Annotated in this window: 54 protein-coding genes, 2 tRNA genes and 1 pseudogene (2 of these 57 cut by a window edge); 31 read left to right on the top strand and 26 right to left on the bottom strand. The window is 62.7% G+C overall.

Annotation, left to right across the window (positions count from 1 at the left end):
- The 7 genes from ACZIRK_RS08090 to ACZIRK_RS08060 all read left to right on the top strand — a co-directional run.
- Positions 1-233, top strand: the end of a protein-coding gene (locus tag ACZIRK_RS08090) for an ABC transporter substrate-binding protein (RefSeq protein WP_130229747.1). 949 nt of this gene lie to the left of the window's left edge; 233 of the gene's 1,182 nt are visible here — the last part of the coding sequence; its start codon lies off the left edge, out of view; the stop codon is at positions 231-233.
- Positions 234-262: 29 nt separating this feature from the next.
- Positions 263-1,789 carry an acyl-CoA synthetase gene (locus tag ACZIRK_RS08085; protein WP_130229746.1) on the top strand — a complete coding sequence of 509 codons (1,527 nt, stop codon included), beginning with the start codon at positions 263-265 and terminating at the stop codon, positions 1,787-1,789.
- Between the two features lie 133 nt (positions 1,790-1,922).
- Positions 1,923-2,783, top strand: coding sequence for a helix-turn-helix domain-containing protein (locus tag ACZIRK_RS08080; protein WP_165435557.1), 861 nt, complete (start codon positions 1,923-1,925; stop codon positions 2,781-2,783).
- Between the two features lie 108 nt (positions 2,784-2,891).
- Positions 2,892-4,253, top strand: coding sequence for an FAD-binding oxidoreductase (locus ACZIRK_RS08075; protein WP_130229744.1), 1,362 nt, complete (start codon positions 2,892-2,894; stop codon positions 4,251-4,253).
- 244 nt (positions 4,254-4,497) lie between these two features.
- The gene (locus ACZIRK_RS08070; protein WP_130229743.1) at positions 4,498-5,583 is read left to right on the top strand and encodes a DUF2855 family protein; all 1,086 of its coding nucleotides are present in this window, start codon (positions 4,498-4,500) and stop codon (positions 5,581-5,583) included.
- Positions 5,584-5,675: 92 nt separating this feature from the next.
- Positions 5,676-7,463: a flavin-containing monooxygenase gene (locus ACZIRK_RS08065; protein ID WP_130229742.1), complete on the top strand. Its 1,788-nt coding sequence runs from the start codon at positions 5,676-5,678 to the stop codon at positions 7,461-7,463.
- Positions 7,464-7,591: 128 nt separating this feature from the next.
- Positions 7,592-8,566, top strand: coding sequence for a peptidyl-alpha-hydroxyglycine alpha-amidating lyase family protein (locus ACZIRK_RS08060; RefSeq protein WP_130229741.1), 975 nt, complete (start codon positions 7,592-7,594; stop codon positions 8,564-8,566).
- A 302-nt stretch (positions 8,567-8,868) separates the two neighbouring features.
- Here the strand turns inward: ACZIRK_RS08060 and ACZIRK_RS08055 are convergent, their stop codons facing one another.
- Positions 8,869-10,629 (bottom strand): chloride channel protein, encoded by a 1,761-nt coding sequence (locus tag ACZIRK_RS08055; RefSeq protein ID WP_028163792.1) that lies wholly within the window; start codon positions 10,627-10,629, stop codon positions 8,869-8,871.
- A gap of 190 nt (positions 10,630-10,819) precedes the next feature.
- Between ACZIRK_RS08055 and ACZIRK_RS08050 the strand changes: the two genes are divergently transcribed.
- The 3 genes from ACZIRK_RS08050 to ACZIRK_RS08040 all read left to right on the top strand — a co-directional run bounded on the left by ACZIRK_RS08050 (position 10,820) and on the right by ACZIRK_RS08040 (position 14,426).
- Complete coding sequence (locus ACZIRK_RS08050) at positions 10,820-11,377, top strand: HNH endonuclease (protein ID WP_028163793.1); 558 nt, start codon at positions 10,820-10,822, stop codon at positions 11,375-11,377.
- A 42-nt stretch (positions 11,378-11,419) separates the two neighbouring features.
- Positions 11,420-12,034 (top strand): class I SAM-dependent methyltransferase, encoded by a 615-nt coding sequence (locus ACZIRK_RS08045; RefSeq protein WP_130231107.1) that lies wholly within the window; start codon positions 11,420-11,422, stop codon positions 12,032-12,034.
- 412 nt (positions 12,035-12,446) lie between these two features.
- Entirely contained in the window at positions 12,447-14,426 is a 1,980-nt protein-coding gene (locus tag ACZIRK_RS08040) for a hypothetical protein (protein ID WP_130231105.1), read from the top strand.
- Positions 14,427-14,594: 168 nt separating this feature from the next.
- On the opposite strand, the gene ACZIRK_RS08035 is transcribed toward ACZIRK_RS08040, so the two are convergent.
- A complete protein-coding gene (locus ACZIRK_RS08035) occupies positions 14,595-14,894 on the bottom strand; it encodes a hypothetical protein (RefSeq protein ID WP_130231103.1) in 300 nt (99 codons plus the stop codon).
- Between the two features lie 247 nt (positions 14,895-15,141).
- Here ACZIRK_RS08035 and ACZIRK_RS08030 point away from each other — a divergent pair, with 247 nt between their 5' ends.
- A complete protein-coding gene (locus ACZIRK_RS08030; RefSeq protein ID WP_080663745.1) occupies positions 15,142-15,384 on the top strand; it encodes a DUF3551 domain-containing protein in 243 nt (80 codons plus the stop codon).
- A 159-nt stretch (positions 15,385-15,543) separates the two neighbouring features.
- A complete protein-coding gene (locus ACZIRK_RS08025; RefSeq protein ID WP_463327135.1) occupies positions 15,544-16,662 on the top strand; it encodes a class I SAM-dependent methyltransferase in 1,119 nt (372 codons plus the stop codon).
- 100 nt (positions 16,663-16,762) lie between these two features.
- Here ACZIRK_RS08025 and ACZIRK_RS08020 read toward each other — a convergent pair whose 3' ends face one another.
- The gene (locus ACZIRK_RS08020) at positions 16,763-16,942 is read right to left on the bottom strand and encodes an ACT domain-containing protein (RefSeq protein WP_130229109.1); all 180 of its coding nucleotides are present in this window, start codon (positions 16,940-16,942) and stop codon (positions 16,763-16,765) included.
- A gap of 198 nt (positions 16,943-17,140) precedes the next feature.
- Between ACZIRK_RS08020 and ACZIRK_RS08015 the strand changes: the two genes are divergently transcribed.
- Entirely contained in the window at positions 17,141-18,823 is a 1,683-nt protein-coding gene (locus tag ACZIRK_RS08015; protein WP_456640881.1) for a Na/Pi cotransporter family protein, read from the top strand.
- A gap of 35 nt (positions 18,824-18,858) precedes the next feature.
- Here ACZIRK_RS08015 and ACZIRK_RS08010 read toward each other — a convergent pair whose 3' ends face one another.
- Together ACZIRK_RS08010 and ACZIRK_RS08005 are read right to left on the bottom strand one after the other, a co-directional pair.
- On the bottom strand, positions 18,859-19,992 hold the full coding sequence (locus ACZIRK_RS08010) for an AI-2E family transporter (protein WP_463327134.1): 1,134 nt from the start codon (positions 19,990-19,992) through the stop codon (positions 18,859-18,861).
- Positions 19,993-20,186: 194 nt separating this feature from the next.
- Positions 20,187-20,453 (bottom strand): GlsB/YeaQ/YmgE family stress response membrane protein, encoded by a 267-nt coding sequence (locus ACZIRK_RS08005; RefSeq protein ID WP_028164462.1) that lies wholly within the window; start codon positions 20,451-20,453, stop codon positions 20,187-20,189.
- Positions 20,454-20,830: 377 nt separating this feature from the next.
- Between ACZIRK_RS08005 and ACZIRK_RS08000 the strand changes: the two genes are divergently transcribed.
- The gene (locus tag ACZIRK_RS08000) at positions 20,831-21,136 is read left to right on the top strand and encodes a hypothetical protein (protein WP_028164461.1); all 306 of its coding nucleotides are present in this window, start codon (positions 20,831-20,833) and stop codon (positions 21,134-21,136) included.
- Positions 21,137-21,158: 22 nt separating this feature from the next.
- Here ACZIRK_RS08000 and ACZIRK_RS07995 read toward each other — a convergent pair whose 3' ends face one another.
- Positions 21,159-22,397, bottom strand: a complete 1,239-nt coding sequence (locus ACZIRK_RS07995) for a cytochrome P450 (RefSeq protein ID WP_130229111.1) — start codon at positions 22,395-22,397, stop codon at positions 21,159-21,161.
- Between the two features lie 135 nt (positions 22,398-22,532).
- Positions 22,533-24,380 carry an outer membrane protein assembly factor BamB family protein gene (locus ACZIRK_RS07990; protein ID WP_130229112.1) on the bottom strand — a complete coding sequence of 616 codons (1,848 nt, stop codon included), beginning with the start codon at positions 24,378-24,380 and terminating at the stop codon, positions 22,533-22,535.
- Positions 24,381-24,664: 284 nt separating this feature from the next.
- Here ACZIRK_RS07990 and ACZIRK_RS07985 point away from each other — a divergent pair, with 284 nt between their 5' ends.
- From ACZIRK_RS07985 to ACZIRK_RS07975, 3 genes are all read left to right on the top strand, one after another.
- Complete coding sequence (locus ACZIRK_RS07985; RefSeq protein WP_028164458.1) at positions 24,665-24,889, top strand: dodecin; 225 nt, start codon at positions 24,665-24,667, stop codon at positions 24,887-24,889.
- A 121-nt stretch (positions 24,890-25,010) separates the two neighbouring features.
- Positions 25,011-26,900 (top strand): AMP-dependent synthetase/ligase, encoded by a 1,890-nt coding sequence (locus tag ACZIRK_RS07980; RefSeq protein WP_463327133.1) that lies wholly within the window; start codon positions 25,011-25,013, stop codon positions 26,898-26,900.
- 292 nt (positions 26,901-27,192) lie between these two features.
- The gene (locus tag ACZIRK_RS07975; RefSeq protein ID WP_130229114.1) at positions 27,193-28,710 is read left to right on the top strand and encodes an AMP-binding protein; all 1,518 of its coding nucleotides are present in this window, start codon (positions 27,193-27,195) and stop codon (positions 28,708-28,710) included.
- 180 nt (positions 28,711-28,890) lie between these two features.
- Here ACZIRK_RS07975 and ACZIRK_RS07970 read toward each other — a convergent pair whose 3' ends face one another.
- Entirely contained in the window at positions 28,891-29,310 is a 420-nt protein-coding gene (locus ACZIRK_RS07970; RefSeq protein ID WP_130229115.1) for a DUF1810 domain-containing protein, read from the bottom strand.
- The gene (locus tag ACZIRK_RS07965; RefSeq protein WP_283813312.1) at positions 29,307-29,798 is read right to left on the bottom strand and encodes an NUDIX hydrolase; all 492 of its coding nucleotides are present in this window, start codon (positions 29,796-29,798) and stop codon (positions 29,307-29,309) included. Before ACZIRK_RS07965 ends, ACZIRK_RS07970 begins: the two co-directional genes overlap by 4 nt.
- Before the next feature lie 252 nt (positions 29,799-30,050).
- Here ACZIRK_RS07965 and ACZIRK_RS07960 point away from each other — a divergent pair, with 252 nt between their 5' ends.
- Entirely contained in the window at positions 30,051-31,022 is a 972-nt protein-coding gene (locus tag ACZIRK_RS07960; RefSeq protein ID WP_130229116.1) for a S1C family serine protease, read from the top strand.
- 17 nt (positions 31,023-31,039) lie between these two features.
- Positions 31,040-32,113 carry a carboxylesterase family protein gene (locus ACZIRK_RS07955; protein WP_130229117.1) on the top strand — a complete coding sequence of 358 codons (1,074 nt, stop codon included), beginning with the start codon at positions 31,040-31,042 and terminating at the stop codon, positions 32,111-32,113.
- Between the two features lie 73 nt (positions 32,114-32,186).
- On the opposite strand, the gene ACZIRK_RS07950 is transcribed toward ACZIRK_RS07955, so the two are convergent.
- Positions 32,187-32,927, bottom strand: coding sequence for an SDR family oxidoreductase (locus ACZIRK_RS07950; RefSeq protein ID WP_463327132.1), 741 nt, complete (start codon positions 32,925-32,927; stop codon positions 32,187-32,189).
- Between the two features lie 121 nt (positions 32,928-33,048).
- Between ACZIRK_RS07950 and ACZIRK_RS07945 the strand changes: the two genes are divergently transcribed.
- The gene (locus ACZIRK_RS07945; protein ID WP_130229119.1) at positions 33,049-33,936 is read left to right on the top strand and encodes a LysR family transcriptional regulator; all 888 of its coding nucleotides are present in this window, start codon (positions 33,049-33,051) and stop codon (positions 33,934-33,936) included.
- A gap of 71 nt (positions 33,937-34,007) precedes the next feature.
- Positions 34,008-34,214: a hypothetical protein gene (locus tag ACZIRK_RS07940; protein WP_028164448.1), complete on the top strand. Its 207-nt coding sequence runs from the start codon at positions 34,008-34,010 to the stop codon at positions 34,212-34,214.
- Between the two features lie 15 nt (positions 34,215-34,229).
- Here the strand turns inward: ACZIRK_RS07940 and ACZIRK_RS07935 are convergent, their stop codons facing one another.
- Together ACZIRK_RS07935 and ACZIRK_RS07930 are read right to left on the bottom strand one after the other, a co-directional pair.
- Entirely contained in the window at positions 34,230-34,892 is a 663-nt protein-coding gene (locus ACZIRK_RS07935) for a DsbA family protein (RefSeq protein ID WP_130229120.1), read from the bottom strand.
- A 217-nt stretch (positions 34,893-35,109) separates the two neighbouring features.
- Positions 35,110-35,604, bottom strand: a complete 495-nt coding sequence (locus ACZIRK_RS07930; protein WP_130229121.1) for a hypothetical protein — start codon at positions 35,602-35,604, stop codon at positions 35,110-35,112.
- A gap of 189 nt (positions 35,605-35,793) precedes the next feature.
- On the opposite strand from ACZIRK_RS07930, the gene ACZIRK_RS07925 reads away from it, so the two are divergent.
- The 3 genes from ACZIRK_RS07925 to ACZIRK_RS07915 all read left to right on the top strand — a co-directional run bounded on the left by ACZIRK_RS07925 (position 35,794) and on the right by ACZIRK_RS07915 (position 38,598).
- Positions 35,794-36,069, top strand: coding sequence for a PsiF family protein (locus ACZIRK_RS07925; RefSeq protein ID WP_130229122.1), 276 nt, complete (start codon positions 35,794-35,796; stop codon positions 36,067-36,069).
- Positions 36,070-36,209: 140 nt separating this feature from the next.
- The gene (locus ACZIRK_RS07920) at positions 36,210-37,274 is read left to right on the top strand and encodes an AbrB family transcriptional regulator (RefSeq protein ID WP_463327165.1); all 1,065 of its coding nucleotides are present in this window, start codon (positions 36,210-36,212) and stop codon (positions 37,272-37,274) included.
- A gap of 1,000 nt (positions 37,275-38,274) precedes the next feature.
- The gene (locus ACZIRK_RS07915) at positions 38,275-38,598 is read left to right on the top strand and encodes a YnfA family protein (protein WP_130230691.1); all 324 of its coding nucleotides are present in this window, start codon (positions 38,275-38,277) and stop codon (positions 38,596-38,598) included.
- 144 nt (positions 38,599-38,742) lie between these two features.
- On the opposite strand, the gene ACZIRK_RS07910 is transcribed toward ACZIRK_RS07915, so the two are convergent.
- Positions 38,743-39,279 carry a disulfide bond formation protein B gene (locus ACZIRK_RS07910; RefSeq protein ID WP_130230689.1) on the bottom strand — a complete coding sequence of 179 codons (537 nt, stop codon included), beginning with the start codon at positions 39,277-39,279 and terminating at the stop codon, positions 38,743-38,745.
- 152 nt (positions 39,280-39,431) lie between these two features.
- Here ACZIRK_RS07910 and ACZIRK_RS07905 point away from each other — a divergent pair.
- Positions 39,432-39,516: transfer RNA gene (locus ACZIRK_RS07905), tRNA-Leu, on the top strand.
- Between the two features lie 251 nt (positions 39,517-39,767).
- Here ACZIRK_RS07905 and ACZIRK_RS07900 read toward each other — a convergent pair.
- The gene (locus tag ACZIRK_RS07900; protein WP_456640805.1) at positions 39,768-40,766 is read right to left on the bottom strand and encodes a Bug family tripartite tricarboxylate transporter substrate binding protein; all 999 of its coding nucleotides are present in this window, start codon (positions 40,764-40,766) and stop codon (positions 39,768-39,770) included.
- 134 nt (positions 40,767-40,900) lie between these two features.
- Entirely contained in the window at positions 40,901-42,124 is a 1,224-nt protein-coding gene (locus ACZIRK_RS07895) for an FAD-dependent oxidoreductase (RefSeq protein WP_130229811.1), read from the bottom strand.
- 351 nt (positions 42,125-42,475) lie between these two features.
- Here ACZIRK_RS07895 and ACZIRK_RS07890 point away from each other — a divergent pair, with 351 nt between their 5' ends.
- Together ACZIRK_RS07890 and ACZIRK_RS07885 are read left to right on the top strand one after the other, a co-directional pair.
- The gene (locus ACZIRK_RS07890) at positions 42,476-43,453 is read left to right on the top strand and encodes a LysR substrate-binding domain-containing protein (protein WP_463327131.1); all 978 of its coding nucleotides are present in this window, start codon (positions 42,476-42,478) and stop codon (positions 43,451-43,453) included.
- A gap of 743 nt (positions 43,454-44,196) precedes the next feature.
- Positions 44,197-44,652 carry a VOC family protein gene (locus ACZIRK_RS07885; RefSeq protein ID WP_245475068.1) on the top strand — a complete coding sequence of 152 codons (456 nt, stop codon included), beginning with the start codon at positions 44,197-44,199 and terminating at the stop codon, positions 44,650-44,652.
- A 37-nt stretch (positions 44,653-44,689) separates the two neighbouring features.
- On the opposite strand, the gene ACZIRK_RS07880 is transcribed toward ACZIRK_RS07885, so the two are convergent.
- The 3 genes from ACZIRK_RS07880 to ACZIRK_RS07870 all read right to left on the bottom strand — a co-directional run bounded on the left by ACZIRK_RS07880 (position 44,690) and on the right by ACZIRK_RS07870 (position 47,928).
- Positions 44,690-45,571, bottom strand: coding sequence for a thiamine pyrophosphate-dependent enzyme (locus ACZIRK_RS07880; protein ID WP_130229812.1), 882 nt, complete (start codon positions 45,569-45,571; stop codon positions 44,690-44,692).
- Between the two features lie 712 nt (positions 45,572-46,283).
- Positions 46,284-47,288 (bottom strand): alpha/beta fold hydrolase, encoded by a 1,005-nt coding sequence (locus ACZIRK_RS07875; RefSeq protein ID WP_474417633.1) that lies wholly within the window; start codon positions 47,286-47,288, stop codon positions 46,284-46,286.
- 139 nt (positions 47,289-47,427) lie between these two features.
- Positions 47,428-47,928, bottom strand: a complete 501-nt coding sequence (locus ACZIRK_RS07870; protein ID WP_130229814.1) for a ferritin-like domain-containing protein — start codon at positions 47,926-47,928, stop codon at positions 47,428-47,430.
- 662 nt (positions 47,929-48,590) lie between these two features.
- Between ACZIRK_RS07870 and ACZIRK_RS07865 the strand changes: the two genes are divergently transcribed.
- The 4 genes from ACZIRK_RS07865 to ACZIRK_RS07850 all read left to right on the top strand — a co-directional run bounded on the left by ACZIRK_RS07865 (position 48,591) and on the right by ACZIRK_RS07850 (position 52,159).
- Positions 48,591-48,821, top strand: coding sequence for a DUF2934 domain-containing protein (locus ACZIRK_RS07865; RefSeq protein WP_456640799.1), 231 nt, complete (start codon positions 48,591-48,593; stop codon positions 48,819-48,821).
- 169 nt (positions 48,822-48,990) lie between these two features.
- A complete protein-coding gene (locus ACZIRK_RS07860) occupies positions 48,991-50,274 on the top strand; it encodes an SDR family oxidoreductase (RefSeq protein WP_130229818.1) in 1,284 nt (427 codons plus the stop codon).
- The gene (locus tag ACZIRK_RS07855; protein WP_028164435.1) at positions 50,274-50,744 is read left to right on the top strand and encodes a DUF2269 family protein; all 471 of its coding nucleotides are present in this window, start codon (positions 50,274-50,276) and stop codon (positions 50,742-50,744) included. Before ACZIRK_RS07860 ends, ACZIRK_RS07855 begins: the two co-directional genes overlap by 1 nt.
- 131 nt (positions 50,745-50,875) lie before the next feature.
- Positions 50,876-52,159 (top strand): DUF892 family protein, encoded by a 1,284-nt coding sequence (locus ACZIRK_RS07850; protein ID WP_463327130.1) that lies wholly within the window; start codon positions 50,876-50,878, stop codon positions 52,157-52,159.
- A gap of 27 nt (positions 52,160-52,186) precedes the next feature.
- Here the strand turns inward: ACZIRK_RS07850 and ACZIRK_RS07845 are convergent.
- The 8 genes and pseudogenes from ACZIRK_RS07845 to hisD all read right to left on the bottom strand — a co-directional run.
- Positions 52,187-52,297: pseudogene (locus ACZIRK_RS07845) on the bottom strand (metallophosphoesterase family protein); the annotation flags it as partial.
- Positions 52,298-52,477: 180 nt separating this feature from the next.
- Positions 52,478-52,798 carry a hypothetical protein gene (locus tag ACZIRK_RS07840; protein WP_130229816.1) on the bottom strand — a complete coding sequence of 107 codons (321 nt, stop codon included), beginning with the start codon at positions 52,796-52,798 and terminating at the stop codon, positions 52,478-52,480.
- A gap of 67 nt (positions 52,799-52,865) precedes the next feature.
- Positions 52,866-52,941 (bottom strand) — tRNA-Phe (locus tag ACZIRK_RS07835).
- A gap of 164 nt (positions 52,942-53,105) precedes the next feature.
- Entirely contained in the window at positions 53,106-53,312 is a 207-nt protein-coding gene (gene yacG / locus ACZIRK_RS07830; RefSeq protein WP_130229817.1) for a DNA gyrase inhibitor YacG, read from the bottom strand.
- Positions 53,313-53,945, bottom strand: a complete 633-nt coding sequence (locus ACZIRK_RS07825) for a Maf-like protein (RefSeq protein ID WP_028164431.1) — start codon at positions 53,943-53,945, stop codon at positions 53,313-53,315.
- Positions 53,946-54,374: 429 nt separating this feature from the next.
- Positions 54,375-54,839: an arsenate-mycothiol transferase ArsC gene (locus ACZIRK_RS07820; protein ID WP_028164430.1), complete on the bottom strand. Its 465-nt coding sequence runs from the start codon at positions 54,837-54,839 to the stop codon at positions 54,375-54,377.
- Between the two features lie 35 nt (positions 54,840-54,874).
- Entirely contained in the window at positions 54,875-55,378 is a 504-nt protein-coding gene (locus ACZIRK_RS07815; protein ID WP_028164429.1) for a UPF0262 family protein, read from the bottom strand.
- A protein-coding gene (hisD, locus tag ACZIRK_RS07810; protein ID WP_456640762.1) for a histidinol dehydrogenase crosses the window boundary here: on the bottom strand, positions 55,375-56,351 show its 3' portion. 319 nt of this gene lie beyond the right edge of the window; the window shows 977 of its 1,296 coding nt (coding positions 320-1,296); its start codon lies beyond the right edge, outside the window; the stop codon is at positions 55,375-55,377. Before hisD ends, ACZIRK_RS07815 begins: the two co-directional genes overlap by 4 nt.

Here is a 56,351-nt window from a genome sequence, read left to right as displayed (position 1 = left end):
ACCACTATGCGACACTTCTGATGGCCGCGCTCAGGGCATGCAAGGACGATTTCAGCCGCGACAACATCCTGCGCCAGGCGATGTCGCTGCGCGAGGTCAAGCTGCCGCTATTGTTGCCGGGAATGACCGTTACGACCGGTCCGGATGATTATCTGCCGTTCCAGCAGTTGCAGTTGCGGCGCTTCAACGGCAAAAGCTGGGTCGCTTTCGGCGAGATCCTGGACGACCGCTAGGCCTGTCGCGATAGATTGAGGGTGTGAGAATGATCATCAGCGGTGAACGCCGGATCGGCTATGGCGAGATCAACGAGCGCATCGGCCGCGCAGCATCCGGGTTGCGGGCGCTGGGCGTGCGCGATGGCCAGCCGGTCGCGATGATGTTGCGCAACGATTTTGCGCTGTTCGAGGCGGTGGCCGCCTCCGCCGCGCTCGGCAGCCCAATCGTACCGATCAACTGGCACCTGAAGGCCGACGAGGTCGCCTATATCCTCGCCGATAGCGGCGCGGACGTCCTGATCTGTCATGCCGACCTGTTGCCGCAGATCCACGATGGGTTGCCCGCCGGGCTCAAGCTGCTGGTGGTGGCGACGCCGCCCGAGATCGCCGCGGCCTACGGCATCACGCCTGAACTGACGCAGGTGCCTGACGGCCTGACCGACTGGGACCGCTGGCGCGACACCCATGCGCCCCTGACCGATGCCCCGATCGGCGCTTCGCCGATGTTCTACACCTCGGGCACCACGGGCCAGCCCAAGGGCGTGCGGCGCAAGCCGATGCCGCCCGAACTGCAGGCCGCGGCCGCCCGCGTCAGCGCGATCGCCTACGGCGTCAAGCCGAACGACAACCAGATCGTGCTGATGAACGGGCCGATGTATCATTCGGCGCCGCACAGCTACGGCATGCTGGCGTTCCGCTGCGGCTGCACCATCGTGCTCGAGCCGCGCTTCGATCCCGAGGATCTGCTGCAGCTTATCGAGCGCCACCGCGTCACCCACATGCACATGGTGCCGACGATGTTCGTGCGGCTGCTGCGGCTGCCGGAGGAAACGAGACGACGCTACGACGTCTCCTCGTTGCGCTTCATCATTCACGGCGCCGCGCCCTGTCCGCAGGATGTGAAGCGCGCGATGATCGACTGGTGGGGACTGGTGGTGAACGAGTATCTGGGCTCCACCGAGACCGGGATCCCGATCTGGCATTCGGCGACAGAGGCGCTGGCAAAGCCCGGCACCGTCGGCCGCGTGATCGAAGGCGGCATCGTCAAGATCTTCCGCCCCGACGGGACGGAATGCGACGTCAACGAGCCCGGCGAGATCTTCATGCGGCAGACGGCAATCCCGGATTTCGACTATCACGGCAATGCCAAGGCGCGCGCCGAGGCCGGGCGTGAAGGCCTCGTCAGCGTCGGCGACGTCGGCTATCTTGATGCGGACGGCTATCTGTTCCTGTGCGACCGCAAGCGCGACATGGTGATCTCGGGCGGCGTCAACATCTATCCCGCCGAGATCGAGAACGCGCTGATCGGCATGGAAGGCGTGCGCGACTGCGCGGTGTTCGGCGTCGCCGACGACGAATATGGCGAGCGGCTGTTCGCCTGCATCGAGCCCGAGCCGGGCGCGACGCTGTCGGTCGCCGCCGTGCAGGATTTTCTGCGCAGCAAACTTGCCAACTTCAAGGTGCCGAAGGACATCCAGTTCATGGACGCGCTGCCGCGCGAAGCCACCGGCAAGATCTTCAAGCGCAAGCTGCGCGATCTGCATCGCGAAGGCACGCTCCGCGCAGCCGTTTGATGCGGCCGAGGCAAATGCGCTCTCACGCCTTTTCACGTGTGCGTTAGGAACGGCTTCGCCGCCCTTTCGCAGCCTCCATCCGCGCCCAACCTAGCAACGTTGTTTCATGCGTTGCCAATGGAGCGCGATCGGCGTGACGAAGTTCGGTCAGGTGCGCTGGGCTCAGAAGGATGGCAGCCCGCCGACGACGTCCCAAGCGGACGGTCCGGCGGGCGAAAGCGGCGTGCGGGTGTTCCGGGCGCTGTTCGACGGCGGGGCGCATTTCAACGCCACACCGGATCAGCACCTCGTCTTCGTTCAGATGTCACCCCATCTGCAGCTCGATTGCCGAATAGCCGGACGGCAGCTTCGGCACGAGACGACCCACGGCGCGCTCGCGATCTGTCCGGCCGGCATTGACTCGTCCGCCGACGCCGACGGCACGGCCGATATGCTGCTGGTCGCGGTCAAGCCGACCCAGCTTGCGCTTGCGGCCGCGGAAGATTACGCGCTCGAAGCAGAGCTGCCGGAACGGCTGTCGGGGTACGACCAAACGCTTCAGCAGACGGCGCAGTCGCTGGCCGCGGAGAGTGCGCAAGGCTATCCCAATGGTCCGCTGTTCTGGAGCGAAGCCGCGAGCCGCTTCATCGGCCGCCTGGTGTCCAACTATACGTCGACGCCGCGACGCCCAGTTCGCGGCCGGCTCGGTCAACGCGCGCTGCAGCGGATCAGAGACTATGTGCTGATCAATCTTGCCGAGCCGATCGAGGTCGCCGATCTGGCCGCACTCGCCGGCCGCAGCTCGTTCCATTTCTCGCGCGTATTCACTCGATCGGTCGGCATGACGCCGTATCGCTACGTGGTCCATCTCCGCCTGCAGGCGGCGGCGCGGCATATGCGCGAAGGACGAATGGCTCTCGCTGAAATCGCTGTCGACACCGGGTTTGCAGATCAGAGCCATTTGTCGCGATGGGTCCGACGCGTGTACGGCGTCGCGCCCTCCGAGTTTACCTGAGCGAACCAGCAAAACCGCAGGAATCTTCACGAACGCAGGGCCCGCTTCTCCGTAAATCGGCAGACACGCCGAGCACTCCGCTCGCGCCGATCACAGGAGAGTGAAGCCATGTCTGCTACGATCGATGCCGCCGTTTGCGGCCTGAGCGAGGACTTGCCCGGGCTGGTGTCATTGCCCGGCGATGATCGCTATGCGGCGGCGACCAGTATCTGGGCCAAGCAGGTCGGCATCGCGCCCGGTGCGGTCGTGCATTGCCGAACCGCTGGGGATGTCCAGGATGCAATCCGGGCTGCGCGCGAGCGCGAGCTGCCACTGTCGGTCCGCGGCGGTGGCCACGACTGGGCGGGCCGCGCGCTCTGCGACGGCGCGGTGATCGACCTGTGCGGCATGCGCAGCGTCGCGCTGAGTGCCGACCGCCGCAGCGCCTCGATTGCGGGCGGCGCCCGCGCCGCCGATGTCATAGCTGTCACCGATCCACACGGGCTGGCGGTGGTGGCGGGATCGGTTTCGAGCGTCGGGATCGCCGGACTCACGCTCGGCGGCGGCTATGGTCCGCTGATCGGACGCTTCGGACTGGCGATCGACAACATGCTCGCCGCCGAGATCGTGCTGGCCGACGGCCGCATCGTGCATGCCGACAGCGAGAGCAACGCCGATCTGTTCTGGGCGCTGTGTGGCGGCGGCGGCAATTTCGGCGTGGTGACGGCGATGCGTCATCGCGTCCATGAACTGCCGAGCGTCCATTCCGGCATGCTCGTCTATCCCTTTTCCGAGGCCCGCGCGGTGCTCGAACGATGCGGCGCATTGATGGCGTCGGCGCCGGATGAGTTGACGGTGCAGCACACGCTCATGGTCGGTCCAAGCGGCGCGATCGTGGTCCTGGTCATTCCAACCTGGAGCGGCCGGCCCGAACAAGGTGAAGCAGGGCTTCAGCCGTTCGCGCGGTTGGGAACGCTGCTTGCGGGCGGAATCGAGCGGCAATCCTACGCAGCCCTGCTCGGCATGTTCGATCCCTACATCGCGAGCGGATTGCAGACCGTGATGGACAGTTGCTGGCTGCCGGCGCTCGACCGCGACGCCATCGACGTGTTCATCCACGCGATGGAAAACGCGGTCTCGCCGGGATGTGCGATCATTACCCACGAATTCCGCGGCGCGGCGTCCCGCGTCGCGGAGGCTGCGACGGCGTTCGGACTGCGTCGCGATCACCTGCTGGTCGAAATCCTGGCAAGCTTTCCGGATCGCTCCAACGCCAGCGACTGGCCGCGGCACCTGCACTGGACGCGCTCAACGCGCGAGCGCTTCGCCTCAGCGCTACCCGGCGGTTATCCGAACTTTCTCGGCAAGGATGAACTCGATCGCGCGAGACAGAGCTACGGCGGCAATGCCGGGCGGCTGATGGAGATCAAGCATCGCTACGATCCCGACAACGTCTTCTCTTCTGCCATTCCGCTGCCGCGTTCCGCTTAACGTTGAGGACGCGCATGCTGATTCATGTCGTTAGCACTGCTGTCGCGTTCATGCTGACGGCGTTCAGGGCAAAAAAGGTGGCCCCGTGTCTTCCTCGGGTCCACAATTTCAAACGGCTTGTCAGGCCGGCGTCCGCTTCATCGCAGCCGCCGGAAGCGAACAGCGTTTTAAACTATGTTGCCGTTGCAAAACGTCCATCGCCCGACGCAAAGATGGCGGCACGTCACGAGCCGGAGCCGCCGCCATGACATCGACCGACTTCGTCGTCGCCCGCAACGATCTCAAGCAATGCAAGTTCATCGAGCAGACGGTGCCCGATGCCGCCGTGCTTCCAAGCGAGACATTGCTGGTCAAGGTGACGCGCTTTGCGCTGACCGCCAACAACATCACCTATGCGGTGCTCGGCGACGAGCTGAAATACTGGCAGCTCTTTCCTGCACCGGATGGGTTCGGCAACATTCCGGTGTGGGGATTTGGCGAGGTCATCGCCTCCCGCCATCCGAACGTTGCCGAGGGTGAACGGTTGTTCGGGTATTTCCCGATGGCGACGCACCTTGTGATCGAGGCCGCCGAAGTCAGCAAGCGCGGCCTGCGCGACGGCGCCGCACATCGGCAGGGCGTGGCGCCGGTCTACAATGCCTATGCACGTGTGAGCGGCAATCCGGCCTTTGCCGGACGGCAGGGCGACTACCAGGCCTTGCTGCGGCCATTGTTCATGCTGTCGTTCCTGGTCGACGACTTCCTCGCCGAGAACGGGTTTTTCGGCGCGGAAAGCGTGATGCTCTCCTCCGCCTCCAGCAAGACCGCCTTCGGGCTCGCGCATCTCTTGCACTCCAGAGGCATCAAGGTGATCGGCCTGACGTCGGGGGCAAATACCAACTTCGTGACATTGCTCGGCTGCTACGACGAGGTCATCACCTATGATCGCGTCGCGTCGCTGGCTGCCGATCGGCCGGCGGCGTTCGTCGACATGGCCGGCAACAGCGGCTTGTGCGAGGTGCTGCACCGGCACTTCGGCGCGCAGATGAAATATTCCGGGCGCGTCGGACTGACGCATCGACTCTCCTCCGAGAGCGAGCCGGAGTTGCCGGGCGCCAAGCCGAGCTGGTTCTCGGCGCCCGAGCAGATCCGTAGACGTGCCAAGGAGTGGGGACCGGGCGGAATCGAGGCGCGCCTGGGCCCCGCATGGGCCGGCTTCGCGCCGAAGCTTGAGCAATGGCTCAAGGTGAGCGAAGGCCGTGGTCCCGCAGCGGTGCAAGCAGCCTATCTCGACACCCTGAGCGGCCGCGTGCCGCCGGAACTGGGGCTTATTCTCTCGCTCTGGGAATAGCCGACATCCCGTCACGACCTTTCTGCGGCCTCCCGAATAGGTATAGGCTGCAAGGGAACACGCCGCGGAGACGGCCGTGATGGGAAACGCTCATGCTCGACAAGACCGACGACATCTCGGTGGCCGCCGACACTTGGCTCGCGCGATTCGAGGACGCACTTCGCAAGCCCGGCGACGGCGCGCTCAATTTCCTTTTTCTCCCCGATAGTTTCTGGCGCGATATACTGGCGCTGAGCTGGAACATCCAGACCATCGACGGCGCGGACGCCATCATTGCCGAGTTGAAGCGGCATGCGGGCCGCGCGGCACCACGCCGCCTTGTGATCGATCCCGACCGCCGCGCCCCGCGCAAGGTGATGCGGGCCGGCACCAATGCGATCGAGGCGATGTTCAAGTTCGAGACCGCTGATGGCCGCGGCAGCGGCATCGTCCGCCTGATCCCTGACCCTACCGACGGCAACGCGCTCAAGGCCTGGACGCTGCTGACCGAGCTCGGCGAGCTCAAGGGCTTTGAGGAGCAGCTCGGCGTCAACCGCCCCCGTGGCAACGCCTATTCGCGTGACTTCCGCGGGCCGAACTGGCTCGACCTCCGCAAGGCGTCGACCGACTATGCCGACCGCGATCCGACCGTGCTCGTGGTCGGCGGCGGCCAGAGCGGGCTTTGCATCGCGGCACGGCTGAAGCAGTTGCAGGTGGATACGCTGATCGTCGACCGCGAGGAGCGCATCGGCGACAATTGGCGCAAGCGCTATCACGCGCTGACCTTGCACAACCAGGTGCAGGTCAACCACCTGCCCTATATGCACTTTCCGCCGAACTGGCCGACCTATATCCCGAAGGACAAGCTTGCCAACTGGTTCGAAGCCTATGTCGACGCCATGGAGCTGAACTTCTGGACCAGCACCGAGTTCGAGGGCGGGCACTACGACGCGAACGAAGGCCGCTGGACGGTGACGCTGCGCGGCGCCGATGGCTCGAAACGCCAGATGCATCCGCGCCATGTGGTGCTGGCCACCGGTGTCAGCGGGATTCCGAGCGTGCCTGATATCCCCGGCCTGAAGGATTTTTCCGGTAAGGTCCTGCATTCCAGCGGCTATGACGACGGCGAGAACTGGAAGGGCAGGCGCGCCATCGTCATCGGCACCGGCAACAGTGGCCACGACATCGCCCAGGACCTCTATTCCAGCGGCGCCGACGTGACGCTGGTGCAGCGCAGCCCGACGCTGGTGGTCAGCATCGAGCCGTCGGCGCAGCTCGTCTACGCGCCCTACAATGAGGGAACGCTCGACGACAACGACCTGATCGCGATGTCGATGCCGCTCAAGCTGGGGCGCAAGAGCCACGCGATGGTGACCGAGAAATCGAAAGCGCTCGACAAGGACCTGCTCGAGGGCCTTAAGCGCGTCGGCTTCAAGCTCGACTACGGCGAGGACAACACCGGCTGGCAGTTCAAATATCTCACCCGCGGCGGCGGCTATTATTTCAACGTCGGCTGCTCCGATCTGATCGTCAAAGGCGAGATCGCGCTGAAGCAGTTTGCCGATATCGAGACGTTCGTTGCCGCCGGCGCCAGGATGAAGAACGGCGAACTCCTCCCCGCCGACCTCGTGGTGCTCGCGACCGGCTACAAGCGCCAGGAGGAACTGGTGAAGAAGCTGTTCGGCGCCGACGTCGCCGACCGCGTCGGTACGATCTGGGGCTTTGGCGAGGAGCAGGAGCTCCGCAACATGTACACCCGCACGCACCAGGCGGGCCTCTGGCTGATCGCCGGCGGACTGGCGCAATGCCGGATCGGCTCGAAGCATCTGGCGCTGCAGATCAAGGCGATCGAGGAAGGCCTGCTGCCGCGCGACGTCGGGCCGCGGGCGATGTTTGCGTAGTTTACACCGTCATTCCGGGGCGCGCGAAGCGCGAGCCCGGAATCCATAACCACCATCATGAGTATGGATTCCGGGCCTGCGCCTTGCGGCGCATCCCGGAATGAAAACGACCTTGGGGAGGAAAACACATGTCGACCATCCTCGGCTCCGGCGAGCATCGCTACCGCGTGGTGCAGAACTGGGCCAAGCTGCCCGACGGCTGGCAGCTCACCGACGTCGCCTCCGTCGCGGTCGACAGCAAGGACCGCATCTACGTCTTCAATCGCGGCGAGCATCCGATGATCGTGTTCGACCGCGAGGGCAATTTCCTGCGGAGCTGGGGCGAAGGCCTGTTCTCCCGCGCCCACGGCCTGCACATCGACGCCGATGACAATCTCTATTGCACCGATGACGGCGACCACACTGTGCGCAAATGCGCGAGCGAGGGCAAGGTGCTGCTCACGATCGGCATCCCAGCTAAGCCCGCGCCGTTCATGAGCGGAGAGCCGTTCAACCGCTGCACCCACACCGCGCTATCGCCAAAGGGCGAGATCTATGTCTCAGACGGCTACGGCAACGCCCGTGTCCACAAATTCACGCCCGACGGCAAGCTGATGCGGAGCTGGGGCGCGCCCGGCACCGATGCCGGACACTTCAACATCGTTCACAACATCGCGACCGATGCCGACGGCTTTGTCTATGTCGCCGACCGCGAGAACCATCGTGTGCAGGTGTTCGACGGCAACGGCAAATACGAGACGCAGTGGAACAATCTGCACCGTCCCTGCGCGCTCTGCTGTTCTGGCGGCAAGCAACCCAATTTCGTGATCGGCGAACTCGGTCCCGGCATGGCTGTCAACCGCAAGGTACCTAATCTTGGACCCCGGCTGACCATCGTCGATGCCAAGGGCAATCGCATCGCGCGGCTCGGCGGCGAAACCGGCCCGGGCGTGGAGACCGGCAAATTCCTGGCGCCGCACGGCATCGCGCTCGACTCCAAAGGCGACATCTATGTCGGCGAGGTCGGCGTCACCGACTGGAGGACCAGCTTTCCCGAGACCGAGATGCCGGCCGAGGTAAGGGTGGCGCGCTGCCTGCAGAAGCTGGAGAAGATCGTAACGTAGCTAGAGTTTGATGAGCTAAGGTTGAACTGTATCCGCCGTGGGTGCTGCCTCTTTTCACCTCTCCCATAGGGAGAGGTCGGCGCGCAGCGCCGGGTGAGGGGATCTGCTCTATCGAGGGACCGCAACCCCTCACCCGCGCCTCCGGCGCGACCTCTCCCTTCGGGAGAGGTGAACTTGCGGCTAAGCCGATTCAACCAAATGACATCGCGCTCTTGAGCATGATCCGGAAAGTTGGGAACCGGTTTCCCTCGCGACAAACGCGAAGCGTTTGCGCGGAGATCATGCTAAACAAAGAGCCGCGATCAAATATCGCCGATCACCTCGCGCCGGCGCTGCTCGGATTCCTCGGCATAACGCCGCATCGCGTGCGCCTCGTTGAGGACGCCGATCGGACAGCGTTCCGCACCCTCCTCGACCACGGCGAGCGATTCCGCTTCGGCTGCATCGAACACCGCAATCGCCTCCTGGATGTTCATGGACGGATGCAGCACCACGTCGCTGTGGCGCAGGATGCCGAGGAGGCCGTTGTGCATATCGATATCGGGCGCATGCGCGTCCGCGATCAATGCCAACCCGGCGTAACGCCCCTCGCCATCGACCGCGACCACCTGGGTTTTGGAGCCGAGCGGGAACTGCTTGCGGAACTGCGCTATTGGCACGTCCGCATTCACGGTCGTCATGTCCCGGCGCATCAATTTGTCCACCGTGAGATCGCGGATCCAGCCGACATCGGCGGCGCTGCGGATGGTCTCGCCGCGCAGATGCAAGCGCCAAGTCGCAAATGAATAGCCGAACAGTTCCCGCGTGATCATCGTGGAGATGATGACGGAGACCAGCACCGCCGTGGTGAGCCAGAGATTGCCGGTCGATTCCAGCGCGATGAAGGACATCGTCAGCGGTCCGCCGATGACCGACGCCGACAACGCGCTCATGCAGATCACCGCATAGACGTCCGGATCGAGTTGGAGGCCCGGCCACAACATGTCGCAACCGGCGGCGAACAGCCGGCCGCCCAGTGCGCCCATGAACAGCGTGGCGAAGAACAGGCCGCCGCGAAATCCGCTGCCGAGCGAGACGATCGAGGCCATCGCTTTCAGGAACAGCACGCCGGCCATGAAGGCGAACGGTATCGACACTATGCCGCCGAGATGCAGCGCGCCATGACCCGAGGACATCACCTGAGGCGTCAGCAGCGCCATCAGTCCGACCGCGAAGCCGCCAAGGGCCGTACGCAATGGCGGCCAGAGCCCTGTCTTTCCGAGCAGCGTCTCGCACAGCGTGACGCCGCGCATGATGGCGATGCCGAACAGCGCCGCCAGCACGCCGAGCAGCGCGGCGATGGCGAGGTCGCGCCCCAGCACATCGCCGGCGGCATCGACGCCGACCCCCAGCGTCAGCACGCTGAAGGAATGGGCGACAAAATAGCCGGCGACCGCGGCGACCCCGACCGGCGCCAGGCTCGCGGGCGTATAGCCGCCGATCACAAGTTCGAAAGCATAGAAGGCGCCGGCCAGCGGCGCGCCGAAGGCGCCGGCGATCGCCGCCGCCGCTCCGCATCCAACCATGATGCGCTGGTCGATGCGGCGCAGGTGGAAGGCGCGGCCGACCGAAGCTGCGATGCCGCTGGAGAGCTGCGTATAACCCGCCTCGAGCCCGACCGAGGCGCCGACGCCGGAGGACCAGATCGTCTGCAGGGCGACGATCACGCTGCCGCGGAACGACATCCGCCCGCCGTAAAGGGCATTGGCCTCGATCGGATCGATCTCGCGCTTCGGCCGCCAGCGCGCCAGCGCGAGAAAGGCCAGGCCCAGCAGCAGCCCACCCAGGCTCGGAACCAGCACGGCGCGCAGCGGATCGAGGCTGATCTGGCTGGACAGCCGCTCGCCGAACGGCAGATCGAACAGGGCGACATGCAGGACCGACACCGCGCCACTCATGGCCGCCACCACCAGCCCGCCAATGGTTCCGGTCAGTGCCGCCAGGACCACCAGGCTCGTTTCATGCGCGCGGACGAAGGCGCGCAGCCGGCGTGGAGCCTCGAGATAGCGGGACTTGGTGAGCATTGCAGAGGCCGCCGACGCAGGAGGTATCTGCGGCCTCGTTTACGGGCCTTGCAAGCGGGTGGCAATCACGGCGGGATCATGGCAGCGTGGAATACGATAAACGGCTCAACGCTCTTCACAATCCCGTCACGCTGCATGTAGTATGTCAGCACATGCTGCTTCGCAGCGATATGGAGGCCGGGAGCGTTACTTGAACGCACATGTCTCGCAAGGCGGTTGGCCGGTACTGGTCCTGAACGCGGACTTTCGGCCGCTGAGTTATTATCCCCTGTCGCTATGGTCGTGGCAGGACGCGATCAAGGCAGTCTTCCTCGATCGCGTAAATATCGTCGAGTATTACGACCGGGCCGTCCGGAGCCCCTCCTTCGAAATCCAGCTCCCCAGCGTCGTCTCGCTGAAATCCTTCGTCAAGCCGACCACGCATCCGGCCTTCACGCGTTTCAACGTTTTCCTGCGCGATCGTTTCGCCTGCCAATACTGCAATTCGCCTGACGATCTCACCTTCGATCACATCATCCCGCGCAGCAAAGGCGGCCAGACGACTTGGGAGAATGTGGTCGCGGCCTGCTCGCCCTGTAACCTCAGGAAGGGCAACCTGACGACGCAGCAGGCCAAGATGTTTCCGAAGCAGACGCCGTTCGCGCCGACCGTGCATCAGCTCCACCGCAACGGCCGCCTGTTCCCGCCAAACTATCTGCACGATAGCTGGCTCGACTACCTGTACTGGGACACCGAGCTGGATCCGTAAAGGGTGCGGCCGTATTTGTGTGCTGAGTCCCACTGCCTGTGTATGAGTGACCTCGCCAGCCAGATTATCCCTCACTACGAAAAGCACGCAGCAGCGTGGGACCGAGACCGTCGGAACGCCTATTGGAACGACAAGGTCTGGCACGACCGTTTCATCGGCCGACTAGCCAAGGACGCCACGGTGCTTGATCTCGGCTGCGGTCCAGGGCAACCGGTTGCGCAGCAGATGATTGAACGAGGACTGCGCGTGACCGGCGTCGACTCCTCACCGACGATGATCTTGTTCTGCCGTGATCGCCTGCCCGATCAAGAATGGATTGTTGCGGATATGCGGCGACTGTCGCTCGGTCGGCGGTTCGACGGCATTCTCGCGTGGGACAGCTTCTTTCATCTTAATCACGACGACCAGCGAAGAATGTTTGCGGTTTTTGCCGACCACGCCTCTGTCGGAACGATATTGATGTTCAATACCGGACCGCAGCACTGTGAGAGCGTCGGCGAATACAGGGGCGATCCGCTGTATCACGCGAGCCTATCACCTGCCGAATACGAGATGTTTACCGCGCGCTTTGGGTTCGGCGTGCTGGAACACGCGACGAACGATGCGCAGGCAGGCGGACGAACGGTGTACCTCTGTCAACGGAATGACTTCGGGTGATGTCGCCTGCTGGGCCCCTGAGCTGAACCGCGCTTCCGCTTTCATCATGTCGGCTGTCCGAACCAGGGCGGATGTCGCCGTGCGCCTGCCCTGACCGCCGCTTCTGAACACAAAGGGACATCCCGCATTGGTCAGCATCACTGACCTCTGCGTGGCGGCGCGGCAACAACCACTTCACAAAATCGCGCCGTGCCGGTTTTCGCCATATCTACGGCGTTTCGCCTGACAATCGTGGTTCTCGGTTATTCGCATGCTCGGCTTCTACTTTGAGAACTACGCCGGCTGGAGTGGCAACTGACCTCAGCCGGGACAGTGACGGCGCGTGAAGGTAGCGGCGGCTGAGCCATGGACGTCCGAGTGGGGATCGGCAGGACCGAATGCGGTTTCGGCTTCCTCCAGAAAGGTTGTCAAAATGCATCTCGCCAGCCGGTTTGCTGCTGCAACAGCCGCGTTCATTTTCGCAACAGTTGGATCGCCAGCCCACGCGGCGTCGGGCCCGTGCGGGGAGATGGCCGGGATATCGGTCTTGCCCTCGCCGTTCGCTCCTTGGAAGGGGGCGCCGCTGCGCGTCATAATCGTCAGCGAAAAGCCGCTCGAGGGTGTGATGTCGCTGGTCGCGCCCGATGGAAGCGTCGCGGCCAAATCGTCTGATCGGCACGGCGGTGCGCCATACTCCTGGTTTGCCGAGGTCGCCGCGCCGGCCGCGGGGACGTGGCACGCCACGCTCGCGCTCGACCACCCGACGGCGGATTGCGGCACGATCACACACGATATCTCCGTGAGCGCGCGCAAGCCGGACCCTGTGGCTATTCCCGCCGGCCGCTTCTGGAAGGTGCGCAACAGCTGGAATCACGAGACGGAAGCCTTGTTCTCGGCGTGGATCGAGAAACTGTTCGACGCGCCGCCCGATCAGGATCTGTCCTGGAAAGCCTGGCATGAAGTCCTGCGCGACCGGTCACGCAACTTCCTGTTCAACTATCTTGGTCGTGGCGAAGACAACGTGAAGACCGGCCTTCGCCCCGACTGCGCCGACTTCGTGTACTTCCTGCGCGCCTATTTTGCCTACAAGGTCGGGCTGCCGTTCGGCTATTCCAACTGCTCACGCGGCACCGGCGGCAGGGCGCCCAAATGCTACCAGTGGTTCGACATGGAGCATCCGGAGATGACACGTCCGCCGGCGCCGCCCGAACAGGAGATCGCGCCGGCGACGATCGCCGACGCCACGCTGCCTGGGCAAACGCCGAGGATCCTGAACATGTTCGGCGGCGCCCCGTCGGCCCAGACACCAGTTCCCGTTGCGGCTCCGCCGAAGCCGCAGCCAAAGCCGCCGACGACGTTCAGTGAATATCTGCGGGATGTCGGCGACGTCGTGCATACGGGCGCAGTGCGGGTCGCCGCGAGCGACGAAAACACCGATTTCTACACCGTTCCGCTGGCACAAGAGACGCTCCGCCCGGGCACGGTGTACGCCGATCCCTATGGACACGTGTTGATGCTCGTTCATCGCGTGCCGGAGATGGACGGCAAGCCGGGCGTCTTCCTCGCCGTCGATGCCGAGCCGGACGGGTCGATCACGCGAAAGCGCTTCTGGCGTGGCAATTTCCTGTTCGTGCACGATCCCGCGCTCGGCAGCCCGGGTTTCAAGCACTTCCGGCCGATCGCGCGCGACAAAGGCGGTTCGTTGCGGCGGTTGGCCAACGCCGAAATTACCAGCAATCCGCAGTACGCCGATTTTTCGCTCGATCAGTCAAAGATGAGTGCCGAGGACTTTTACGATCGCATGGATGACGTGATGTCGCCCGAGCCGCTCGATCCCGTGAAAGCGATGACGGACGCGATCGCGAGTTTGAACGAGCAGGTGAAGACGCGTGTGACCTCGGTCGAAAACGGACGAAAATATCAGGAGAAGCAGGCTGGCGACGTGGCCATGCCCAACGGCCCCTCGATCTTCGAGACGTCAGGAGCCTGGGAGGATTACTCCACGCCGGCGCGCGATTTCCGCCTGTTGATCGCGATGGACGTCGTGCGGGGCTATCCTGATCGCGTCGTGCGGCGGGGGGCGCGCTACGCGATGCCGAACGGCAGGGACATCGCGGATGTGAAGAACGAGCTGCAAGGGGTGCTAGCGTCCGAACTCGCCTCGCGAAAAATATCCTACACCCGCAGCGACGGCTCGCAGTGGACGCTGTCGCTCAAGGAGGTCCTCGATCGGGCCCCGAGCTTCGAGATGGCCTATAACCCGAACGACTGCGTCGAGGTGAGGTGGGGCGCGCCTGACAACAGCGAGGAGGCTTCCACGTGCAAGCGGCATGCGCCGCAGGCACAGCGCGCAAAGATGTCGTCGGAATATCGCAACTGGTTCCGCGAGCGGCACTGGCCGACGCACACCTGAATCGCGGTACAGGGCATATCAGGGCCAACCGCTCTCGTGGCGCAAGCAGAACGCACGACCCGCGCTTGTATCCCTACACCGAAGAAGGTTTTTTGGTTACTTCATGAGTCCCGGCACATGTCGTGCTGGGACTCATGACAAAAGCACGTGTCACGTTTTCCGCCTTCACTAATCTCGACCATAGACGCACTTGGCCATAGACCGCAGCGGAACGCCGAACCTGTTGTGAAGGTCATACTCTACGAACGCCTCGAGGCGGCTGTGCGGCTGCTGCGGAGGCCAGGCAAAATAGGGCGTGAAGAAGACCGGCTGCTGCCATTCGATGAGGTTGACCCGGCGATACGCCGAGGGCGCCAGCATCCGCTGTTTCACCGCCCGCTCGCACCAATGACCGAACGTGGATGCCTGTGCGCCGCAAGCCGGGGCAAGCGAAAGCACCAAGGCTGCGAGCGCTGACGTGGCCTTCATATGACTGCTCCTCGTGAGGATGACAACGCAGGAGATTGCGCCAGTCTTTCATGGACGTCTACCAAGATGTCGTGGCGGCTGTGTCGCACCAGTCTGCAATCACCTCGGCCGCCAGTCCACAAAAAGGCTGTAACGCATCTGCGCAGTTAATCTCGAAAATTTTAATCCAGTGATGTGAGCCAGTTCACGTCGAACCCGCACGTTTGGTCCCAGCGTCGCGTGGGGCACTTCAACGTGGGAGAGAAAGATGCGTAGCTTCCTTCTTGCTCTCGCGACGTCCGCGACCGTCCTCGCAACTGGCGTAACCCCGGTCGCAGCTAGCGAGTACCGGTATTGCCTCCAAGGCGAAGAGTTTGCCGGCACCGGCGATTGTAGCTTCACCAACTACCAGCAATGTCAGGCTACCGCATCAGGCCGCATGGCCTATTGCGCTGCCAATCCCGACTTTGCGACCGTCCCGACAATTCGTGTCAGGCCGCACCACCGCTGACGCCGCGTGCGTCGCAAGCAAATCAGATGGCTTGGTCCGCTGTGCATCATAAGGCGAGATCGATCATGTGATCGCAGCGGCCAAGTCTGGTATTGGGCCGGTAGCCGACCTGCTGCAGGTAGCTCGAATGTGCGGGCAACCGGAACGAAACCGCCTCGAGTGAAGGCGTCCACTCATCCAATGGTTGTCGCATCTGGCGTCACCCGCTACTGTGGTGGCCGCCACAACGGGGATCTGTCTTTGACGGCCGGATGTTCATCATACCTCGATCTTTATAGACGGCTGCAGCAATCATGGTCCGCCGAGACCAGCAGCAAATGGCAGTGCGACAACCCGGCAGCAGGGCAATGCGCAGTCACCGCCTTGGTGGTTCAGGACATCCTCGGTGGAGATATCCTGAAGACAAACGTTGATGGAGCGTGGCATTTCTACAATTGCCTCGATGGACGCAGAGTTGATTTCACGGCGGGCCAATTCGTTAGTCCCATCGGCTACGACGATATCGTCAGCAACAGAGACGAAGCCTTTAACGAGACCTCTGCAAGCCAATATGAGCTTCTTCGTTCCTGTGTGACCCTTCTTGGTAGGGAACGTAGTCCAGCACTTGCCGAAAGGCGGTTTGCTGAGCGACGACAAGAATTCATCGGCCTCGATCGCGGCGCGCGCTTCAAACTGATCTATCAGACCAATCTTTGGGGAGCAAAATCGTCTGTATCGGGCGTCGGCTCTGAAATCACTGCGACGCAGAAGCTTCGCGAGGAATTGTCGGATTTGCTGCGCGGCCTGGGTGTGAGAACGTTGCTGGATCTGCCCTGCGGCGACTTCTCATGGATGGCTGAGACTGACCTGGCTGACATTCGATATCTTGGTGCCGATATTGTATCTGAAGTCATCGAGGCCAATTTGTTGAAGCATAGCAAGGGCGACCGGGAATTTCGGCGCTTGGACATCGTCGAAGACCCAATTCCACGACACGATCTTGTCTTGTGCAGGGATTGTTTCGTGCATTTCTCATTTGCTCAGATCAACCGCGCGATCGACAACATCAAGCGATCCGGAAGCAAATGGCTGCTGACGACGACGTTCCCGGGCATTCGCCAGAACCGGGATATTGAAGATGGAGACTGGCGGCCGCTGAACCTTCGATCTGCTCCATTTCTGTTTCCTAGTCCGGATACAACAATCAATGAGGGTTGCACGGAAGCCAGCGGCGACTATTCGGACAAGTCCCTGGCCTTGTGGCGTATCGACAGTTTGCCTGTCCCCCATGAGCGATAACCGAAACGGAATCATTGAGGCTTCCGGTGACAGTCTTTTGGGTCTCAGGACAGTAAATCTAGCAAGGCGAACTGCCCTTCGGGCCAATAGCGGCTATCATCTACGTAGGAGATCGAGGGCCTCGTCTGCGCACACCTCCACACTGCGATGTGCTGTGTCGGTCGGGAATTTCCTCGTCTCTCGCAATCGTGCAAAACACGAAACTGCTCTCCTGCATTTCGGGCTTCATATCTCTCAATAGCGTCTTAAGGTTGAGTTCACCTGCCACAGTCGTATCCATTTCAATAACTCTGGGCCCACCTCTAATGCGAGGATTTGGCTGACACCTTAATCCCCCATAAGCTTGCCTTTCTTCCCCGGAATACCAGCCACCGTCCCCGCGTGGAAGGAAGGGGCGTCGACGCCGCCGGAACGATCGGCTGCCCTCGCTCCGCAACTGCGCTAGAGTGCAGGACTGGCCTGATCGTCAGGAGCCCGCATGTCTACGGCAATCTCAACACTCGGCGGCGTCGGCCTCTTCCTGCTTGGCATGACCGTGATGACGGACGGCCTGAAGGCGCTGGCCGGGTCCGCCCTGCGCACGGTGCTAGCCAAGGCGGCGGCGACGCCGCTGCACGGCTCGTTCTGGGGCGCTATCGTCACGCTTCTGGTGCAATCCTCCAGCGCAACGACCATGACGACGATCGGTCTCGTCAGCGCAGGTCTGCTCACGTTCCAGCAGGGGCTGGGCCTCGTCTTCGGGGCGAATGTCGGCACCACAGGGACCGGCTGGCTGGTCGCCCTCATCGGCGTCCGCGTCTCGCTCACGGCTGCGGCACTGCCGATGATCTTTGTTGGCGCGTTGACCAAGCTTCTGGCCCGCGGGCGAATATCCGGGATGGGCGCCGCCCTCGCCGGGTTCGGGCTTGTGCTTTTTGGGTTGACGACCCTGCAGCAGGGCATGGGCGGGCTGGCCGAACGGTTGCACCCGGCGGACCTGCCTGCCGTTCTCGGCAGTCCCGAGGCCGGGTGGTGGTCGGGCCTGTTCGGCGTGCTGGTGCTGGTCGTGGTCGGGCTGGTGATGACTGCGCTGATGCAGTCGTCAACGGCCGCCGTCGCGGTCACACTGTCCGCCTACTTCGCCGGCGCGGTCGGGCTGGACCAGGCCTGTGCGCTGATCATTGGCCAGAACATCGGAACAGCGACGAGTTCCGCCCTGGCCGCGATTGGCGCCAGCACCACCGCCAAGCGGCTGGCCATCGCTTATGTCCTTTTCAAGCTTATCGCCGCCGTTATCGCGCTGGCGCTTTTCCCCGTCGTCATCCCTCTACTCGTGCGCGCCTCGAGCACCGTCGATGGCGTCACGCTGCTGGCCTTGTATCACACGGCATACAATGTTGTCGGCGTGGTGGTCCTGCTGCCGCTGATCAACTGGTTCACGCGACTGGTCGAGCGTATTCTGCCCGAGCGTGGCTCGCCGCTCACGCGGTGCCTCGACCCTTCCGCGCTTGAGACCCCGATCGTGGCGGTGGAAGCGGTGCGGCGAACGATTGCACGCGCGCTCGTAACGGTATGCAGTTCGATCGAGGCGGCACTGGCCGGCCGTGCTGAACCAATCCGACTGGGGAAGGACACCGCATCGGTGCAGGATGCTGCAGACGCCTTGCGTCAGGCACAGATATTCCTGTCTGATGTGACCGGACCGCCTGAGAGCGACGACGAGCAACAGCGTCTCACGAGCACACTGCACGCACTCGACCACGCGTCTCGACTGACGGAGATGGCGAATAGCGGAATCAATTTCGGTTCGGTGAGTGGCGGACCGGAGGACATCCGCGCCGGAGAGCTATGCGCAGAAGCGATGCGAAGCGCGGCCGCGATTGCGCGCGGGGTGGCGGCGCCAGCCCGCGCCGACGGATCGCCGCAGGTCACAGCCTCGCATGGCGACGTCATGGCCGGTCCGCGCGCGGTCTCCACTGACGAGGCCATGCCCGAGCTCGAGCGTTGCGCGACGCAACTTGGCGAAATGCTGCGCACCCACCGCAGCGCGACGCTGGGCGCGGTCGCCAATGGAACGCTTACCGCCGACGCGGCGCTCGTTCGCGTCGAAACGGTTCGAAGCCTCGAAGCGCTGTCGCGTCACGCCTGGCGCTCCGCAGCCCATCTCGTCGGTCGCGGCTAAACCCGAGCGACGGCCTCCGGCGCCTGGTCGCGCGCCTAGGGCTCAGTCTCCGTCGCTGCGGTGGCGCTCGAGGCATACAACGAGCTCGCATAGTAAGTGCGGAATGAAAACCGCGTCAGCACGCCAATGGCGGAAGCGAGCGGTACCGCGACCAACAGGCCCACGAACCCGAACAAATAGCCGAAGGCGAACAGCGCGAACATCACCCAAACCGGATTCAGATGCACACGACGGCCCACCAGATTTGGCGCCAGGACGTAGTCGGCCAGCGCTTGTCCGACAATGAAAATGGCCAACACGAGCCAAATCGGCTTCCAGTCCGGCGAGAATTGAGCAATCGCGATGCACACAGATACCACCAGGCCCGAAAGCGCACCGAGATACGGGATGAAGCTGATCAAGCCGGCCACGACGCCTACCAGGATCCCGTGTTCGAGACCGATCAGTTTCAATGCCGCTGCGTAGTACACCGCGAGCACGAGGCAGAGGAAGCTCTGCCCGCGGACGAATCCGCTGATCGTCTTATCGACCTCGCGTGCAAGCATCCGAACCGTTTCACGATGTGCCGGCGGAACCCAATTGTCGACCGTCGCAATCATTTTGTCCCAATCGTAGAGCAGGTAGCAGGCAACGATCGGCGTGACGATGCCAAGCGAGACGATCGAGATCAGAGCCCGTCCCCCGGACCACAGCGACCTGAGGATGGTGTCGAACCAACTGGTAGCCATTCTCGTCAGCTCGCCGATCGAGCGTTCGGTGTGGTTCAGTCCCTCTCCGACGATCCTGCTTACCCACGGTCGGTCCGGATCGGTTGCCAACGTATGCACCCGTCGGACATAGAGCGGCAGGTGTTCGCCGAAATACCAGAGCTCACGGACGATGACGGGCACTGTCAGAACCATCGCGATGCTGATCAGCGCAACGACGAACGCGATAATGGCAAGCGTGGCCACGAGCCGGTTCACCCCCAAGCGCTCGATGCGAGAAGCCAGGGGATTGAACAGATACGCAAGCGCCATGCCGGCGACGAATGGCAGCAGAACTTCGCGCAACAAGATCACGACCGCGGTGATTGCCGCGAAAGTCGCAATCCAAAACACGAGGGGCCGGGTGCGGCGGACGCCGATCGAGCCCATTGCGATTGGTCGTTTCGACAATTCGCCGGTCATGTGTTGAACACGGTCCGTTGGCGATTTCTTAAACTTGCACGTTTGGCCTACCGCTTATGTGCTTGCGATGGATCCGGATGGCGACCGGATCAGGCAGGACGTGGATATGGTCACGTAGCGCGTCATTCTCGGCCGATGGTCGTCTTGCAGCGCTGCCCGCACCGATAGGTCAGAGGCGCTGCCTCTCCTCCACATCAGGTCGCGCGGCCTTGGCGGCCTGCGAACAGGCCGTAGACAAAGAGTACGACGACTGCGCCCACCACGCCACCAAGGAAACCTGCAGATTCACCGGGCTGATACCATCCAACGGACTGGCCCAGGTAAGTCGCGACGAATGCGCCGACGATCCCCAAGATGGTCGTCAGAATGAAGCCCTTCGGCTCCGTCTTGTCGCCAGGCATGATGAATTTGGCAATCACTCCAACGATAAAGCCAATGATGATCGTCCAAAGGATGCTCATCTCATTGCCCCTGTGTTGAAACCGCCGATCGACAAATCTGCATTCCGGCCGCCCCCACGCCAGTTTCTTTGATACAGATCAAACAGACCGACTTCATTTTTCTAGCGACCGCCTCTTCGAGGAGATCGAGCAAAGCGCGCGCGGCCGACAGCAATCTCGCGATTGCATCAAATTTTAGAGATAGATCGAAGCGACTTTTCAAGGATTTGCGTTAGGTATCGGGTCATGAGCACCCCGACCTACACACTCTGCTCGCGCGCGCTGACGCTGCGGGCTGACTGAACCAACACGTAACTCCCTTCCCAATCCCGCGAAGCAATGGCCGCAGGCGTCCTCGTCTGCGAACTGCGGAACTTTGCCCGTGAACAGGACCGACGATGACCGTCTCTTACTTGAGCTTCCGCGTGCCCTACTCGGCCAACCGGGACTGCGTGATCGTCATCAAGCCCCAGAGGGAGGCTTATCAAGCAGTCTGCGTCGACGCTGCGACCAGGCGGACCATCGGCAGTCCATCTGTTCAGCGTGACTCCAGCGGCGCCCGGCCACAGGTCTCGCCCGCCGATGTCATCGGCCGGATCGGCAGCTATCGCCTGGCCTCCGCCGCTGTCGACCTGGAGGCGGACGAATTGGCCGACCGCAGCCGCCGGATCTCCAGCCAATTGCGGTCGCGCCGGCGTCTGTAGCGCAGGAATTTGCCGGACCGTCTTACGGCTTCCAGGAGAGCCGCATGGTGTCGGCGCGGCGGATTCCGAAATGGCCGCTGATTTTCGGCGGCACATCCAGGTTGAGCTGCGGTATGCGGCCAGCGATTGCGCTGAGGCTTTCCTCCAATTCGGCGCGGGCGATCGCCTCGCCGATGCACCGATGCGCGCCATAGCCGAAGATCGGATGCAGCCGTGGCTGGTCGGTGCGATGAATATCGAAGGTGTCAGGACGATCATAGGCCATCTCGTCGCGCATGGCCGACATGGTCGATAGCGTGACAAGCTGGCCGGCCGGGATGACAGTTCCGCCAACATCGACATCCTCGCTTGTGACCCTTGCGACCGCCCCGACGCTGGGTTCGAAGCGCATCGCTTCGGTGACCGCGCCCGAAACCAGAGCGGGATCACGACACACCTCCGCCCATTGCTCGCGATGCTGAAGCAGAAGAGCGACCTGTACTGCGATCGCGACCCTGGTGGTATCGGTGCCACCGACGATCAGTTGGAAAATCTGGTAAAGCATCTCCTCGGGGGACATTTCACCGGCTTCGCCAGCGGCAGCCAGGAACGCGGACAGGAAATCCCCGCGCGGGCTGCAGCGACGTTCGCCGAGGATCTTGTCGACGTACTCGCGTAGCCTTTGCCCCGCCCTCTCGATCTCGACGAGATCGTCCGGACTGAGCCCAAGACTGAAGGCCTTGGTCACCTCATAGACCAGCAGCGTAAACTCCGGGATGTCCTCGCGCGGGAGTCCGAGAAGATCGGCAATGATGCGGGCGGGTATCTTGGCCGCGAATTCGTCGAGCAAATTGACCTCGCCATCGCCGTACCAATCCTCGATGATATCTTCGGCCGTACGGCGAATGCTTGGACGCATCTCAGCAATTGCGCGGGCAGCAAATAATCGTGAGAACGGCGCGCGACGGCGCCGATGTACATCGCCGTCGGCCGTCAGCATGCCATAGTCGAACACATCGAAGATCGTCCCGCTGTCGAAGCCCTGCATCGTGGGAAAGCTCGTTCCGGTGGGGCGGAAGCGTAGATCCTTGCTCAGACGGTCAACATCGGAAAAGCGCAGCACGAAATATCCGCCGGTTTCGTGCAACACCACGGGGTATTCCTTGCGGTAGGCACGGAATACACCGTGAGGATCCGCTTCAAGCTCCTGCAGGGTAACCGTCGGGACTTCATTGCTGGCGAAGCCGACGGAAAGTTTCTTGGTGCTGATCTCTGCCCTCATCGTACAGTCTCCGCCTTTCTAACATGCCCCGGTCTACGAAAGGGGAATGTTGGTCGCGGGGAGTTTCAGCTCGATTTCGCAGGATCATTAGTCTGTTACGTTCGTAACGCGCCCGATCGGTCACCGCGTCCCATTTCACGGAGGGCTCACCTCGAACGCGAGCAGCACGTTGCCGGGCATGCCGCTCCATTGCGCGTAGCCTGAATTGACATAGAGCATGCCGTCCACAATCACCGGACCGGGCCCGTCAATGGCGCCGCCGTGTGCCGGGACGCCGTTCACCGTCTCATAGTCGCGCGCGGTGTCGAATTCCCAGAGCAGACGCGCATCGTCGGTCGCGTAGGCGCGCAAATAACCGCTCACGCCGCCGGAGAAGACAACACCAGGAATGGCGCTAACCGCCGCGGAGAGGGCTGGACTGCATCGCTCGCGCTCACCACAGGAGACCGGCGCCACCTGCATGGTGACCTTGCCATCAGCCAGATTCAGCCCGAACAGACCGCCGCCGGCGTTCGGATCGAGACGCCTTGTGCCATCGCGAAGAAACCGCACGTCGGAGTTCGCGACATAGATCCGCTGCTGATCAGCGGCGGAGCCCCACTCGCTGCCGCCCAGCGGCCCTCCCTTGCCGACCCGCGTTTGCCAGATGATCTTGCCCTCGTCATCGGGATCGAAAGCGTGGACTATTCCTGACTTCTGCCCGATCACCAGCATGCGGCGCCCGTCCGGCAAGCTCACCAGGATTGGCGATTGGCCGAAATCGTGGTCCGGACCGGGATCTTCCGGACAGTTGGTCTTGTCGTACCCGTAGCAGGCGACGACATAGCTGTCCTTGGGGGTTGCCTGCCGATGCCACAACATCCGGCCGGACTTCAGGTCGAATGCGACGATGGCGTCGCTCGTATCCGCCGGCGGGTTCGAATAGGAGTTGCTTGTCGCGACGTACAGGGCCTCGCGCTTCACATCGATCGTCGGCGCGGACCACACCGAGGCGCCGGACGGACCGTAAAGTTGCACCCCCGCGGCATTCCTGGTCGTCGGACGAGGCGCTTCCGGAATCGTGTACGACTTCCAGATCGGCGCGCCGGTCGCCGCGTCCAGGGCCACCACGCTGCCGCGAAACGTGCAGCATTCGTAAGCGGGCCGCGATCCCGTCGCTTCCTCGATGGAGGAGACTGGAACGTAGAGGACGCCGGAAAACAGAGCCGGCGTTCCGGTAATCCGGGCGGCGGGATGGTCTTCCACCTTCTGCTTCCAGATCAGTGCGCCCGTTGTTGCGTTGACGGCGTAGGCATTGGCACGGATATCGCCGAAGAAAATCGCGAACTCATTCTTGCCCGGCAGCGGACCGAAGCTGATCGCGGTGCGTACTGGCGCGTCCGTCGCAAACGTCCAGAACGTGCAGCCGCTCCTGGCGTCGAGCGCGTGCACCTTGCTATCGGCGCCGCCGACAAACAGCATGCCGCCGATCACGGCGGGCTGGGCATTGGCAGTGGAGACGCCAGGAAAGCCGAACGTCCATTTCAGGCGCAACCGAGGCACCTCGTCCGCCGTCAGGCCCGCCATCTCGGCGGCTTGAAATCGGCTGTTGTTGATATCAGCGCCCCAACCGGTCCATCGCGGCCGGTCGAACGCCCCGTCGAAGCCGTGGGCGGCTTCCACGCAGTGCCCCGCTGCGTCGGCCTTGGCGGCAGGAGCGCTGTCGCCAACCTGTCTCCCCGTGACGAAGGAGGCGATCGCTTTGCGCTCATCATCGGTGCGGTCCTTAAGCATGGGAGCCATGCTCCCCGACGTGATGGCTCTGAGCACATGCTCGAACGCCATCGACTGCAATGCGGCGCGGTTGGGAATGCGGCTCTGCGGATCGCCCGCATCGTGGCACTGGGCGCAGTGCTGCGCATAAAGCTCGGCACCGGACTGCGCCGCGGTGGCGGGAAGACAGGACCAGATCAAGAGGCCAACGGCCGCAGCGCTCGATCTCATGAGGCTCCCCCCCCTGGGCGCGACGATCTGAACTTATCGTCTCGGAAAGATCTGCAACCTGGGGATGATAGCGTGATCGGGAAATCTCGACCAGTCAGAACCGGCGCTGGGGCCATGACCACCGGCGCATGTTGTTGGGCGAGCAGCGAGGCGAGCGGAACTCCAGGTGCAGTGAACTCGTTCAGACTGGACGCCGCGCCACTGCCGACTGATCCTGGGTGGACGGAGCGACAATCCGGATACGCCGCGAATGACCTGAAACCACTTGCAAAGGAGGTTTTGCCATGCCGACGACAGCCGAGAAAGACCACGTCTACAAGATCCTGGACCTCGTCGGATCGTCCGAGAAGAGCATCGAGGATGCGATCCAGAATGCCATTGCCCGCGCTGCCAAGACCATTCGCGAGATGAAGTGGTTCGAAGTCGTGCAGACGCGAGGCCATATCGAGAATGGCGCCGTTCGCCACTACCAGGTCACGCTGCGGGTTGGATTCACATTGGAGGAGTGAGTCCGGACATCCGGCGCGCCACATAACCATTCTTGCGCCAAGTCAAAGATGTGAGGTAGCCCCCGTGCGACAGATTCATGTTTTCGTTTGACGCTCAACGTCGTCGGGAGGCTAAGTGCAGATGGAAGAACGGTCCGGCGCCCCTTTGATCCCGCAAACCGGCGCGCCGGATACGCTTGCGCAGGTCCGCACGCTGCCCGAGCTGCTGCGTTGGCGCGTCCGGGCAACGCCTGATACGGAAGCCTACCGGCATTTCGATGCAGCCGCCGGGCGCTGGGTCAGCCATTCCTGGCACCAGATCGACCTGGAGTTCGACCGCTGGCGGCGCGCACTCGCCGCCGAGGGGTTCGCAGCCGGCGAGCGCGTCGCCATCCTGATGCCAAATGGCATCGAACATATCGCGATGGACCAGGCCGCATTGTCGCGCGGCCTGGTGCCGGTGCCGATGCACGCGATCGATAATCCCGAAAGCATCGTCTACATCCTGAAGGATTCCGCGGCGTCGCTGCTGCTGGTCGACACCATCGACCGTTGGCGGATCCTCGCAAGCGCCGGCGCGCCGACGGATACGCTCAAGCGTGTCGTCTGCGTCGATCTGCAAGGTACCGAAAACCCGGCAATGATGGATCATCGCCTCATGGCGCTGAAATCCTGGCTGGAGCGCGGACAGGCGGCCGAGGCCGTCACAGACGACGTCGCGTTGCAGCCGGATGATCTTGCCGCGATCGTCTACACCTCCGGCACGACCGGGCGCCCCAAAGGCGTCATGCTCTCGCACGGCAACATCGTGGCGAACGTCAAGGCGATCCACGCGCGCATCGCCGCCAGCCCAAATGATGTCTTCCTGTCCTTCCTGCCGCTGTCGCATACGTTCGAGCGCACCGGCGGCTACTACTATCCGATCGCCGCCGGCGCCTGCGTCGCCTATGCGCGATCGGTGCAGCAGCTCTCCGATGATTTGAAGCAGGTGCGGCCGACCGTGCTGATCTCGGTGCCGCGGATCTATGAGCGCATCTATGCCCTGATCATGCAGCACAGCGAGGCGGCCGGCCGCTTCGAACGCGAATTGCTCGATCTTACCGTTGCCGTCGGCGGACGGCGCTTTGACGCGAGGCAACAAGGCCGCAGCCCGTCGCTGTTCGACCGGATGCTCTGGCCGCTGCTCAAGCGCCTGGTCGCCGACAAGGTGCTGGCTCAGTTCGGCGGGCGGCTGCGCGTCGCCGTCAGTGGCGGCGCGGCGATCGGCGAGCGCGTGATCCGGCTGTTCCTCGCGCTCGGACTGGACATCCTGCAGGGCTATGGCATGACCGAGACGTCACCCGTCGTCTCCGTCAATACCGCAGATGACAACGATCCCCGCTCGGTCGGCCGGCCGCTCGACGGTATCGAAGTCAGCATCAGTGAGGATCAGGAGCTATTGGTGCGGGGGCCCAACGTGATGCTCGGCTATTGGCACCGTCCGGACGAGACGCGCCGAATCAAGCAAGCCGACGGATGGCTGCATACCGGCGATCAGGCCCGCATCGAAGGCGGCCGCATCAGCATCACCGGCCGCATCAAGGACATCCTGGTGACCTCGACCGGCGAGAAGATCGCGCCCGTCGATCTCGAAACCGCGATCCTCGCCGATCCCTTGTTCGAGCAGGCCATGGTGATCGGCGAGAATCGTCCTTTCCTCGCGGCGCTCGTGGTGCTGAATGCGAAAAGCTGGGAGCGGGAGAAGGCCAGACTCGCGGGCAGCGGCGCGGACGCAGAAACCGCGTTCCTCGTCAAACGGATCGCCGAGGCCGTCAAAGCCTACCCGGCCTATGCGACACCGCGCGCGGTATGGTGGACGCTGGAGCCATGGACCATTGCTGCCGGCCTGCTAACGCCGACGCTGAAGAACAAGCGCCCGGCGCTCGAGCATCGCTTCGCGGCCGAGATCGAACAAATCTACACGCGCAAGCCACAGGGTGGATCGCGTCCTGCACCTGCGCACGCGATCGAAGGATCGGCCGATAGCCGGTGAGGTGTACATGCGCTGTCATTCCGGGGCGATGCGCAGCATCGAGCCCGGCATCCATTTTCCCACCAACACCTGCGGCCCCATGGATTCCGGGCTCGCGCTGACGCGCGCCCCGGAATGACGGGTGGCGATTGTTGGCGCGAACGAATGACGAATTCACTTTCCGCCTTCGTCGCTTTGAGCCACAGCTTGACTCGCCTGGCGCCTTGTTGATGAAGTGTTTGAGTGGCGACACGCGACATGCCTCAGAACACAAAAGCGGCTGCGAGCAGCCCACTAAAAATGGAAACGCCTCATGCTGATCCCGATCGCCGACGTGCCGCGCTGGTATGCTGAACGCCAGCCGGCGGATACGATCGCCATTCGTCATGGACAGGATACGCTGACGTGGGAGCAACTCGAGCGCGGTGCCAATGCCCGCGCGCGGGCGTTTGCGGCCAAGGGCGTCAAGCCCGGCGACTTCGTCGCGATCGGGCTGCCCAACAGCAACGCATTCTTCGAGACCACCTTTGCGGTATGGAAGTGCGGCGCGACGCCGACCTCGCTGTCCTGGCGATTGCCGCGCGGCGAAGCGGCCGCGGTGCTCGATATCCTCAAGCCCGCGCTGGTGGTGGGCGGCGAACCCAATTGGAATGCGCCGAACTCGCTGCCAATCGGCTTCGTGCCCGAAGGATTTTCCGACGAGCCGCTCGCGGCTCCCGTCTCGCGCTATTGGAAGGCGATGACGAGCGGCGGCTCGACCGGCCGGCCGAAAGTGATCCTCGATCATCTGCCCGCCGTGGTCGATACCACCATGGCGCCACCGCTCAGCATCCCGCTCGGCGCCTCGCTGCTCAATCCGGGGCCGCTGTATCACAACGCGCCATTCATCGTTTCGCATTTTGCCTTGTTCGGCGGCGGACGCCTCACCGGCCTGACGAAGTTCGATGCCGAGGAGACGCTGCGGCAGATCGAGGCCGAGCGCGTGCAATGGGTCAATTTCGTGCCGACCATGATGCACCGGATCTGGTCGCTGCCGGACGAGGTGCGCAACCGCTACGATCTCTCCAGCCTGCAGGTCGTGTTCCACATGGCGGCGCCGATGCCGCCATGGCTGAAGGAGAAATGGATCGAGTGGCTGGGGCCGGAGCGGATCTGGGAGCTCTATGGCGGCACCGAACGGCAGGGCTCCTGCATCATCTCCGGCGTCGAATGGCTCGCGCACAAGGGCTCGGTCGGCAAGATCGGCGAGACTGCGCGCCTGCGCATCATTGGCGAGGACGGCAATGACGTCGCTCCCGGCGAGACCGGCGAGATCTATTTCCTGCCCAATGATGGCGCCGGCACCACCTATCACTATCTCGGCGCCGAACCGAAGCGCCGCGCCGACGGCTGGGAGTCGCTTGGCGACATCGGCCGGCTGGATGAAGATGGCTATCTCTATCTCGGCGACCGGCTCGCCGACATGATCCTGCGCGGCGGCGCCAACATCTATCCGGCGGAGGTCGAGGCTGCGGTGTGTGCGCATCCCGACGTGCGCTCCTGCGTGGTGGTCGGCCTGCCCGACCCCGAATTCGGCCAGCGCATCCATGCGATCATCGAGTGCGATCCGGCGGTCAACGCGCAGGCGATCGCCGATGGCATGAGCGATTTCCTCGCCGACAGGCTGAGCCGCTACAAGCATCCGGAGAGCTTTGAAATCGTGGACGCGCAGGTGCGCGACGATTCCGGCAAGGTCCGTCGCACGCTGTTGCGCGACGAGCGCGCCGCATGGCTGAAGGAGAATCGCCCATTCCGGATCATGCCATCGCGCGTGCACGCGAAGGCGGAGTGACTTCGAGACAATTTCTGCATGCCTCGCGTTCGATACGCGCCGTCATTCCGTGCGCGCGTCAGCGCGAGCCCGGAATCCATTTCTCCACCTGCGCATGCGGCCTGATGGATTCTCTGATGTGCAATTGCACATCATAGCTCGCGACTTCGTCGCGCCCCGGAATGACAGCGAATGGACTGGCTAGCCGAGCAACTCCAGCGTTCTCGGATCGGCTTCGCCGCCATAATATTTCTTCAGCGCAGCGGGAAATTCCGGAGCGGCCGACGCGGCGGCGAACAAGGTCATCGAGGAGCGGAACTTCAGATCATCGGGGCTGCCGAGAATGTCCCGGATGGTCTTGCCTTCGACCGCGTTGACCAGACGCATGCACTCCAGGAGCCGCGGTCCCAGGATATCATGCTGGAGATAGGCGATCGCCTCGTCGCGGGAAGCGATCGCAAAACGCTGCGCCATCGCGCTGAACCCGAGGCCGGCAAGCTGTGGGAAGATGAACCACATCCAGTGGCTTTGCTTGCGGCCGCGGCTGAGCTCCGCCACAACCTGCCGATAAACCGGAGCCTGTGCATCGACAAAGCGCGCGAGATCAAAGCGGTCGCTCATAAACTCCTCCCTGATGGGCCGACAAGCTCGGCGAGACGATCGAGCAGCGGCCGCTGGCCTTCGAGGATCTTCGCATGCGCGGCCGCGAGATCGAACCATTCGGCGCGGTCGATCTCAGGGAATGCCTGCATCTTCCCGCTTCTCGGTGGCCACTCGATCTCGAACATATTACTCCTGATAGCATGCACATCGAGATCGCCTTCGACGGCGAAGGCGATCACGCGCTTTCCGGCACGCTGGCGGATCTCGCCCAGCGGCTCAAACGGCTGATCAAGGACGACGCCGGTCTCCTCGGCAAATTCACGACGGGCCACCGCGATTGCATCCTCTTCCCCGTCCATCTCGCCCTTCGGGATCGACCACGCGCCCTCGTCCTTGCGGCGCCAGTAAGGCCCGCCGGGATGCACGAGCAGAACTTCCAGCCGCGCCCCCGAACGGCGATACATCAGGATGCCCGCACTTGCGGGCGCGCGACGTTCCGCCTTCAACGATCTTTGCTCCCGCGACACATACCCGCTCGGGCGTAACCCGCTAGCCAGACCCGATGCTATCCCCGGATGCGTTCGGTTTCAAAATCGTCAGCACCGGCGGGGCTGACGCATTTGTAGTCGTTCCAAACGATGAAGCCCGCTCGCGCTGGGCTCATTTCGTTGTTATATTGCCTCCGGGACGATCGACCGGACATTGACTATTGGGTGCGGCGTTAGTCGAAGGAAACGCGATTCTTACGGAGATCCTTCATGTCTTCCTTGACCGAATGGAAAGTGCCACCGGCGCACCAGCCCAGTTCCGGCAACTACAAATTCGACCTCGACCGCACGCTTACCGCCGTGGTGGGACTGCACTCCATCATCCCGTCCGACGCGTTCAGCGCGGAGACGCTCGGCACGGAGCGCGCCGGCAACGGTGTCCTGATCGACGACGGGCTGGTGCTGACGATCGGCTATCTCATCACTGAAGCGGAAACCGTGTGGCTGCATCTTGGCGACGGTCGTGTGATCGAGGGCCATCCGCTCGGCTTCGATTTCGAATCCGGCTTCGGCCTGGTGCAGGCGCTGGGACGGCCGGGCATCGAGCCAATGCCGATCGGCTCCTCCGCCGCGACGAGGGTCGGCGACAATGTCGTGGTCGGCGGCGCCGGCGGCCGCACCCGCTCGCTGGCGAGCCAGATCGTGGCGAAGCAGGAATTCGCAGGCTATTGGGAATATCTGCTCGATGAAGCGATCTTCACCTATCCCGCGCATCCCAATTGGGGCGGCACCGCGCTGATCTCCGGCAAAGGCGAATTGATCGGCATCGGCTCGCTGCAGCTCGAACGCGAGCGCAACGCCCGCGCCGAGCACGTCAACATGATGGTGCCGATCGACCTCTTGATGCCGGTGTTCGACGACCTGCGCAAATATGGCCGCGTCAACCGGCCATCGCGGCCCTGGCTAGGCATGTACACGACCGAGATCGACAACCGCATTGTCGTAGTCGGCATCGCCGGCAAGGGGCCGGCGGCGCGCGCCGAGCTGAAGACCGGCGACGTCATCCTCGCCGTTGACGGCGAAAAGGTGATGAGTCAGGCGAGCTTCTATCGCAAGCTCTGGTCGCTCGGCACCGCCGGCGTCGACGTGCCGCTCACCGTCTATCACGAAGGCGTCACCTTCGACGTCACGCTGGCCTCGATCGATCGCACGAAACTGTTGAAGGGGCCGCGGCTGCATTGAGCACCGGGAGCGTCGCAATGAGCGAGGCCGTGGTGGACGACATCGTGGCCGTGCTGCCGCCGCTGTTGCAGACGCTCGAATCGCTCGGCTTCATCGCGCGCCATTTGCACCCGCCGGAGTTCGGCCATGTGATGCAGATCGCGGGCGAGCCGGACGAAGCGCTGCGCGCGGTCCGCCCGCGGCTCGCCGACTGGCCGGAGCAATTTGCCGCGATCAGCGCGCAGCTCGAAGCCGCAAGCGATGCGGCGCTCGCCGCCTGGCAGGGCCTGCGCGCGGTACAGGACGGCAATGGCGATCTGGTGAGCGTGTTCCGCGCGCTGCGCTACACGCCGCGCGCGCTGGAAGCGCTCTATCCGCTGGCCGCGCGATTGCCGCCGGTGAACGAGTTCTTCACCGATCCCGCCTTGCGCGGGGATGCCGAACTGCTGGCGCGGCTGGCCGAGCCCGCCGGTGAAACCACCGGCATCCTGCACGACAGTAACGAGCCCGGCAGCCGCGGCGGCTTTTCGCTCTACGTGCCGGAATATTACACACCCGAGCGCGCCTGGCCGCTGGTGATGGCGCTGCACGGCGGCAGCGGCAATGGCCGCGGCTTCTTGTGGAGCTGGCTGCGCGATGCCCGCAGCCGCGGCGCCATCCTGGTCTCGCCGACCGCGCGCGGAAGCACCTGGGCCTTGATGGGCGACGATATCGACACGCCGAATTTGGTCCGCATTCTCGATTTCGTGCGGGCGCGCTGGACTATCGACGAGAAGCGAATGCTGATGACGGGAATGAGCGACGGCGGCACGTTCTGCTATGTTTCAGGCTTGGACGGCGCCTCGCCCTTCACCCATCTTGCGCCTGTCGCCGCGACCTTCCATCCGTTGATGGCGCAGATGGCGGATGCGGATCGCCTGCGCGGCCTGCCGATCCATATCGTGCATGGGAAGCTCGACTGGATGTTCCCGGTGCAGGTCGCGCGCCAGACGCAGCAGGCGCTGAGCGCGGCCGGCGCTGCCGTCACCTATCGCGAGCTCGACGACCTCAGCCATACCTACCCGCGCGAGATGAACGCGGCGATCCTGGAATGGCTGAACGAAGTGCCGTAGCCCGGGTGAAGCGCCAGCGTAACCCGGGAATGCTTGCTACGCTGACGCAAGAGGCCTCGTCGACGTCGAAGTTTCAGACCAGACCACCATTGGCACGCAGCGTCTGGCCGTTGATCCAGGCACCGTCGGGGCCGGCGAGGAAGGACACCACCGAGGCGATGTCTTCGGGCGTGCCGAGTCGCTCCAGCGGATTCGCCTTGGCAAGGCGGTCGATCAATTCCGGCGACTTGCCGTGCAGGAACAGATCGGTCGCGGTCGGACCGGGGGCGATCGCGTTGACCGTGATCGCTCGTCCGCGCAATTCCTTGGACAGGATCGCGGTCAAGACCTCGATCGCCGCCTTCGTTGCGGTGTAGACGCCGTAGGTCTCGAACTTTGTGCCGACGACGCTGGTCGAGAAATTGATGATGCGCCCGCCGTCGCGCAGCCGGCGCGCGGCCTCGCGCATCGCATTGAAGCTGCCCTTGAGGTTGATGGCGACGTGCTGATCGAACAGCGCGTCATCGGTGTCGGCGATCCTGGCAAGCTTCATGATGCCGGCGTTGTTGACGAGCACGTCGACGCCGCCGAAGGCGGCCTCCGCCGCATCGAACATGCCGCGCACTGCATTGGGATCGCTGACATCGGCCTTGGCGGTAAGCGCCCGTCCGCCGGCCGCTTCGATCCGGCTCGCCACCGCCTCGGCGGCTTTGGTGTCTCCGGCGTAATTGATCACGACGGTGAAGCCGTCCTTTGCAAGGCGTTGGGCGACCGCAGCGCCGATCCCGCGCGAGGCGCCCGTTACCAGTGCTACTTTTTTGGTCCCGTTCGACATCTTTGTTCTCCTGCTGATTTGCGGCCAGGCCGCTGGGTGGCAGGAGTAAAGTAGGCGCTTCCATCTCCCGGATAATTATGTATTTTTTGGCCTTACTGTTCGTAAAACTCGGACAATCGAGATGGATCGGTTCGATGCGATGCGGGTGTTCACCCGCGTGGTGGAGCGGCGCAACTTTTCGTTGGCGGCGGAGGATCTCGGGCTGCCGCGCTCGACGGTGACGGACGCCGTCAAATCGCTGGAGGCACGGCTCGGCGTGCGGCTGATCGAACGCACGACACGGCATGTCCGCCCGACCCTCGATGGCGAAGCGTATTATCGCCGCTGCCTGTCGCTGATCGCCGACCTCGAGGATGCCGAAGGTGCATTCGCCGGCGGCAAGCCGAAGGGGCTGTTGCGGCTGGAAGTGCAGGGCACGTTGGCGCGTCACTTCTTGTTGCCGAACCTGCCGGGCTTCTTCACGGAATATCCCGACATCGAGATCAATATGAGCGAGAGCGACCGCTGGATCGACCTGATCGAGGAAGGCGTCGATTGCGTGTTGCGCTTCGGCCATCTGCCCGACAGCGACATGATCGCAAGGCAGGTGGTGATGCTGGAGCGCCTCACCTGCGCGGCGGCTCGTTATTTCGAGCGCTTCGGCACGCCGTCTGGTCCCGATGTGCTCGAAGGCCACCGCATGATCGGGATACGCTCGCTGACAACGGGACGGCTGCGGCCGATGGAGTTTGTGGTCGACGGCACAGTTCGCGAAGTGATGCTGCCGGCGATCATGTCGGTGACGGGACCGGAGAGCTACCTCGCTACCGCGCGGCTCGGCCTTGGCCTGGTCCAAGTGCCGCGCTTCCACGCCGAAGCCGATCTCGGGCGCGGGGCCCTCGTTGAGGTGCTCACGGAATGTCCGCCGCCCTCGGTCCCGGTATCCCTGCTCTACCCACGCAATCGCCAGCTCTCGCCGCGCGTACGCGTGTTCATCGATTACGTGTTGCGCGCCTTCGGGCGGGCGTGAGTGCGGTTCCGGCCCGACCCGGAACCATCCGCCGGCCATCCCCGTTATCTGCGGTCACCGGAGGTTTCGTCATGCGAACGTTTTTCGGAATGATCTTGGGTGCGCTGCTGCTGATTGCGGGCGTTTATCTCTATGATTCGATGCGAACGTCGAGCGTGGCGGGCGGCCAACTCGCGCAGAGCGGCCGCACCATCGTCAACTGGGACGTTGCCGCCGATGACCTGAAGGCGCTGAAGGCTCGCGCCCATGAGGATTGGCAGAGGATTTCGTCGCGCTAGCGAGCACGACGGCCATTAGCGGCTCATGTTCGCCTTGCGCGCATCGGCAATGGCCTGCACGAACTGCTCCTTGGTCAGGATGCCGGGCACGCGGAATTTACCGACGATGAAGGACGGCGTGCCCTGAAAACCAAACGCCTCGGCCTGCGCGTTGTTGCGCGTAAGAATGGCATCGATTGATGTGGCATTGGCCGCAAGATCGCGCTTCAAGCGATCCATATCGATGCTCGCACCTGCGAGCACCTCCTGTATCCGCGGCTCGGTCAGCTTCGTGGTGAGGCCCATCATCGCCTCATGCGCGGCCTGAAACTTGTCCTGATACTTCGCCGCCAACGCCATGCGCGATGCAACCTTCGATACATCGCCCAGGATCGGCCAGTCCTTCCACACCAGGCGCACCTTGCCATCGTCCTGCGCAATTTGCTGCAGTTCAGGTGCGATCTTGCGGCAATAGGGACATTGATAGTCGAACCACTCGACGATGCTGATGTCGCCCTTGGCGTTGCCGGCGACAGGGATCTCCGGATCGCGCAGCACGGCCGCTTCGGTCAACACCTTCTCTTCGTCCTGCGCGGCGGCAGCGCGGCTGAGCAGCGTAACGCCGACAGCCATCAGGCCGAGCGCGGCGCGGCGCGTGGGTTCCGGATTGATCCCGGCACGATCGGTCGATGGGCTCATGTCAAATCTCGCGGCTGCCTGCGCTGTCTACGCTCGGCGGGCCGAGATGTCACGCCGCTTTGCCGAGCCCGCACAGCCCATCGCAATGTCGGCCGAAACACGGCACCATGAAGGCTGGTGCGGCCAGTGTCGTACTCCGGCCGCGCCATTTGCTTTGTTTGGGCATGATCTTTTTCGGAAAACCGGTGTCCACTTTTCCGGATCATGCCCTAGGAGATCAAGCAGCGCCCTTCAACCGCTTGGTGCATTCGCTGTAGTAGCCGCCGCCCTTCTGGATCCACTTCAGGCCGCCATTGGCATTGCTGGCCTTGTTGGCATTGTACTGGTCGACGCAAGTGTGCATGCGGGCCTTGCCCTCGGTCTCCTTGGAGTATTTCGGATCGACCGCGTTCGGGAATACCGCCGGTCCTGCCGGCGACGTGGGCGCTGCGGCTGGAGCAGCTTCCTTCTTGGCCTCCTTGGCGGCCGGGGCCGGCGCGGGCGCGGCGGCTGTCGGTGCAGCGGGCGCGGCAGCGGCTGGCGTTGCGTTTGCGCCGCACTCGGCCTTGCGGAAGTCGTTCCACTTCTGGCCGCCCAGTGTCCCGGCTGCCTTGGCTGCCTGGTACTTGGCGCTGCATTCCTGCGCGGTCAGGGCCTGCGCCGGCGCCGACATCACGAATGCGGCAAGACCCGAGGCGGCCATCGCACAAAGCAGTTTGGCTTGAATTGTCATGGTTGTTCTCCCTTTCCGTCAAACCTCAGCGCGTTGACGAGGGCCGCATCCTAACGCAACCGGAACTTGCGACAACGCATTGGCGAACCGCCCGCTCAAAATATTGTGGCGCCCGATACGCGCGATATTCATCGGCGGTTCAGCATCGGGCGACGACGGTTTCGCGTCCACTCATTCGAGGTGCGCTCCATGCCGAAGTTTTCCTCCCTCGCCACCACAACCGCCCTCGCCGCGTTCCTGCTGACGGGCACCGCCTTTGCGCAAACCACCACGCCCGCACCGAAGGACACGGCCAAGACCGAGACCAAGGCGGCGCCGACGCCGGAAGAGAAGAAGGCGCGCAGCGCCGCCTCGCTGGAATGCTCCAAGCAGGCCGATGCGAAGAGTCTGCACGGCAAGGAGCGCAAGAAATTCCGCCGCGAATGCCTGAAGGAAGCCGCCGACAAGAGCGCGGGAGCGAAGTAAGCGGCACCCCGCCATCCCGAACACGGGGATGGCGAGCAGCGACGCTCTAAAAATCCGGCGCATTGCTGCAATCGCGAGATGCATTTGTCGCGGGCCTGCGGATTTGGCATAACGCCAGCGTGAACCAGCTTCCCGCATCGATGGCGCTTGCCATTCCCAGCCGCGCGAACATCCTCAATACGACCGAGACGCTCGTCATCGGCGCCGCGGGCGGCCTGCTGTTTTTGTGGGCGAACCTGCCGGGCGGGCTGATTTCCGGCGCGATGATCGCGGTCGGCATCGCCGCGCTCGCCGGCCGGCCGCTCACCGTGCCGCCGGTGGTGACCCAGACCGTGCTGGTTCTGCTCGGCATCTCGCTGGGCTCCCTGGTATCGCGGCAACTGATCCAGCATGTGAGCGCCTATCCGCTCACCATCGCGCTGCTCTCGCTCGCCACCGTCTGCTCGATCTTCGGCAGCAGCTTCTACCTGCAGCGCGTACATGGCTGGGACCAGACCTCGGCTTTCCTCGCCGGCAGCCCCGGCGCGCTGTCGCAAATCACGATGCTCGCGATCGAGAAAGGCGCCGATGTCGCCGCGATCGCCGTGGTGCAGACCATGCGCGTGATCATCCTGACCGCCGCTTTACCACTGATGCTGGCGGTGCTCGGCATAGCACCGGCGGCGCCGCCGACGATTGCCTCCGCCAGCGCCTCGCCGATCGAGCTCGTGGCGCTGATCGCAGCCTCCATCGGAGCGGCGCTCGTGCTGCGCTGGGCGAAATTTCCGGCAAGCTGGATGTTCGGCGCCATGCTCGCCTCCAGCCTGCTCCACGGCGTCGGCGCGATCGAGGGCGGCTTGCCGCCGTGGGTGCGCGGCGTCGCGCTGGTCGGCATCGGCGCCCTGATCGGCTCGCGTTTTGCACGGATGAAGCTCTCGACCCTGCGCAGCCACATCAATGCCGGGCTGGGCTCGTTCGCGGTCGCGATCGTGATCTCCGCGATCTTCGTTGCCGCGATCACGCTGACGACGCAGGTCCGCCTCTCCGACGTCGTCGTCGCCTTTGCCCCCGGTGCGATGGACGCCATGCTGGCGCTGGCGCTGACGCTGCATATCGACCCGATCTTCGTCGGCGCGCACCACCTCTCGCGCTTCGTGTTCGTGACGCTGGCGACGCCCGGCATCGTGCACCTGTTCGGCCGCCCGCAGGAGGATGTGGACGATTAGGCGGGCTTTCCCCGTGTACGATCTCGTCCCCCCTTGCATCGGCGTCACTGGCTTTTGTGGTGTGAGCAAGGGTTTGCTAATCCAAATTTCAAACAGCGGTCCCGTAGGATGGGTAGAGCGAAGCGAAACCCATCAGCTTTGAACCCAGCTGCGCGAATGATGGGTTTCGCTTCGCTCTACCCATCCTACGTCTGAAACAGCGGATGTGAGTTCGCGTTCTCGCGGCGCTTCGCGCCCGAGCTTTGCATCTACTTTCCGCCCTCCTCGATATCAGAGGGCGCAGGGAAAGCCGGGTGCCGGTTGCACCCATGGGCCCCGTGCAACAAAAAGCACGGGGGTAGGACCACAGGTTCAACCGAAAACACTCCGGCTTTCCCTGCGCAGTGGTTTACGACTTACTTCGTGCTCTTCCCGGTGACCGGGCTTTCTTGCCACCGTCGCCTCTCGCGCGAACTTGTTTCGCGCAAAAAACTTAGCGCCAGCGTCGGGGCGCCAGAACCACACGACTTCGCCGTCCGCGCATAGCTGCGTTCGTCGTTCGCAGCACCCGCGTCCACCGCATCTCACCGCAACGTTCGTGACGATCGCGACCCGCCCCTCATCCGCCGTGAGACGCACGGAGTTAAATCACTGATTTGCCCGACAGCGGAAGCGGAATGTTTTTTGCGCGAGGACTGGACGACCCAAATCACCTTGGAAACACTGGCGAATTCTTCTCCTCTGTCATTCCGGGACATCGCGCAGCGATGAACCCGGAATCCATTTCTCCACTCGCGCAAGCGGCCCAATGGATTCCGGGCCTGCGCCTTCGGCGCATCCCGGAATGACGAAGAGGAGTTGGTGGTCACCCTGGCGCTGTGGTGACGGCGACGGTGTTATTGACGATCACCGTATTATGGCCGCTGCACCAGAAGCCCCTTATTCGAGCGCCGCGGGTTTGACGGCGACGATTTGACCCGCCGCCTTGAACAGCAGCGGGAGCCGTGAGAGATGATCCCTTATGAGAACTGCCGTCGTCTATGTTGGCGCCGCGATCGCTGAAATCGCCGGTTGCTTTGCGTTCTGGGGCTGGTTGCGTCTTGGCAAGCCTGTCTGGTGGCTGCTTCCGGGCCTGCTCTCGCTCATCGTGTTCGCGTACCTGTTGACGCTCGTTGAGACCGAGGCGGCGGGACGCGCCTACGCCACCTATGGCGGCATCTATATTGTCGCCTCGCTTGGGTGGCTCTGGGCGGTCGAGAGCGCACGTCCCGATCGCTGGGACATTACAGGCGCTTCCATATGTCTGATCGGCGCAGCCGTCATTCTATGGGGACCACGTGGGTAGCGGTAGTCGGAACAATGACGGGACTGTCATTCCGGGGCATCGCAAAGCGATGAGCCCGGAATCCATTTTGCCGCTTGCGCCTGTTGCCCGATGGATTCCGGCCTGCGCCTTCGGCGCATCCCGAAATGACGAACGGGCGATCTCTCAGGCTCTTACCGTCCGAGCAAAGCCCCAGGCGGAGATGGCGGCCATCAGAAGCGAGATCAGCACGTTGTAGCCGGCGAGCGAGAGGCCGAGGAAGCGCCACTGCACCTCGTCGCAGCGGATGACCTTCACCGTATCCAGCCGCTGCAGCAGCGTGCCGGCGCTGCCGAGATTGCCGACCGGCCCGGTGCAATCGGTCGGCCCCTGCCAAAAGCCCCATTCGACGCCGGCGTGGTAGGCGCCGAGCCCGGCATTGACGAGTGCGGCGATCACGAGGACCGCGAGCCCTGCAAGCAACAGCGGCCGCGGCGCCCCCTTCGCGGCGGCGAACGCCACCAGCGCTCCGAGCGGGACCGCGAGATAATAGGCATAACGTTGCTCGAGGCAGAGCGGACAGGGCAGGATCTCCAGCACAAGCTGGAAAAACCAGGCCCCCGCCAGCGTCGCCGCCGCGATGACAGCGACGGCGGTCGACGCCGTCAGCGCCGGATTGGCCGATCTATGTGTGGACAGCGGATTGGCGGTCGCGAGCGTCACGGCTAAAGCTCCTGCAATACCAAGGTGGTATCCCCTGGACCCGGCGCTGTCGAGCCGCGTCCGGATCAAAACCGCGCGGGTTGACCCCACCACCCCGCCCGCTATATTCCGCCCGCTTCGCGACGCCAGCCTTCCGGGCTGATGGGGCGAATGCCCCTGTGGCGGAACTGGTAGACGCGCTCGACTCAAAATCGAGTTCCGCAAGGAGTGCTGGTTCGATTCCGGCCAGGGGCACCATCTCGTCGCCAGTCGAGAGTGCGACCAGAGGCCGCCTTTGATGACAGCTCTCACCACCCGCTCACAAGGGTCGTCCCCATCCGCTTCAAGCACCCATAGCTTTGGGCAGAGGCACCCAAAGCGGTTTGCGCACATACACGTTTCTGTGGGCGAGAGGCGGGTTGCAGGCGTTGGGTGCTGTAGCGGCGGCCTACGTCTTCGTGCTGCAAGTGCTTCTCAGCGCGATCATCGGTGCCTTCTGATCGACAGCGTCAGTTGAAAACCTTTGCTTTTGCACGCTTCACGATATTTTCCATCCGCGCAGAATCCCTTGCGATGGTTTCTCCGAACTTGGCGGGCTCATCGGCGATCACGGTCAAACCAAGGCTTTCCAGACGAGCTGAGACGGTCGAATCTCGCAAGGCCTCCACGATGCACTTGTTGAGCTTCTCGATCACGTCCTTTGGGGTCGCCGATGGAGCAACAAAGCCGTACCAGTTGCCTGCGAGGAGATCAGGTGATCCTGCTTCCGGGGACGTCGGCACATCGGTTAGCTGCTTGCTTCGTTCAAGCGCGGTCACGACAATCGGCCTCAGCGCTCCGCTCTGCACCTGCTGGACGACATTCGACAGGTTGTCGCACATCATAGAAACCTGACCACCGACAACATCCTGGAGTGCCGGAGCTGCTCCTTGGTACGGTATGTGAACGGCATCAATGCCTTCGAGCACCTTCAACGTCTCCCCACACAGGTGGCTCGTGCTCCCATTGCCGGCCGAAGCAAATGTCAGCTTGCCCGGCTCAGCTTTGGCCAGCGCCACCAACTCCTTCAGCGAGCTTGCCTTGACCGACGGATTGACGACGATGATGTTCGGCGTCGAAGCGCCATTGGTGATCGGCGTGAAATCCTTTTCAGGATTGTACGTCGGCTTTTCATAGATCCATTGGTTGATCGTAAGCATGCCAGTCGTCGCAAGCAGAATGGTGTGGCCATCCGCTGGTGACGAAGCGACGCGAACCGCCCCGATCGAGCCGTTTGCGCCGCCGCGATTTTCGATAATCACCGGAACACCGAGCGACTTGGACATCAACGGACCCACCAATCGTGGAATCGCGTCGGCGGTGCTTCCGGCAGGATACGGGACGACAATCGTAATCATCTTTTCAGGGAATCCAGCCGCTGCCGCACCGGGCACCTCGAAGGATGCTGGCGATAGCAGTGCCGCCAAAATAAACGTCGCCCACTTCATCGGTCGATCATTGCTTCGCATTCTGAACATCCTGCATGACATCTTGGCGAACCATGGCATTGACTCCTCCAAGTTCACTGGTGCCTCCACTGACGTGGTTCTTGCCCGGCCGACAAGCCGGTTACCGTCGACATCGTCCAAGAGAGAATTGGTGATCACCCCTGGTCGGCCGCGGCGACATGCAGCGAAGCTGCCCGCTCGAGCGAGTCCAGCATTGCAATTCGGCGCAGGAGCGCTCGTCCCTTTTCCGGATCGGCGACCGCGGCGCGAATGTCGTCGCGGAAACGCGCGCGGTCAGCTTCATCTTTCGCCTCGAGATTCTTCTTGTTGCGAATGGTATCGCCCTGAATGGCCTGCATCGTGACCGTACGACGCTGCAGATCGTAGTCGGCGAGAACGCGCTCATTGGCCGTACCATTGATGACCGAACCCAACTTCGCCGTCAGGTTCAATGCGTCGTGAATGCCGCCATTCATGCCCATGCCGCCGAGCGGATTGTTGATATGGGCGGCGTCGCCAACCAGGAAGGCGCGACCTTTCCGGAAGTTCGCGGCGACGCGCTGATGCACACGGTACAACGTCGTGTGGAGGATGGGGGCGTCCATCTCGGCGGGAACGATCCGCCGGATCGACGCCGTCACATAGTCTTCGGAGAGCGCCTCGGCATCGGAGATTTCCGCAGCCACCGGCATCATCACGCGCCACGCTCCGAGGATACGGAGAAGGAAGTACCAGCGCTCGGGATCGGCGACGTAGCTGACCGACGACACACCCGGGCGAAGCACCGTGAAATCGACCGGAGTTGTCATCACCAGAAAGCGCTCGGGCCAGGTGAAGCCCTCGAATTTGATGTCCTGGCTGCGGCGTACGATGCTGTTCGCGCCATCGGCGCCGATCAGCCAGGCACATTCACGTATGGTGTCGCGTCCCTGGGCCCCGACCACGACCTTGACGGCATCGCTCGTCTGCTCGACGGATTTGACCTCGCTGCCGAACGCGATCGAGAACAACGGGTTGTCGGACAAAGCATCCAAAATGATGCGCGTCAGCTTGAACTGCTCGGCCTGCAGGCGGAACGGGTGCCGCACCAGATCGGAAATCGCCGCGAAGTCGAACGTCCCGAGCACGCCGTCTTCGGACGAACTGTATTGAACAGTCGGCGCCTTCAGGCCCTGCGCAATCAGGGTGCTGGCGAAACCGAGATCATCGAGCATGTCCAGCGTGGGCGGATGGAACGTCGATGCGCGCGACTCGCTGCTCAGTTGGTCGTTCTTCTCCAGCACCAGAACCGGGATGTTCTGTCGCACCATATCTGCCGCTGCCACCATGCCTACCGGCCCTGCCCCAGCGATGATGACGGGAGGCTTCGCATTACTCATTGTATCAGGACCTCTTGCAGAAATTTCGAGCGTATCCAGCAAACGGCGTGCCGCCTTGCCCGTTCACGTCATTGCCAACGATCAGATCACCGGCCAGCCGCTCTCCATGTCGAGCGTATGGAACTCGTGATGCAATTTGTTGACCGCCACGGATATGCCCCTTGAGATTGATCTTTGAAGCGCCTGCAGGGTGGCTGGCGCTGCAGCTGAGATTCCCAACGCCATTGAGGGGCGCGGCCTTGATGAAGGCCGCAGCTCAATAGGCTCTAATCATCCGCACCAGTTTGTTGCCTCACGTTTAGGCATGCAAACAATTTAATCTGCGGATATCTTGCGTTTTTGGAATGAACTATGCGACGCAGAATACCTAGCCTCGGCGCGCTGATGGCCTTCAGCGCGGCTGCCAAGCACCTCAGCGTCACGCGTGCCGCCAGCGAACTCGCGCTGAGCGAAAGTGCGGTCTCGCGCCAGGTCGCGCAGCTGGAGGCGCAACTCGGCGTCAGACTCTTCCACCGGATCAAGAAGCGGATCACCCTGACGCGTGCCGGAACAGCTTACAGCACCCGTGTAGCGCAGACGATCGAGCGGATCGAGCGCGATACACTCGAGATCATGGGCTACGAGGCCGACGGCACGGTTCTGGACATCGCGGCGCTGCCCACCGTCGGCACCGAATGGCTCATTCCGCGCCTGCCGGACTTCTATGCTCGGAATCCCGGCATTGCCGTCAACGTGAGTGCGCGCAACACGCGCTTCTTCTTCAGCGAGACCGCTCTCGATGGTGCGCTATACTTCGGTGAGCCCGACTGGCCCGGCACGCAAGCGGACTATCTGTTCGACGAAGTTCTTCTGCCGGTCGGATCGCCGAAGCTTATCGGCAAGCGCGCCGAACTGCGAGCGAGTGAGATTGCCGAATTGCGGCTTCTGCATCTGGTGTCGCGACCCGATGCATGGCGTCGCTGGTTCGATGCTGCGGAACTTGGCGGCACGAATGTGATCCGCGGGCCACGCTTCGATATTCAATCCACTTTGATCAGCGCAGCGAACTCCGGTCTTGGCGTGGCGCTGCTTCCTGAATTCCTGATTTCCGACCAGTTGGCCTCCGGCAAGCTGAAGGTGCTGTCGAGCCTCACGTTGAGAAGCGCCGGCTCGTACTATTTCGCCTGCCCGGAAGAGAAAGCCGACAATCCCCTGCTCTCGGCATTTCGTGCATGGCTCCTGACGCAAGCAGGCACGTCAGCGCCACCGGCACTTCGAACGGCCGGTAGGCAAACTGGTCCTAACGCAAGCCGACGCTCAACCGTATCTCGCTCTGGGAAGCAGTTTTGACGCCGTCGCAACCTCGCTCGAACGCCTAATGCCTAAGACGCGACGTGTGCAAGTGACCAAATGAGGGCCTGACGGAGAGCGCCTGCAAAAATTTGGTCGCTCCGCCTGAGTGGAGTTCCGTCACGGCGACATGTTCGCTTCCAGGAGGGATAGAAGTGATCGCACTGTCACTGGTCGCCGACGTCCGACCATTGCGGTCACGAGATGTCCGGCTAGGTGCCCAATTCAATCCGTGGCAGGCTCATGTGATGGTCGTGCTCACGTGCTCGAAGCGGACCGATGCTTAGCGGATCTCATCGTTGCGATTTAGTTGCGGCTTTCTTGGGGGAGAACATGCTCCTAACTCGCGGCTCGGGGCTCTCGAGCTTGGTTCTGATCGGGGTGCGCTCGACGTTTGTTCGCGCCCAAGTTAAGGGAGGCGCTCCAGGAACCAGTCGGACTGATGTGCTTCGGAGACGGGTATCGCGGGATCGCGAGCTCCGATAGAGCCGCTGATGGGCCGAGAACAATCAATGACTTACTGGTCGCACCGAACGACTTGTCCGGCAGAAGATGGGGTTTCGTCGCACGGTCATCCGCGCGCGTATCGAGCACCTTTGATAAGCAATAAGATGCTGTTCGTGGGCGGTCAGCACACCGGCGCCGTCTCGCTGCAGTCATGACGCGCCCCCCGCGCATTGGAACAGGAACCACCTCCATGCGCGGCTCGTTTTGATTTCACCTATGGCTGCGGAGATCCGAATATGGCTATCCAATTCAATCATACGATTCTGTCGGCTCGCGACAGCAAGGCATCGGCCGATTTCCTGGCCGAGATGCTGGGGCTGCCGGCGCCGCGGCGCTGGGGACCGTTCTACATGGTCACCACCGAGAACGAGGCCAATCTCGACTATATGGAGATCCAAGGAGAGCTCGCGCGTCAGCACTATGCTTTCCTGGTCGGTGACGCCGAGTTCGACGCGATCTTTGATCGGATTCGCAAGCGGAAGCTGACCTACTGGGCGGATCCCGCGCGGCGCAAACCAAGCGAGATCAACGATCACGACGGCGGACGCGGCCTCTATTTCGCTGAACGGGCATCTGCTCGAAATCATCACGCGCCCATACGGCAGTGGCGGCTGGAATCCTTAGGCCATAACGCCGGAGGTGGGACGCAGAGGGTGACAGCGCGATGTCACAACTACGGCACGGGATCCTGAACGATCCGATCACCTTTCCGTACGGTCAAGCGTGCCTTCATACAGCGATACTGGCGGATGCGCGCCGGGATCGGCGATGATGTCCAGCAGGTTGAGCATCGGCGCCTTGGCCGCTTCGGCCAGGGCCGCGTCGAGATCGCGCGGGTCCATGACACGACCGGCCTTGGGCGCCGACCGCGCGTGCGATGAGAGCGTGATCCACCTGCCGCAAATGGGCGGATGAAGTATAGCGACCGAACTTCACCTTCTCGGCATCCTTTTGATAGCCGAGGACACCATTGTTGAGTACGACGACGGTAACTGGCACATCGCTGCGCACGGCGGTCTCCATTTCTGCCCAGACATGACCGAAACCGCCATCGCCGACGACGGCGATGACTTCGCTCGCAGGTCGCGCGAGCTTTGCGCCAAGTGCAAGGGGCAGTCCCCGGCCCAATCCTGCCAGACCACGCGGAGAGATGATGCGCGTTCTCGGATGCGATGTGCGAAGCTGGCCCACGATCCAGCTCGAAGCGTAACTTGCGTCGGGCACGACGATGGTGTCTGGACCAAGGCGACGCTGAATGGCAGCAAGAGTCCGCTCCGGGCGAATCGGTGAGGCGTCGGTCAGCCAGGGCGCACGATCGCGTTCGAAAGCCTCCCATGCTCCGGCGATGAACCGCTCGAGCTCGGCCTGGCTGCGGGAAGGATTCAGCGCCCTGCCTGCAAGTGCATCGGTCAATGCATTCAGTGTCTCCCGCGCGTCGCCTAACAGTCTCACGGATTGATGGTTGCGGCCGATCTCCTCTGGCGAAATATCGATATGCAGGACTTGGGCATCCCTGGGGATCAGGCGCCAACCGTCTGTGCCATCTTCATTGGTGCGGGTGCCTATCAGCAGGTTACATACCTTCTTGTACATATTTGAGAGGACATTCAATTTCCCTCGGGATCAAAAGAGAAGAGTTGGCGCCCTCGCGCGGCCATTGCCGGGGCGGAGCTATCCGCACCATCCCCACGTGCGAGCGCGTCAGGCTGATTTCGGCTTGTTGTTGAAATGAACGAGGGCTCGACGGCCCACGTATGTCAGCGCTCCGAGAGTCGTTTGGCCCCCGCGCGCGGCCTGGATGAGTTGCTCGGCGATATATTTTCGGCTCTCGTGGTCGCCGCCATTCGGCCACTCAGCGCAGACCTCATCTAGGACAATGTCCATGTTCGCTTGAACACGTTCAGCAAACTCGCCCATGCTCCGCCCTTGAGCTCGCGAAAATCCACCTGCACGTCTCTTATTTCGATGGACCCAAACTAAGGACCGCATTCAGCTCGCCAGCGCGCTCGGCTTGCCGCGCTTGCCGGAGCAGCTTTTCCCGCTCCGCGCCGGGCGACAGACATTTCGCGCGACCGCGAGCGCCGAGCTGATCAGCCGCTCCTGGAGCGAAATGGTCTGCTTGGCTCGATTGCGCTTGCGCTTGGCTTCCATGATCGAAAGTTAATCGCGGGAGCTTCAGAGCTACATTCAAGTATGTTAAGATGGCTGAAACATCACACGTGCGATCGACCACGGCCTCGTGAGTTACAATGTCAGGGGCGTTTGGTCGCCTGAGAACGCGAGCCGTTGATCAGCTCGGCTCGATTTCCTCGCAAATGGCTCGCTACCCCGCCTGTTGAAGAGAGGTCGCCTTGTCGCTGCGCTTCGAGCTAAGCGTCGTTGCTTCGCCAATGGCGATCATGACCTGATCAGGTGCGCTCTGATGCACCATGTGGCCCGCACCCTTCACGCGGTGAAAGGTACTGTGGGCTATCTCATGATGAAGCCGGGCCGATTGTTCGTCGATATTGGCAACTCGATCGCCCTCGCCTGCAATGATCACGACGGGCATCTTGAGTTCAGAATATTGCCTGCGGAACACGATGGCGTCGGGAATCATCAAAGCCGCCTCTCCCGCACCCGCTCGGATCTGAGAAGGCCGCATTGCCATCTCTTTGGGAAAGTACCTGAACTTCGGCGGCACCGGTGCGGGTGCGAATATCTTCCTCGTTAGAAGCGGCCACATCAACCGACTGAGAACGGGCGAGAGGGTATGGCTCAGGACGCTTCCGATGACGGGCAGGGCTGGCGGAGACTTAACCATGACGTCAAGCCGCGGGGTCGGATAATAGTATCCTGAAGCCAGCACTAGCGCCCGGACTGCATCGGGAAATTTCAGCGCAAGGGCTACCGCCACTGAAGCTCCCCATGAATGTCCGAGTACCACTGGATTAGAGATGCCCAACCTTCCGAGTGCCTTCTGAATGAGCTCGGCTTGTGCTTCGGGGGTCCACACAACACCGCGTGGCCGCTTAGTATGCCCGAATCCCGGGCGGTCGAACGCGATGACGCGGTAGGTTTGTGACGCCAATTGCAAAAGGCCACTTGTTTCGAAATCGGCGATCATGCTGCCGTTGCCGTGGAGCAGGACAAGTACATCGCCCGCGCCGCGCTCCAGATAGTGTAGCCGCACGCCATCTATCTCGAGAAACTCGCCCCCCGGTGGATTTTCTTGCTCCGCATTCGCCGCTAGTTGCCGGTTCACGAGCGCCGTTGCTGCAAGGATCAGGGCACCGATCACCGCCGCACTAGCGTAAGTGTGATATTTAGGCCCGCTTCCGGCTTCCACGGATGACTCCTGCCGGACTGTGTTGTGTCGTGCGTCCATTTGGCCGCTCCTTGCCTGGACGAGGAGTATTGCGCAGCGATGGCGAACCTCGGGTCGCCAATCTTCGTCAGCCCGGTCGGCTGAGAGTCATGGCCGCGACTCAAGCCGCCTGGCGCTCCTGAATGTCGACATACTGCATCGTGACCTTCTCGACATTCCCCTCGACCCAGTCCGCCATCCGCTCCTCCTCCTTGAGGGAGGCTTCCAGCAGCGGACGAGCCGAATCAGCTCCCGCGGCCCTGCAAAGTGCCAAAAGTGATTTATATGACGCGATCTCGTAGTGCTCGAATGCGTCATTGGCAAAGGTGTTCTTCAGGATTTCATCACCTGCCATCGAATGGCCCATCGCCATCATATTGGCCATGAAAGACTGGGCCGTATCCTTCAGGGTCGACGTGCTTTCGCCGTAGGTCTCCAGGCACTGCTCCAACCGACGGAGCTGCTCATTGGTCTCATCGAGGTGGCTGGTTACCCTGGATTTGACTTCCGGATATTCGTCGAGCCGCTCCGACTGCCGCTCCAGCAGCTCCCTTGCCTGGATCTCCATCGCGTGCGCATTGCGCAGGCCTACAATGAAGATATCTCGTGCTGTCGTAGCCATAGACGTTTCCTTTCTTCGGAGAATGTTAGTCACAAACCTACCTAGATAGCGGTTGTTCCTAGAAGGATCTGCACCGAAGCTCCGAGCCCGGGGCCGATCTTTAACGGGAAAGGCGTCTTATCCTCTTGATCGCGTCATCGGGACCACGCCAACTCAAAAACTCAAGCACTTTCGGCTCGAACGCATCCGTCGCTTGAAAGAAGTGCGCAAGCTCCTCCTTGGCACGCGAGGGCATGCGCTTTATCGGCCCAAGTGGGAAGTTTCAGGAAGTTTGTCATAGTCTTCGCATCACCTGCCTCTCTCCAATGTCTCCTCACTCGCGAATGCGATCAGCGAGATGGCAACAATTTCTCGCGCCGGAGGCACATTCGAAAGCTCAACTGCTGCTCGCCTACATGGTTGCTATGGTTGGGCTTTTCTGGTGAGGAAAGCTAACCTTTGTTGGTCTCGCGATGATGAAGAACATTCAGGTCGCGCCGCACCTGCACCTCCCAGTATAGGGTCAAACGGTGCATTCAACGAAAGCCCTCGATCTCCCACTAGGCGGCTGGGCCAGAGCCGCGCGAGATCAGCGGCCTGACTGAAGCTTCGGGAACACTCGGCGGTCGTCCGTATTTTCATCCGATGACAAGGTGCTACCTCGACGGCGATCCCGCGGTGGAATGCCCGATCGAGCAGTGGGGCGGAATGGCCCCCTCCTGAGCGGAGCGCGACAAGCCATGGCGGATCCGAATGACCACGAAATCCGAGTTCGTGCGCATCGACTATGGGAAGCTGCGGGGAGACCCGAAGGCAGGGATGAGGAGTTTTGGCGCCGTGCGGAACTGGAATTGCGGACGGAAGCCGAACAATTGGACAAGCTAAAGGAGCCACCAAACAATCTTCCGGGATGAAGTCGACATCAGGAATCTCTGCTCCTGAACGTTCCGGCGCTTCGCGGACCAGTCTGGATAGGGCAGCTTGCGCGCGGCCTGGAGAGCAGAACGTGGCGGAGAGCTGACGTGTGGCTTGGACTTGGTGAAGTGCCTGGAGCAGCAGGCGGCAAACCTGCTGAAAGAACCAATGAGGATTGTGGTCTCAGGTGCGACGGGTCTGATTGGATCTGCGGTCGCGACTCGTCTCGCACACGAGGGGCATCAGGTGATTGGGCTCGCTCGCCATGCAACTCGTCAATTGCCGATAGCTGAATGGGTGACGCTGGATATTGCATCCACCCGAAAACGGGAAGACTGGCTGTCAGTTCTCAGGGACATAGATGCAGTCGTGAATTGCGCAGGCGTCCTGCAGGATGGTAGGCGCGAGGATACCGAGGGCGTTCATGCAGCCGGAGTTGGCGCCCTGTTCGATGCCTGTGAGAAAAGTGGCGTCCGTCGCGTTATCCATTTTTCTGCGATCGGCGTCGATCGCGCGCAGCCATCGCCCTTTTCTTCAACGAAGTACGAGGGCGATCGCCGTTTGATGGCAACGGAGCTCGATTGGGTTATTCTCAGGCCATCGGTGGTCCTTGGTCGTCCAGCATTCGGCGCAAGCGCCTTGATCCGCTCACTTGCCAGTCTGCCTTGGGTCCCGCTGATGCCCGATACACGGCCCCTTCAGGTGGTGCAGCTGGACGACGTCGTTGATACCGTCTTATTCTTTCTCAAAGAAAATGCTCCGGCCCGCTTGGCGCTCGAGCTCGCCGGCCCCGAAAGACTGCAGATGGGAGAGATCATTGCGCGATACCGTAACTGGTACGATTGGTCGTCGGCCCGCTCGTTCGTAATTCCGCATCCGTTGTCGAAGCTCACCTACTGGCTCGGCGATGTTGCGGGAGCGCTAGGTTGGCGGCCGCCGGTACGAACCAATGCGGCGCGCGAAATTGCGAGAGGGGCCGTGGGAGACCCGCAGGGGTGGATCTCGATCACCGGCATCCCGCCTCGATCACTGGCGGAGGCGCTGGCGGCCGAACCCGCAACCATCCAGGAAAAATGGTTTGCCCGACTTTATCTGCTCAAGGCGATCATTTTCATTGTCTTGTCTTTCTTCTGGATCTGTACCGGCGTGATCTCACTGACGGTAGGTTACCCGAGCGGGGTGGAGCTGATGCGCGGCACCGGGGCAGGTCTGCTGTCCGTACCATCGGTTGTTGCCGGCGCGCTTGCAGATATTGCTGTCGGCCTCTGCATCGCTTGGCGCCCCCTCACGCGGCAGGGACTCTACGGCGCGATGGCGCTTTCGGCGTTCTACGCGGTGTCCGGCACCATTCTCCAGCCCGAGCTATGGATCGAGCCTCTTGGTCCCCTCTTGAAGATCATTCCGATCTTCGTGCTGCATCTGGTCGCGCTTGCGATCGTGGATGAAAGATAATGATCTATTTCCTTTTGAAATATGTTCACCTCATCGGAGCCGCGGTTTTGTTGGGTACTGGAGCCGGCATCGCTTTTTTCATGCTCCGCGCGCACTTGACCGGAGACCCGGTGATTGTCGCGGCGATCGCTCGCATTGTCGTCCTCGCTGATTTCCTGTTCACGGCAACGGCCGTGGTGGCACAACCCTTGACCGGAATCGCGCTCGCGCACGAGGCTGGATATTCGCTGACCGAGAGCTGGATTGTGCTATCGATAGTCCTGTATCTCGTGACGGGCGCCTTCTGGCTTCCAGTTGTCTGGATTCAGATGCAACTGCGCAACCTGGCGACTGCCTCGGCAGCTGAACGAAAGCCGCTGCCTTCGCGATATCATAGGCTGTTCTGGGCCTGGTTTAGCTTTGGCTTTCCGGCATTCGGCGCCGTGATGGGCATTTTCTGGCTGATGATACAGCGCCCTTCGATCTGGTAGCCCTCTCATTGGGCCTTGACTATGTGAGCGTCCTTTCGCGCAGCATTCGGATTGCTGGCATCGAGAGCTCAGGAACGTCCTTCAATCTGGAGAGTTGTGGGCAGGTATTTCAGCATCCCGCGAGGCCCATCATGTATCATCACGTCAAGAAGCTCATGTATACCGTGCGCGTTGACGAGCCCGACCCTCGGTTCGGCAATATGCTTCTCGAGCAATTTGGAGGAGCGAATGGAGAGCTGGCGGCGGCGATGCAATACTCGATCCAGGGGCTCAACTGCGAAGACCCGGATCGCAAGGACCTGCTGATGGACATCGGCACGGAGGAATTAAGTCATCTCGAGATCGTCGGCTGTCTCGCCCGTATGCATCTTAAACCGACGAAGTTCGATCGTGAGAAGGCCGAGGCCGATCCATTGATCGCGATCGCAGGCGGTGGAGGCGTCAATCTGTTCAATTCGCAGGGAAATCCCTGGACGGCGGATTATCTGAAGATCACCGGCGAATTGGACGTTGATCTCCGCAGCAACATTGCGGCCGAGGCGCGCGCGAAGATCGTCTATGAACGATTGATCAACTTTTGCGACGATGCGGGCAGCAAGGACGCACTGCAGTTCCTGATGACTCGCGAAATCACGCACATGAAGGCCTTTGCTGCCGCGCTCGAGAGCATGAAGAAGCCCGCGTTCTCGATTGGCAAGATCCCGCCGACTCCGGGCCTCGTGAATCAGTTCTTCAACGATTCGACCGGTGCTGGAGATGAAGGCGAGATCGATACTCGCGGGCCTTGGAACGAAGGCGGCGATTGGGAATTCATGGCCTCTCCGGCCCTGCTCCCCGAAGGCAACGGCGAAACGGCCACCGTGATCAAGACCGAGAGTTCCCCACCGACGGCCCCTGAGGGCGTGAGCGAGCTGCTTGTCCATGAACTGCGAGACATTCTGCACGCGGAGAAGCAGCTCACCAAGGCTCTTCCCAAAATGGCGAAGGCGGCCCGATTCGATCGCCTGCGAGAACTTTTCGAGCAGCACTTGATGGAGACGGAAGAACAGATTGAGCGGCTCAACGGGTGCTTCTCGCTGCTCGGGGAGACCGCACGAGCGAAGGCCTGCAAAGGCATGATGGGCCTGGTCGAGGAAGGCCAGGAAGTCATGGACGAGGGTGAGAAAAAGGAGGACGCGCTCGCGGACTTGGCACTCATCGGTGCGGCTCAGCGCGTGGAACATTACGAGATGTCGGCCTATACCACCGCAAAGAACCTCGCTCAGCAACTGCGGCACAGCGCCATAGTCGCGCTACTCTCGAAGTCCTTGGCGGAGGAAGAGAACGCCGATCAATTGCTCAATCAGGTCGCCCGCACGTTGATGTCAGTGGCGAAAATGCCTGCAGCGATCGAACAGGCGGAGGAGGAAACATAAGATTCCACCGTCAACCATCGCCTGCGGTCACCCGATGCAATCAAGGTGGTGAATGAGCGGCGAAATGCGATTTGCGGTCAGCTCAAGGGTCGCCAGCGTGACAGGCAATTTAAAGCGCCGCGGCCCCGCGCTGCCTGGAAATGAAAGCCGGTGCTCCCGACGGGGACTGTTCATCCGAAGGCGGCTGCCATAGGTCCGGCCGCAACGACCTGGTCAGCGCCCTCTTCTCGTCAGCTCTGGCATTATCGCGTAGGCAACCGCGGTGGTATTTCGAACCCGGTCCGAAGCCTTGGCGGCCTGATCGACCGCCGATGACCCTCAACGGCACCAATGGCGCGAAGAATGCGACGCCCGCATTTGCGCCCCGAAGATGCTTTGACGCAGGCGAGCAGATCGAGCGTCGGGATGTTGCAAGTGGAAGGGCAACGTAAGCTGCTCTATTAGGTCAAAATCGATCGGGCGACCGAGGCGAACGTCATCACCCTGCATCCGGCGACTATCGCCGTCTATCTCGATGCGGTGGAGCAGCTCGCGAAAGCGCTTTCGGCTGCCGATGCCAAAGCTGCATGCCTCAAGCTGCGCGAACTCACTGACAGCATCGTCGTCGCGCCGCGGATCAGGCCTGGCGATCCGATCCATTTCGAAGTTCGCGGGCGCCTAGCCGCCCTGATGCAGCCCCACCCCAATAAAATGTCGGTGGGAGCGTTGGTGCCCAGGGGCGGAATCGAACCACCGACACTGCGATTTTCAGTCGCATGCTCTACCAACTGAGCTACCTGGGCAGGTCGCGAGACGGCCGGAAAAGGCCGAGCGAGCGGGCGGGTTATAGTGGGGTGGAGGGACGCTGTCCACCCGCCTTCGCCTTTGGCTACCGCGCGGCGAGCCCGGCCTGGCGGAGGGATCCTGATCGAACCGGCCTTTTCCACAACTTATTGGTAAATCTAACCTATTCCTCCTCGGCCTGGTCGTCACGGCCGGGGACGATGTAGGTGCCGGAGAGCCAGCGGTTGAGGTCGACGTCACGGCAGCGGGCGGAACAGAACGGGCGGAACGCATGCTCGGCGGGCTTGCCGCAGATCGGGCACGGTCTGGACGGCTTCTCGGCCTTCGCAGGCGCCTCCGCGGCGCCCGCCTGTTTTCGCTGTTCCGGCATTCAACCAACCGTAGCGGTGTTCAGCCAGCCGTATCGGATCGGAAAACCTTCGCCGCCGAGCAGCGTGACCGTTTCATAGAGCGGCAGGCCCACGACATTGCTGTAGGAACCGACCATCTTGACCACGAAGGAGCCGGCGATGCCCTGCACGGCGTAGCCGCCAGCTTTGCTGCGCCATTCGCCCGAACCGATATAGGCCTGGATGTCATCCTCACTCAAACGCTTGAAACGCACGCGGGTTTCGACCAGCCGCTGACGGAACGCTTCCCTCGGGGTCACGACGCAAATCGCGGTGTAGACGCGGTGGTTACGGCCCGACAGCAGTCTCAGGCACTGCGCGGCCTCATCCACCAACTCGGCCTTGGGGAGGATGCGGCGGCCGACCGCGACCACGGTGTCGGCGGCCAGGATGAAGGAGCCGCGGATGTCGTCGTCGAGCTGCACCGATTTCAGCGCCGCTTCGGCCTTGGCCCGCGCCAGACGATTGGCACAGGCGCGCGGCAGCTCGCCCCGCCGCGGGGTCTCGTCGACATCGGCCGGACGCAGCGCATCCGGCTCGATGCCGGCCTGGTTGAGCAGGGCCAGCCGCCGCGGCGAGCCGGAAGCAAGAACGAGTTTGGGACGGCCAAGCATGCAGGCTCTTGGAAGAAGCAGGATTGGGTGGGTAAGCGCGCGCGGAACCTATCGGAAGGGGCCTTGTTTCACAACCGTGGAACCCGGCTGCGAATCATTTCCATCAGGAGGGTACGCGCCCCATAAGCACAGCTCTTTGTCAGGGAAGCGACAAGGGGGCAACCGTGAGCGCGCGGCCAACGATGACATCTGACTGCCGTCCTGTGCGTGCGGAGAGAATCGCCCATCCGGCGCTTCGCGCCACCTTCTCCTACAAGGGGAGAAGGTTGCCGTGGGAGTTGATGTGCCCTCGCCCCTTGTGGGAGAGGGCGGCTCAGGTGGTGGACGCGGACTCGATTGGGTGAGGGGTTGGCTCCGCGTGCGCTCGTCTCTCGATAGACCGGGGACCCTCACCCGGAGTGTGTGGCAGCGACGTGGGCAATTATACGCCTACTCGTTCGTGGCACCCGCCTTGGCAAAACGGCGGCGGATGCGGGTCAGGAGACCGTCGCAGACTTCGCGATAGGCCTGCAGTTTCTGCTCGCGGTTGCCTTCGGTGCCGGTCGGGTCGTGGGTCGGCCAGTATTCGACGTCGGCGGCGAGCGTGCGGGTCAGCTCCAGCGCCTTGTGGTGGGCTTCCGGGGACAACGTGACGATGAGGTCGAAGTTCAGCCCTTCCCAATCCTCGAGCTCGTCGAAGGTGATCGGCTTGTGGGCGGAGATATCCTGGCCGAGTTCGCCCATCACGGCGACTGCGAACGGATCGAGCTCGCCCTTTTTCACGCCCGCCGAGCGCACATAAAGCCCTTGCGGGAACATCTGCTGCAGCAGGCTCGCCGCCATCGGCGAACGCACGCTGTTCTGGCCGCATGCGAACAATACGGCCTGCGGATTGCGCGCGGGCGGCGCCCCCATCGCTCAAGCTTTGTTGGATTGCGGCCGCGCGCGCCTCATGCGTCCTGCCCCTTCCAGTGGAGGACGCAGATCAGCGTGAACAGCCGCCGCGCGGTTTCGAAATCGACCCGCACCTTGCCCTTCAGCCGCTCCTGCAGCGTGCGCGAGCCCTCGTCATGGATGCCGCGGCGGCCCATGTCGATGGCCTCGATCTTGTCGGGCGTCGCGGTGCGGATCGCCTGGTAGTAGCTGTCGCAGATCATGAAATAGTCCTTCACGATCCGCCGGAACGGCGTCAGCGACAACAGATGCGCCACCACCGGCGTGCCGTCCTCCCGCCGGATGTCGAACATCAGACGGTTGCCGGTGATGGCGATGTGCAGCGTGTACGGCCCGCTCTCTGCGCCGGCCGGCGCGAACAGGTTCTGTTCGATCAGGTCGTAGATTGCGATCGCGCGCTCATGCTCGATATCCGGCCCGGAACGCCCGATCGATTCCTCATCGAGCGTCACCGCGACGATGCGATTGTTGGGGTCCTCCTCAGTGGGCGGCTTGTTCATGAGAGATTGAGGCGCAATCCGACGGAACGGGAATGGGCGTCCAGCCCCTCGGCCTTGCCGAGAGTCATCGCGGCCGGCCCCAGCGCGCGCAACTGGTCGGGGCCGCATTTCAGGATCGAAGTGCGCTTCATGAAGTCGAGCACGCCGAGGCCGGACGAGAACCGTGCCGAGCGAGCGGTCGGCAGCACATGGTTTGAGCCGCCGACATAATCGCCGATCGCTTCCGGCGTATGCGGGCCCAGGAAGATCGCGCCGGCGTTGCGGACCTTGGCCGCGAACGCCTCCGCATCGGCAGTCATAACCTCAAGATGCTCGGCCGCGGTCGCATTCGCGAGCGCCACCGCATCGTCGAGCTTTTTCACCAGGATGATCGCGCCGAAATCATTCCACGAGGCGCGTGCGATTTCCGCGCGCGGCAGGGTTGCGAGCTGCGCCTCCACCGCACGCTCGACATCGGCGGCGAGCCGCGCAGAATCGGTGATCAGGATCGATTGCGCGCTCGTATCATGCTCGGCCTGCGCCAAGAGATCCGCGGCGATCCAGTCGGCATTGCCGGTGTCGTCGGCGATGACAAGCACTTCGGATGGGCCAGCGATCATGTCGATGCCGACCTTGCCGAACACCAGCCGTTTGGCAGCGGCAACATACGCGTTGCCGGGGCCGACGATTTTTGCAACGGGCGCGATCGTGGCCGTGCCATAGGCGAGCGCCGCCACTGCCTGCGCGCCGCCGACGCGATAGATCTCGGAGACGCCGCCGAGATGGGCGGCCGCCAGCACCAGCGGGTTGAGCCTGCCGTCGGGCGCCGGCACCACCATCACCACGCGCGGGACGCCGGCAACCTTGGCCGGCACCGCGTTCATCAGCACCGAGGACGGGTAGGCCGCGGTGCCGCCGGGCACGTAAAGCCCGACGGCCTCGACCGCGCTCCAGCGCCAGCCGAGCTCGACGCCGAGCGGGTCGACAAAGCGCT

It is taken from the genome of Bradyrhizobium sp. Leo114 (genome assembly GCF_055229415.2).
Note: the sequence above shows the minus strand (reverse complement) of the source record. Positions and strands in the feature narration are given on the sequence as shown.

Coding starts and splice junctions, on each gene's coding strand:
- ACZIRK_RS07895 (WP_130229811.1), bottom strand. CDS start 42,124: ATGAGTAATGCGAAGCCTCCCGTCATCATCGCTGGGGCAGGGCCGGTA.
- ACZIRK_RS07980 (WP_463327133.1), top strand. CDS start 25,011: ATGGAAGAACGGTCCGGCGCCCCTTTGATCCCGCAAACCGGCGCGCCG.
- ACZIRK_RS07900 (WP_456640805.1), bottom strand. CDS start 40,766: ATGCGAAGCAATGATCGACCGATGAAGTGGGCGACGTTTATTTTGGCG.
- ACZIRK_RS07850 (WP_463327130.1), top strand. CDS start 50,876: ATGTATCATCACGTCAAGAAGCTCATGTATACCGTGCGCGTTGACGAG.
- ACZIRK_RS07870 (WP_130229814.1), bottom strand. CDS start 47,928: ATGGCTACGACAGCACGAGATATCTTCATTGTAGGCCTGCGCAATGCG.
- ACZIRK_RS07890 (WP_463327131.1), top strand. CDS start 42,476: ATGCGACGCAGAATACCTAGCCTCGGCGCGCTGATGGCCTTCAGCGCG.
- ACZIRK_RS07860 (WP_130229818.1), top strand. CDS start 48,991: ATGAGGATTGTGGTCTCAGGTGCGACGGGTCTGATTGGATCTGCGGTC.
- yacG (WP_130229817.1), bottom strand. CDS start 53,312: ATGCCGGAACAGCGAAAACAGGCGGGCGCCGCGGAGGCGCCTGCGAAG.
- ACZIRK_RS08085 (WP_130229746.1), top strand. CDS start 263: ATGATCATCAGCGGTGAACGCCGGATCGGCTATGGCGAGATCAACGAG.
- ACZIRK_RS07920 (WP_463327165.1), top strand. CDS start 36,210: ATGGCGCTTGCCATTCCCAGCCGCGCGAACATCCTCAATACGACCGAG.
- ACZIRK_RS07995 (WP_130229111.1), bottom strand. CDS start 22,397: ATGAGGGCAGAGATCAGCACCAAGAAACTTTCCGTCGGCTTCGCCAGC.
- ACZIRK_RS07930 (WP_130229121.1), bottom strand. CDS start 35,604: ATGACAATTCAAGCCAAACTGCTTTGTGCGATGGCCGCCTCGGGTCTT.
- ACZIRK_RS07925 (WP_130229122.1), top strand. CDS start 35,794: ATGCCGAAGTTTTCCTCCCTCGCCACCACAACCGCCCTCGCCGCGTTC.
- ACZIRK_RS08070 (WP_130229743.1), top strand. CDS start 4,498: ATGACATCGACCGACTTCGTCGTCGCCCGCAACGATCTCAAGCAATGC.
- ACZIRK_RS07885 (WP_245475068.1), top strand. CDS start 44,197: ATGGCTATCCAATTCAATCATACGATTCTGTCGGCTCGCGACAGCAAG.
- ACZIRK_RS07940 (WP_028164448.1), top strand. CDS start 34,008: ATGCGAACGTTTTTCGGAATGATCTTGGGTGCGCTGCTGCTGATTGCG.
- ACZIRK_RS08015 (WP_456640881.1), top strand. CDS start 17,141: ATGTCTACGGCAATCTCAACACTCGGCGGCGTCGGCCTCTTCCTGCTT.
- ACZIRK_RS08065 (WP_130229742.1), top strand. CDS start 5,676: ATGCTCGACAAGACCGACGACATCTCGGTGGCCGCCGACACTTGGCTC.
- ACZIRK_RS07975 (WP_130229114.1), top strand. CDS start 27,193: ATGCTGATCCCGATCGCCGACGTGCCGCGCTGGTATGCTGAACGCCAG.
- ACZIRK_RS08040 (WP_130231105.1), top strand. CDS start 12,447: ATGCATCTCGCCAGCCGGTTTGCTGCTGCAACAGCCGCGTTCATTTTC.
- ACZIRK_RS07865 (WP_456640799.1), top strand. CDS start 48,591: ATGCCCGATCGAGCAGTGGGGCGGAATGGCCCCCTCCTGAGCGGAGCG.
- ACZIRK_RS07935 (WP_130229120.1), bottom strand. CDS start 34,892: ATGAGCCCATCGACCGATCGTGCCGGGATCAATCCGGAACCCACGCGC.
- ACZIRK_RS08045 (WP_130231107.1), top strand. CDS start 11,420: ATGAGTGACCTCGCCAGCCAGATTATCCCTCACTACGAAAAGCACGCA.
- ACZIRK_RS08055 (WP_028163792.1), bottom strand. CDS start 10,629: ATGCTCACCAAGTCCCGCTATCTCGAGGCTCCACGCCGGCTGCGCGCC.
- ACZIRK_RS07820 (WP_028164430.1), bottom strand. CDS start 54,839: ATGGGGGCGCCGCCCGCGCGCAATCCGCAGGCCGTATTGTTCGCATGC.
- ACZIRK_RS07990 (WP_130229112.1), bottom strand. CDS start 24,380: ATGAGATCGAGCGCTGCGGCCGTTGGCCTCTTGATCTGGTCCTGTCTT.
- ACZIRK_RS08075 (WP_130229744.1), top strand. CDS start 2,892: ATGTCTGCTACGATCGATGCCGCCGTTTGCGGCCTGAGCGAGGACTTG.
- ACZIRK_RS07985 (WP_028164458.1), top strand. CDS start 24,665: ATGCCGACGACAGCCGAGAAAGACCACGTCTACAAGATCCTGGACCTC.
- ACZIRK_RS08005 (WP_028164462.1), bottom strand. CDS start 20,453: ATGAGCATCCTTTGGACGATCATCATTGGCTTTATCGTTGGAGTGATT.
- ACZIRK_RS08010 (WP_463327134.1), bottom strand. CDS start 19,992: ATGACCGGCGAATTGTCGAAACGACCAATCGCAATGGGCTCGATCGGC.
- ACZIRK_RS08035 (WP_130231103.1), bottom strand. CDS start 14,894: ATGAAGGCCACGTCAGCGCTCGCAGCCTTGGTGCTTTCGCTTGCCCCG.
- ACZIRK_RS08060 (WP_130229741.1), top strand. CDS start 7,592: ATGTCGACCATCCTCGGCTCCGGCGAGCATCGCTACCGCGTGGTGCAG.
- ACZIRK_RS07815 (WP_028164429.1), bottom strand. CDS start 55,378: ATGAACAAGCCGCCCACTGAGGAGGACCCCAACAATCGCATCGTCGCG.
- ACZIRK_RS07945 (WP_130229119.1), top strand. CDS start 33,049: ATGGATCGGTTCGATGCGATGCGGGTGTTCACCCGCGTGGTGGAGCGG.
- ACZIRK_RS07955 (WP_130229117.1), top strand. CDS start 31,040: ATGAGCGAGGCCGTGGTGGACGACATCGTGGCCGTGCTGCCGCCGCTG.
- ACZIRK_RS07825 (WP_028164431.1), bottom strand. CDS start 53,945: ATGCTTGGCCGTCCCAAACTCGTTCTTGCTTCCGGCTCGCCGCGGCGG.
- ACZIRK_RS07915 (WP_130230691.1), top strand. CDS start 38,275: ATGAGAACTGCCGTCGTCTATGTTGGCGCCGCGATCGCTGAAATCGCC.
- ACZIRK_RS08030 (WP_080663745.1), top strand. CDS start 15,142: ATGCGTAGCTTCCTTCTTGCTCTCGCGACGTCCGCGACCGTCCTCGCA.
- ACZIRK_RS08020 (WP_130229109.1), bottom strand. CDS start 16,942: ATGGATACGACTGTGGCAGGTGAACTCAACCTTAAGACGCTATTGAGA.
- ACZIRK_RS07855 (WP_028164435.1), top strand. CDS start 50,274: ATGATCTATTTCCTTTTGAAATATGTTCACCTCATCGGAGCCGCGGTT.
- ACZIRK_RS07970 (WP_130229115.1), bottom strand. CDS start 29,310: ATGAGCGACCGCTTTGATCTCGCGCGCTTTGTCGATGCACAGGCTCCG.
- ACZIRK_RS07960 (WP_130229116.1), top strand. CDS start 30,051: ATGTCTTCCTTGACCGAATGGAAAGTGCCACCGGCGCACCAGCCCAGT.
- ACZIRK_RS08000 (WP_028164461.1), top strand. CDS start 20,831: ATGACCGTCTCTTACTTGAGCTTCCGCGTGCCCTACTCGGCCAACCGG.
- ACZIRK_RS07950 (WP_463327132.1), bottom strand. CDS start 32,927: ATGTCGAACGGGACCAAAAAAGTAGCACTGGTAACGGGCGCCTCGCGC.
- ACZIRK_RS07840 (WP_130229816.1), bottom strand. CDS start 52,798: ATGGATCGGATCGCCAGGCCTGATCCGCGGCGCGACGACGATGCTGTC.